Origin of the sequence: Arthrobacter sp. STN4 (assembly GCF_024539665.1) — a bacterium.
Lineage (GTDB): Bacteria > Actinomycetota > Actinomycetes > Actinomycetales > Micrococcaceae > Specibacter.
On record NZ_JAKZGX010000002.1, the window covers coordinates 170,958 to 228,628 of the forward strand.

General features: G+C 68.2%; 47 protein-coding genes (2 of these 47 cut by a window edge). 20 read left to right on the forward strand and 27 right to left on the reverse strand.

Annotation, left to right across the window (positions count from 1 at the left end):
* Positions 1-1,945, forward strand: partial view of an FtsK/SpoIIIE domain-containing protein gene (locus tag MMF96_RS03015; protein WP_256882527.1) — the 3' portion only. 2,579 nt of this gene lie to the left of the window's left edge; the window shows 1,945 of its 4,524 coding nt (coding positions 2,580-4,524); the start codon falls outside the window, past its left edge; it ends in the stop codon at positions 1,943-1,945.
* An 8-nt stretch (positions 1,946-1,953) separates the two neighbouring features.
* Here the strand turns inward: MMF96_RS03015 and MMF96_RS03020 are convergent, their stop codons facing one another.
* Positions 1,954-2,433, reverse strand: coding sequence for a hypothetical protein (locus MMF96_RS03020; protein ID WP_256882528.1), 480 nt, complete (start codon positions 2,431-2,433; stop codon positions 1,954-1,956).
* Positions 2,434-2,677: 244 nt separating this feature from the next.
* Here MMF96_RS03020 and MMF96_RS03025 point away from each other — a divergent pair, with 244 nt between their 5' ends.
* On the forward strand, positions 2,678-2,926 hold the full coding sequence (locus tag MMF96_RS03025) for a WhiB family transcriptional regulator (protein ID WP_038469266.1): 249 nt from the start codon (positions 2,678-2,680) through the stop codon (positions 2,924-2,926).
* A gap of 224 nt (positions 2,927-3,150) precedes the next feature.
* On the opposite strand, the gene MMF96_RS03030 is transcribed toward MMF96_RS03025, so the two are convergent.
* The 4 genes from MMF96_RS03030 to MMF96_RS03045 form a co-directional block, all read right to left on the reverse strand.
* The gene (locus MMF96_RS03030) at positions 3,151-4,626 is read right to left on the reverse strand and encodes a sensor histidine kinase (protein WP_256882529.1); all 1,476 of its coding nucleotides are present in this window, start codon (positions 4,624-4,626) and stop codon (positions 3,151-3,153) included.
* 69 nt (positions 4,627-4,695) lie between these two features.
* Positions 4,696-9,576 (reverse strand): NAD-glutamate dehydrogenase, encoded by a 4,881-nt coding sequence (locus MMF96_RS03035; RefSeq protein ID WP_256882530.1) that lies wholly within the window; start codon positions 9,574-9,576, stop codon positions 4,696-4,698.
* A 59-nt stretch (positions 9,577-9,635) separates the two neighbouring features.
* The gene (locus tag MMF96_RS19740) at positions 9,636-11,468 is read right to left on the reverse strand and encodes a hypothetical protein (protein WP_256882531.1); all 1,833 of its coding nucleotides are present in this window, start codon (positions 11,466-11,468) and stop codon (positions 9,636-9,638) included.
* On the reverse strand, positions 11,465-12,106 hold the full coding sequence (locus MMF96_RS03045; RefSeq protein ID WP_176615457.1) for a hypothetical protein: 642 nt from the start codon (positions 12,104-12,106) through the stop codon (positions 11,465-11,467). Before MMF96_RS03045 ends, MMF96_RS19740 begins: the two co-directional genes overlap by 4 nt.
* A gap of 198 nt (positions 12,107-12,304) precedes the next feature.
* On the opposite strand from MMF96_RS03045, the gene MMF96_RS03050 reads away from it, so the two are divergent.
* Positions 12,305-12,541: a helix-turn-helix domain-containing protein gene (locus MMF96_RS03050; RefSeq protein WP_176615458.1), complete on the forward strand. Its 237-nt coding sequence runs from the start codon at positions 12,305-12,307 to the stop codon at positions 12,539-12,541.
* Here the strand turns inward: MMF96_RS03050 and MMF96_RS03055 are convergent.
* Positions 12,538-13,098 carry a hypothetical protein gene (locus MMF96_RS03055; protein ID WP_176615459.1) on the reverse strand — a complete coding sequence of 187 codons (561 nt, stop codon included), beginning with the start codon at positions 13,096-13,098 and terminating at the stop codon, positions 12,538-12,540. The genes MMF96_RS03050 and MMF96_RS03055 overlap by 4 nt on opposite strands.
* 241 nt (positions 13,099-13,339) lie before the next feature.
* Between MMF96_RS03055 and MMF96_RS03060 the strand changes: the two genes are divergently transcribed.
* Together MMF96_RS03060 and MMF96_RS03065 are read left to right on the forward strand one after the other, a co-directional pair.
* Positions 13,340-14,143, forward strand: coding sequence for a LysM peptidoglycan-binding domain-containing protein (locus MMF96_RS03060; RefSeq protein ID WP_256882532.1), 804 nt, complete (start codon positions 13,340-13,342; stop codon positions 14,141-14,143).
* Positions 14,144-14,214: 71 nt separating this feature from the next.
* Positions 14,215-14,814, forward strand: a complete 600-nt coding sequence (locus MMF96_RS03065) for an Rv3235 family protein (RefSeq protein WP_256882533.1) — start codon at positions 14,215-14,217, stop codon at positions 14,812-14,814.
* Here MMF96_RS03065 and secA read toward each other — a convergent pair.
* From secA to mtrA, 7 genes are all read right to left on the reverse strand, one after another.
* A complete protein-coding gene (gene secA / locus MMF96_RS03070; RefSeq protein WP_256882534.1) occupies positions 14,811-17,651 on the reverse strand; it encodes a preprotein translocase subunit SecA in 2,841 nt (946 codons plus the stop codon). The two genes, MMF96_RS03065 and secA, sit on opposite strands and share 4 nt — an antisense overlap.
* A gap of 130 nt (positions 17,652-17,781) precedes the next feature.
* Positions 17,782-19,032, reverse strand: a complete 1,251-nt coding sequence (locus MMF96_RS03075) for a winged helix-turn-helix domain-containing protein (RefSeq protein ID WP_176615463.1) — start codon at positions 19,030-19,032, stop codon at positions 17,782-17,784.
* Positions 19,033-19,100: 68 nt separating this feature from the next.
* Positions 19,101-19,805: a ribosome hibernation-promoting factor, HPF/YfiA family gene (gene hpf / locus MMF96_RS03080; protein WP_256882535.1), complete on the reverse strand. Its 705-nt coding sequence runs from the start codon at positions 19,803-19,805 to the stop codon at positions 19,101-19,103.
* 154 nt (positions 19,806-19,959) lie between these two features.
* Positions 19,960-20,829, reverse strand: a complete 870-nt coding sequence (locus MMF96_RS03085) for a ComF family protein (protein ID WP_256882536.1) — start codon at positions 20,827-20,829, stop codon at positions 19,960-19,962.
* A gap of 96 nt (positions 20,830-20,925) precedes the next feature.
* Complete coding sequence (locus tag MMF96_RS03090; protein WP_256882537.1) at positions 20,926-22,680, reverse strand: LpqB family beta-propeller domain-containing protein; 1,755 nt, start codon at positions 22,678-22,680, stop codon at positions 20,926-20,928.
* Positions 22,677-24,686: an MtrAB system histidine kinase MtrB gene (gene mtrB, locus MMF96_RS03095; protein WP_256882538.1), complete on the reverse strand. Its 2,010-nt coding sequence runs from the start codon at positions 24,684-24,686 to the stop codon at positions 22,677-22,679. Before mtrB ends, MMF96_RS03090 begins: the two co-directional genes overlap by 4 nt.
* Before the next feature lie 37 nt (positions 24,687-24,723).
* On the reverse strand, positions 24,724-25,398 hold the full coding sequence (mtrA, locus tag MMF96_RS03100; RefSeq protein WP_176615467.1) for an MtrAB system response regulator MtrA: 675 nt from the start codon (positions 25,396-25,398) through the stop codon (positions 24,724-24,726).
* Between the two features lie 300 nt (positions 25,399-25,698).
* On the opposite strand from mtrA, the gene MMF96_RS03105 reads away from it, so the two are divergent.
* The 5 genes from MMF96_RS03105 to MMF96_RS03125 are packed head-to-tail and all read left to right on the forward strand — an operon-like array spanning position 25,699 to position 31,537.
* Positions 25,699-27,156 carry a hypothetical protein gene (locus tag MMF96_RS03105; protein ID WP_256882539.1) on the forward strand — a complete coding sequence of 486 codons (1,458 nt, stop codon included), beginning with the start codon at positions 25,699-25,701 and terminating at the stop codon, positions 27,154-27,156.
* 15 nt (positions 27,157-27,171) lie between these two features.
* Positions 27,172-27,882, forward strand: coding sequence for a DUF4129 domain-containing protein (locus MMF96_RS03110; protein ID WP_256882540.1), 711 nt, complete (start codon positions 27,172-27,174; stop codon positions 27,880-27,882).
* Positions 27,879-29,153, forward strand: a complete 1,275-nt coding sequence (locus MMF96_RS03115) for a DUF4350 domain-containing protein (RefSeq protein ID WP_256882541.1) — start codon at positions 27,879-27,881, stop codon at positions 29,151-29,153. Before MMF96_RS03110 ends, MMF96_RS03115 begins: the two co-directional genes overlap by 4 nt.
* A complete protein-coding gene (locus MMF96_RS03120; protein WP_256882542.1) occupies positions 29,150-30,232 on the forward strand; it encodes a MoxR family ATPase in 1,083 nt (360 codons plus the stop codon). Before MMF96_RS03115 ends, MMF96_RS03120 begins: the two co-directional genes overlap by 4 nt.
* Before the next feature lie 12 nt (positions 30,233-30,244).
* Positions 30,245-31,537, forward strand: coding sequence for a DUF58 domain-containing protein (locus MMF96_RS03125; protein ID WP_176615472.1), 1,293 nt, complete (start codon positions 30,245-30,247; stop codon positions 31,535-31,537).
* 348 nt (positions 31,538-31,885) lie between these two features.
* Here the strand turns inward: MMF96_RS03125 and MMF96_RS03130 are convergent, their stop codons facing one another.
* From MMF96_RS03130 to MMF96_RS03170, 9 genes are all read right to left on the reverse strand, one after another.
* Positions 31,886-32,944 (reverse strand): hypothetical protein, encoded by a 1,059-nt coding sequence (locus MMF96_RS03130; protein WP_176615473.1) that lies wholly within the window; start codon positions 32,942-32,944, stop codon positions 31,886-31,888.
* Between the two features lie 122 nt (positions 32,945-33,066).
* A complete protein-coding gene (locus tag MMF96_RS03135) occupies positions 33,067-33,555 on the reverse strand; it encodes a chorismate mutase (protein ID WP_256882543.1) in 489 nt (162 codons plus the stop codon).
* A 77-nt stretch (positions 33,556-33,632) separates the two neighbouring features.
* Positions 33,633-35,342 (reverse strand): ABC transporter ATP-binding protein, encoded by a 1,710-nt coding sequence (locus MMF96_RS03140; RefSeq protein ID WP_176615475.1) that lies wholly within the window; start codon positions 35,340-35,342, stop codon positions 33,633-33,635.
* Positions 35,339-36,295: an ABC transporter permease gene (locus MMF96_RS03145; protein ID WP_176615476.1), complete on the reverse strand. Its 957-nt coding sequence runs from the start codon at positions 36,293-36,295 to the stop codon at positions 35,339-35,341. Before MMF96_RS03145 ends, MMF96_RS03140 begins: the two co-directional genes overlap by 4 nt.
* 3 nt (positions 36,296-36,298) lie before the next feature.
* A complete protein-coding gene (locus tag MMF96_RS03150) occupies positions 36,299-37,381 on the reverse strand; it encodes an ABC transporter permease (protein ID WP_371130805.1) in 1,083 nt (360 codons plus the stop codon).
* 136 nt (positions 37,382-37,517) lie between these two features.
* On the reverse strand, positions 37,518-39,161 hold the full coding sequence (locus MMF96_RS03155; protein WP_256882544.1) for an ABC transporter substrate-binding protein: 1,644 nt from the start codon (positions 39,159-39,161) through the stop codon (positions 37,518-37,520).
* Positions 39,162-39,297: 136 nt separating this feature from the next.
* Positions 39,298-39,915 (reverse strand): TIGR03086 family metal-binding protein, encoded by a 618-nt coding sequence (locus MMF96_RS03160; RefSeq protein WP_176615479.1) that lies wholly within the window; start codon positions 39,913-39,915, stop codon positions 39,298-39,300.
* Positions 39,916-39,984: 69 nt separating this feature from the next.
* Positions 39,985-41,124 carry a tRNA 2-thiouridine(34) synthase MnmA gene (gene mnmA, locus MMF96_RS03165; protein WP_176615480.1) on the reverse strand — a complete coding sequence of 380 codons (1,140 nt, stop codon included), beginning with the start codon at positions 41,122-41,124 and terminating at the stop codon, positions 39,985-39,987.
* 96 nt (positions 41,125-41,220) lie between these two features.
* Positions 41,221-42,444, reverse strand: coding sequence for a cysteine desulfurase family protein (locus tag MMF96_RS03170; protein ID WP_256882545.1), 1,224 nt, complete (start codon positions 42,442-42,444; stop codon positions 41,221-41,223).
* Positions 42,445-42,600: 156 nt separating this feature from the next.
* Between MMF96_RS03170 and MMF96_RS03175 the strand changes: the two genes are divergently transcribed.
* Positions 42,601-44,112: a S8 family serine peptidase gene (locus tag MMF96_RS03175; RefSeq protein ID WP_176615482.1), complete on the forward strand. Its 1,512-nt coding sequence runs from the start codon at positions 42,601-42,603 to the stop codon at positions 44,110-44,112.
* 72 nt (positions 44,113-44,184) lie between these two features.
* Here MMF96_RS03175 and MMF96_RS03180 read toward each other — a convergent pair whose 3' ends face one another.
* Positions 44,185-44,871 (reverse strand): metalloregulator ArsR/SmtB family transcription factor, encoded by a 687-nt coding sequence (locus MMF96_RS03180; RefSeq protein ID WP_256882546.1) that lies wholly within the window; start codon positions 44,869-44,871, stop codon positions 44,185-44,187.
* A 115-nt stretch (positions 44,872-44,986) separates the two neighbouring features.
* Here MMF96_RS03180 and folE point away from each other — a divergent pair, with 115 nt between their 5' ends.
* Genes folE through MMF96_RS03200 form a run of 4 tightly spaced genes read left to right on the forward strand, consistent with a single transcriptional unit; the run spans position 44,987 to position 48,673 of the window.
* On the forward strand, positions 44,987-45,607 hold the full coding sequence (folE, locus tag MMF96_RS03185) for a GTP cyclohydrolase I (RefSeq protein WP_256882547.1): 621 nt from the start codon (positions 44,987-44,989) through the stop codon (positions 45,605-45,607).
* A gap of 60 nt (positions 45,608-45,667) precedes the next feature.
* On the forward strand, positions 45,668-46,918 hold the full coding sequence (locus MMF96_RS03190) for an NAD(P)/FAD-dependent oxidoreductase (protein WP_256882548.1): 1,251 nt from the start codon (positions 45,668-45,670) through the stop codon (positions 46,916-46,918).
* Positions 46,919-46,926: 8 nt separating this feature from the next.
* Positions 46,927-47,916: a dihydropteroate synthase gene (gene folP / locus MMF96_RS03195; protein WP_176615485.1), complete on the forward strand. Its 990-nt coding sequence runs from the start codon at positions 46,927-46,929 to the stop codon at positions 47,914-47,916.
* Positions 47,909-48,673: a pyrimidine reductase family protein gene (locus MMF96_RS03200; protein ID WP_218062900.1), complete on the forward strand. Its 765-nt coding sequence runs from the start codon at positions 47,909-47,911 to the stop codon at positions 48,671-48,673. The genes folP and MMF96_RS03200 overlap by 8 nt, the downstream gene beginning before the upstream one ends.
* Before the next feature lie 83 nt (positions 48,674-48,756).
* Here the strand turns inward: MMF96_RS03200 and MMF96_RS03205 are convergent, their stop codons facing one another.
* Positions 48,757-49,479, reverse strand: a complete 723-nt coding sequence (locus MMF96_RS03205) for a hypothetical protein (RefSeq protein WP_176615486.1) — start codon at positions 49,477-49,479, stop codon at positions 48,757-48,759.
* A 123-nt stretch (positions 49,480-49,602) separates the two neighbouring features.
* On the opposite strand from MMF96_RS03205, the gene MMF96_RS03210 reads away from it, so the two are divergent.
* The 4 genes from MMF96_RS03210 (at position 49,603) to MMF96_RS03225 (ending at position 53,305) form a co-directional block, all read left to right on the forward strand.
* Positions 49,603-50,607 carry a J domain-containing protein gene (locus MMF96_RS03210; protein WP_176615487.1) on the forward strand — a complete coding sequence of 335 codons (1,005 nt, stop codon included), beginning with the start codon at positions 49,603-49,605 and terminating at the stop codon, positions 50,605-50,607.
* A gap of 17 nt (positions 50,608-50,624) precedes the next feature.
* Entirely contained in the window at positions 50,625-51,092 is a 468-nt protein-coding gene (locus MMF96_RS03215) for a tRNA (cytidine(34)-2'-O)-methyltransferase (protein WP_176615488.1), read from the forward strand.
* A 52-nt stretch (positions 51,093-51,144) separates the two neighbouring features.
* Positions 51,145-51,948, forward strand: coding sequence for a class I SAM-dependent methyltransferase (locus tag MMF96_RS03220; RefSeq protein WP_176615489.1), 804 nt, complete (start codon positions 51,145-51,147; stop codon positions 51,946-51,948).
* Positions 51,949-52,108: 160 nt separating this feature from the next.
* A complete protein-coding gene (locus MMF96_RS03225; RefSeq protein WP_256882549.1) occupies positions 52,109-53,305 on the forward strand; it encodes a hypothetical protein in 1,197 nt (398 codons plus the stop codon).
* Between the two features lie 62 nt (positions 53,306-53,367).
* On the opposite strand, the gene MMF96_RS03230 is transcribed toward MMF96_RS03225, so the two are convergent.
* From MMF96_RS03230 to MMF96_RS03240, 3 genes are all read right to left on the reverse strand, one after another.
* Positions 53,368-54,336 (reverse strand): electron transfer flavoprotein subunit alpha/FixB family protein, encoded by a 969-nt coding sequence (locus tag MMF96_RS03230; RefSeq protein WP_256882550.1) that lies wholly within the window; start codon positions 54,334-54,336, stop codon positions 53,368-53,370.
* Between the two features lie 10 nt (positions 54,337-54,346).
* A complete protein-coding gene (locus tag MMF96_RS03235) occupies positions 54,347-55,138 on the reverse strand; it encodes an electron transfer flavoprotein subunit beta/FixA family protein (RefSeq protein WP_176615532.1) in 792 nt (263 codons plus the stop codon).
* Positions 55,139-55,399: 261 nt separating this feature from the next.
* Complete coding sequence (locus MMF96_RS03240; protein WP_256882551.1) at positions 55,400-57,163, reverse strand: S1C family serine protease; 1,764 nt, start codon at positions 57,161-57,163, stop codon at positions 55,400-55,402.
* Between the two features lie 315 nt (positions 57,164-57,478).
* Here MMF96_RS03240 and MMF96_RS03245 point away from each other — a divergent pair, with 315 nt between their 5' ends.
* On the forward strand, positions 57,479-57,671 hold the start of the coding sequence (locus MMF96_RS03245) for a TPM domain-containing protein (RefSeq protein ID WP_256882552.1). The gene runs 1,919 nt beyond the window's last position; only the first 193 of its 2,112 coding nucleotides appear in the window; the start codon lies at positions 57,479-57,481; its stop codon lies off the right edge, out of view.

Genomic DNA, 57,671 nt, shown 5'->3' on the forward strand with positions numbered 1-57,671 from the left:
CATAGGGTCCGGCGCTGCATCATGCATTGCCGTGGACACCCCTGGAAGGGCCTTCATCAGCCGGGCCGGTGCCCGCCCCACCGAGTTCCAGAGCGCGACCTTGCGGCTGCCGGATGCCCGCGGGCCGCTGCACGCCGTCGTATCACCGGTGGCCGAGCTGCTGGCCGGCCCGCAGATGATGACAGCGCTGCCGTCCGCACCCCTGCCGCCGTCCCCCGGCTCCGCCGCGCCGGTGGGCGGAACGGCCAACGAGTCCGCCGCGGACAGCGACGTCGACTCCGTGGCGGGCCTGCTCATAGCCGCCTGGCAGATGCTGTCCTCCCCCGGCACTTCAGCCCCGCCTGCCAACGAAACGGCATGGCAGCGCGGCCTGGAAAATGGGGCGGCAACCACGCCCGGTCGGTCAGTTCCGGTTCGGCAGTCGCCGTGGCGGCCGGCCCCCGCCATCGTGGCGCCGGAGCTGCCATCCGGGATCGATCTGGACGCGCTGACATCCGACAATGGCGCCGTCACGGCCGCCACCAGCCGGCATGTTGCGGCCGGCTCCGGCACGGACGGGGGTGCCGTCCTGCTCGGGCTGGTGGATGTGCCCGAACGGCAGTCGTTGGAGTCGCTGGTGTGGTCTCCTTTGCGACATTCCCACGTGGCGTGCCTCGGCGCCCGGGACGAGTCCTCGGCCGGCGTGCAGCTGTTGGCCTCCAGGCTGCTCGCCCCCAACACCCGGCGGGATGGGAGCTTGCCGCATTATGCCTACCTGCTGGACGGCGACGGGTCCCTGCAGCACCTCAGGCGCCATCCCCGGGTGGGTGGTTATGTGACGCCCGCCAGCCTGCGCACCGCGGCCCGCCTGCTGCTGCGGCTGCAGGAGGTCGCCGAGCGCACAGAGTCCCGGATGGTGCTGTTTGCCACTGATTGGGGGCGCTGGGTGGCCGCCTTCCGGTCCGGAGCCTGGCCCTGGGCCGAGGATTGTGCCGCGGCCCTGGTCGGCCACAGCCGCCCAACCGTGGCCGTGGTGGTGGGCGGGGAGCGCGAACTGCTCACGGCTCCGTTCATGGCAGGCATGCCCAACCGCCTGTTCCTGCCCTTCGGTACCAGCACGGAATCCCGGCTGGCGTGGCCGGGCCTGCCGCGATTCACGCCTGTGCCCGGCCGCGCCGCAGTCTTCGGTCCCATCAACGCCGCTGCCTCACGGGGTGCCCCCGAGGAACCCCATGTGGCCCAGCTCGGCGCAGCCGCCCCACCCGGGCGGGGCCTGTCCATGGTGGCGGAACGGGAAGGCGGGCACCCGCCGCTCGTTGTGCGTGACCTGCCGTCAACCCTCACACTGGCGGTGTCCAGCGCGGCCTTGGCCGGAGCATCGGCCGCGGCCGGCCCCGGCGCCACTGCCGGTGTCGGCAACACAGGCGCCGGCGCAGGAACAGCCAGGGACACGTTCACGGGTGTCCCACCAACCACGGCTCCCGGCCCAACCGCGGTCTGGGACGTGATGGTGGGCCTTGGAGGGGATTGCGGGACCCCCATCTGGCTGTCGGTTGCCCCCGGGACGGTCATTCCTGTGCTGGGGGCACCGGGATCGGGCCGCTCCAGCTTCCTGGCGGCGGTACGGGAGCTGAACGCCGGTCGGGGCAGGCTTCTTTGGGTGGACGACGCCACGCGGCTGACGCCGGAACAGTGCCACGCCATATCCCGCCAGGTGGCGGACGGAGGTTCAGCGCTGGTCGCCGTTCCCAACCATCTGCCCTCTTTGTCCAGGCTTCCCCCGGAATGGGGTGTGCGCACTGCCGAACAGGGGGTGGTCCTCAGACCGCGCCGGCAGCAGGACGGGGAACTGTTCGGGCTCCGACTCGACACGATGGGTTCGGAGCCGGCGGGCCGCGCAGTGTTGGTGGATCGCGGTCGGACTACTTGGTTCCAGTTCCCCGCGCCAAGGCAGGGCGCGCCGTGACAAACCGGCTAAAGGACCGGCTGCCCGCCACGCGGGCGCAGGGAGAACTCAACCACCTTGGGTGTGAACAGGTAGAAAATCACGGCGAGCGCCGGCAGCAGCATCACCAGGCCGGTCACGGCAGGGCCGTTGAGGAGGGCCGGCACGGCGAGGGCGACCATCAGCAGCTGCCAGACAAACGCAGCAGACCTGGTCCATCGGAAGCCCTTGAAGGCGTTGACCGCCACGGCCGCCAAAGCCGCTGCCAGTGCAAAGACCAACACAATCAAAAAGACGGTGCCGGCAACGGAAAGTGACGGCTGGCTGAACGCACCAATGGTGGCGACGACGCCGAGCACGGCGAGGGCAACGGCCTGGAGGCCGACCACCACGGAGATCACGTAGACGCCGGCGGGCCGGTGCGCCGAAACGTCGTTGGGTCCGTGCGCGGCATGGTCCCGCTGCCCTGGATCCGGCTGTTCTGCGGGGTTCACTGGAGGTCTTGACACAACTGCACCTTACCGGAGATAGTCGGGTAACAACCACGCACGACTGCCGTTTGGCCGCAACCATTGTGATGCATCGCTCATGGTCCGGTGCCAATTAAAGCCTCACAACCCCTTGTTTACAAAGAGTTAACATGACACGCTTAACTCAATGACCGACAAGGGCCGATAGCGGCCCTTTTCTTATGTGGCCTAACGTGAAATTTTTCACAAACAGCCTCCCGTTCTAAAGGAGTGAGTGATCAGCATGGACTGGCGTAGTCGCGCAGCCTGCCTCGACAAGGACCCGGAATTGTTTTTCCCGGTGGGAAACACGGGACCGGCCTTGTTGCAGATCGAGGAAGCAAAGAGCGTGTGCCGTCGTTGCCCCGTGATCGACACTTGCCTGAAGTGGGCCATCGAGTCCGGCCAGGATGCCGGTGTCTGGGGTGGTCTGAGCGAAGACGAGCGGCGGGCCATGAAGCGCCGCGCAGCCAGGGCCCGCCGCGCCAGCTAGCACCCGTCAGGCAACCAACCCGCAGGGATGGATGCGCATTGCTTTTTCTACGCACATGCCGTCCGACCGTGCGGGTTTGCTCTTTAAGCGTCCGGCGAGGGCGCCCCCCTGGTCGCGGCCCAAGATGCCCTGTGCTCGGGATTGGTTTACATCGTGGACACTTCGGCGCCGGTCCGGCCGTGATCATGGTGCCCGGCACCTTCCGGCGGGCTGTGCCGGAGCATTCAATGGCGGCGGATCAGCGCCATGTCCAGCACCACGGCGGTGCCGCCGCCTTCGCGGGGAATCCATTCTATGGTGCCGCCCAACTCGCTGGTGACCAGGGTGCGCACAATCTGCAGCCCCAGCCCCTCGCCGATCTGGCCCTCGGGGAGCCCGACCCCGTCGTCGGCGATGGTCACGGCAAGGGCGTCGTCGCCGGCGTCGTTCTTGTAGCGGCGGGCGGCCAGGGACACTGTGCCTTCACGGTCCTGGAGTCCGTGCTCCACCGCGTTGGTGACCAGTTCATTGATGACCAGGGCCAGCGGCGTGGCAAAGTCGCTCGGCAGTTCGCCGAAGACGCCCTCCCGCTCGGTGTGGACCCGCTGGGAGGGTGAGGCGACCTCGGCGGACAGCCGGAACTGGCGGTCGATCAGTTCGTCAAAGTCAACGCTTTGGGCCAGCCCCTGAGAGAGCGTTTCATGCACCAGGGCGATGGTGGAGACCCGGCGCATGGCCTGCTCCAGGCCCTGCCGCCCCTCTTCGCTGTGCATGCGCCGGGACTGCATGCGCAGCAGCGCCGCCACGGTCTGCAGGTTGTTCTTCACCCGGTGGTGAATCTCGCGGATGGTGGCATCCTTGGTGACAAGTTCCTGCTCGCGCCGGCGCAGCTCGGACACGTCACGGCACAACACCAGCGCACCAAAGCGTTCCATGGCGTCGCGCAGCGGTATGGCCCGCAGGGAAAGGCTCACCCCGCGGGACTCGATTTCGGTGCGCCACGGCATGCGCCCGGTGACCACCAGGGGCAGCGTTTCATCCACCATGCGCCGGTCCTTGAGCAGGCCGGTGGTCACCTCGGCCAGGGAGCGGCCCTCCAGGGACTCGCCGTCGCCCAGGCGCCGGAACGCGGATACGCCGTTGGGGCTGGCGTACTGGACGATCCCGTCCACATCCAGGCGCAGGACGCCGTCACCCACACGTGGGGCGCCGCGCCGGGAGCCGGTGGGCGAGGCGAAGTCGGGCCACAGTCCCAGGGTCCCCATTTTCAGCAGGTCGTAGGCGCACTGGCGGTAGGTCAGTTCCAGCCGCGAGGGCATCCGGGAGCTGGAGAGGTCCATGTGGGTGGTGATGACGGCCAGCGTGCGGCCGTTGCGCACCATCGGAATCGCCTCCACGCGCATGGCCAGGTCGGCGTTCCAGATGCCGGTTTCACTGGACCGCTCAATGTTTTGGCTCCGCCAGGCCGCGGCGACAAGTGGTTCGAGTTCCGGGCGGATGCCCTCGCCCACGAAGTCCGTGTGGAACATGGTGTGGCTGGTGGAGGGCCGGACATGTGCCAGGGCAACATAACCCTTGTCCTGGTGCGGGAACCACAGCGCCAGGTCGGCGAAGGAGAGGTCGGCAATCAGCTGCCAGTCCCCCACCAGCAGGTGCAGCCATTCCGCATCCCCGGGCCCAAAGTCTGCGCCTTCCTTGATCATGTCGGCGAAGATGGCCATGCACGGCTCCTTACAAATAGTGTGGGCGGCGGCCGGTCCCGCTGGGGAACCGACCGCCGCCCGGTTCGGCTAGCGCCGGACGATCGAACGCAAGAGCCTTAATGCTACAGACAACGACGCCATGTCGTCTTGTTCCAGCCCGTTGACCTCCGCGAACATCTTGGTGGCCCGGCCCAGTTGTTCCTTGTTCTGGGCCTCCCAGCCGGCGATGCGGTCTTCGGTCGGCAGGCCCTCGTCGGTGCTGTGCATGACATTGCGCGTCATGTCGGCGGTGGTGGCGTACAGGTCGTCACGCAGTGCGGCGCGGGCCAGCGCCTGCCAGCGGTCGTTGCGCGGCAGCGCCGTAATCCGTTCCAGGAGCGCGTCAATGCCGTAGCGGTTATACAGGCTGTAGTAGATGCGGGCCACGTCTTCCACGGGCTCGTCAATGTCCCGGCTGACCTTCGCCACGTCCAGCAGCGGAAAGGTCTCGAACAGTTCGGCCCACTGCCGCCCCAGCCGGTCAGGCATGTTGCACGCCTTCGCCCGGTCATACCAGGACCGGACGCGTTCGGCATCAACCCCCTGGACAAAGCTGGAGAGCCGGCCGCCCACCGATGCGACCACGGGCTTGAACTGGCCAATGACCTCCTCGATGCTGCGCTGGCCCGTGCCTTCGTTGACCAGCCAGCGCAGTGCGCGGTCCAGGAGCCGGCGCATGTCCAGCTGCACGGCGCACCACTGCACGGTGGGGAACGACGGCGGCAGCTCGCGCAGTGCCGCCGTCATGGATGCGAAGTCGAAGATCTCGTGCAGGGCCACAAAGGCCTTGGCGATGGCCAGCTCATCCGCATTGGACTCCTCCATGGCCCGGAAGGCGAAGGTGATGCCGCCCAGGTTGACCATGTCGTTGGCGACGACGGTGGCGATGATCTCGCGGCGCAGGGGGTGCGAATCGAGTTCCCCGTCAAAACGGGCGGCCACTTCCTGGGGGAAGTATCGGCGCAGGGTGCGCTGGAACCAGGGGTCGTCCGCCAGGGTGCTGGCGGACAGCGCGGTGGCCAGCTCCATCTTGGCGTAGGCGGCAAGCACTGCGAGTTCCGGGGAGGTCAGGCCCTGCCCGCCCTGCAGCCGTTCGTGCAGTTCGTCATTGGTGGGCAGCGCCTCGATGGCACGGTCAAGGTCTCCGTGTTCTTCCATCCAGTCCATGAACCGCTCATAGCTCGGGCTCCACTCCACCACGCGCTGCCGGTCGTTGAGCAGCAGGACGTTTTGGTCGATGTTGTCCTCGAGGACCAGGTGGCCGATCTCGTCCGTCATCGACATCAGGAAGCCGGCCCGCTCGGTTGGGTCGATGTTGCCGGCCGCCACCATGCGGTCCACGAAGATCTTGATGTTCACCTCGTGGTCGGAGCAGTCCACGCCGGCGGAGTTGTCGATGGCATCGGTGTTCAGGATGACCCCGTGCAGGGCGGCCTCGACGCGCCCGTGCTGGGTCATGCCCAGGTTTCCGCCTTCGCCGATGACCTTGACCCGCAGGTCCTTGCCGTCAACGCGGATGGCGTCGTTGGTTTTGTCCCCCACCTCGACGTGGCTCTCCATGCTGGCCTTGATGTAGGTGCCGATCCCGCCGTTGTAAAGGAGGTCGGCCGGAGCCAGGAGGATGGCACGCAGCAGCTCCGGCGGGCTGAGCTTGACGGTGCCTTCCGGCAGGCCCAGTGCGGTGCGGACCGCGTCACTGATGGGGATCGACTTCCGCGTCCGCGGGTAGATCCCGCCGCCCTCGCTGATCAACTCCTTGTTGTAGTCCTGCCAGGATGAACGGGGCAGGTCATACAGCCGCTGGCGTTCGTCAAAGGCGGCCCCGGGGTCGGGGTTGGGGTCCAGGAAAATGTCCCGGTGGTCAAAGGCGGCCACCAGCTTGACGTGGCGCGTGCGCAGCAGGCCGTTACCGAAGACGTCCCCGGACATGTCCCCAATGCCAACTGCCGTGAACTCCTCGCTCTGGGTGTCGACGTCGAACTCGCTAAAGTGCCGCTTGACGGACTCCCAGGCACCACGGGCGGTGATGCCCATGGCCTTGTGGTCGTAACCGACGGAGCCGCCGGAGGCGAAGGCGTCGCCGAGCCAGAAGCCGTACTCGGCGGAGATGGCGTTGGCCGTGTCGGAGAACGACGCCGTGCCCTTGTCCGCGGCCACCACCAGGTAGGTGTCGTCGGCGTCGTGCCGAACCACGTTTTCCGGCGGGACCACCACCTCGCCGTCCGCCGTCGCCACCAGGTTGTCGGTGACGTCCAGCAGGCCCCGGATGAAGGTCTTGTAGCTTTCGCGGCCCTCGGCAATCCAGGCGCCGCGGTCGACGGCGGGGTTTGGCAGGGCCTTGGGGAAGAAGCCGCCCTTGGCCCCGGTGGGGACAATTACGGCGTTCTTGACGGTTTGGGCCTTCACCAGTCCCAGGACCTCGGTGCGGAAGTCTTCCCGGCGGTCCGACCAACGCAGGCCGCCGCGGGCCACCTTGCCAAAGCGCAGGTGCACGCCTTCAACCCGGGGCGAATAGACCCAGATTTCAAACATGGGGCGGGGGAACGGCAGGCCGGCGATCTGCGAAGGGTCCAGTTTCAGGCTCAGGAATTCCCGGCCCCGGTAGTAGTTGGTGCGCAGGGTGGCGTCGATCAGGTTGGCAATGGTGCGCAGCACCCTGTCGGCGTCCAGTGTGGGGACGCCGTCCAGCGCCTTGTCGAGGCGGCCGTGGACTTCAGCGACACGTCCGGCCCGGCCTGCCTCATCACCGCTGGGGTCAAAACGGGTCTCAAAAAGCTCCACCAGCGACCGGGTCACGGTCACGTTGTGCAGCAGCGTGTCCGCAATGAAGCCAAAGGAGTTCGTGTTCCCCATTTGGCGCAGGTATTTGGCGTAGGCACGCAGGATGACGATCTGGCGCCATTGCATGCCTTCAGTCAGTACCAGGCGGTCAAAGAAGTCGGATTCGCTGGCACCCGTTGTGGCGGCACCGAACGCGTCCGTCAGGAGTGCGGCGGTTTCCAGCGGGTCCACGCCGGCGGGGTACTTCAGGCCGAGGTCGTAAAGGAAGAAGTCGCGCTTGTCAGCCGTTTCAATCTCGAAGGGACGTTCGTCAATGACCTCAATGCCGAGGTTGTGGAAGAACGGCAGGATCTTGCTGAGGCTTTGGGGGTGCGCCATGTACAGCTTGACCCGGGCATCACCCTGCTGGCCGTCGAGGGCCCCGCCGGGCAGGTAGACGTTCATCCCGGGGGCGCAGGCTTCCGGCGCCCCTCCGGCGTCGATGACCTGCTTGTACCGGGTGTCAAAGTCCTCGAACCGCTTGATGTCCGCCAGTGCGTCCTCAACTTCAAAGTCCACCCGGTAGCTTGCCGGGAATGCTTCGGACCACTTGGCGGCCAGATGTTCTGCCGTTTCGAGGGGCTGGGTGTTCCGAAGCACTTCGGTGATGCCCTCGGGCCAGGAACGGGCCGCCATGACCAGCCGCTGTTCCAGCTCGGCGGACTGGAGATCGGCGGGAATGCGGTAATCCTTGGATAGGCGGATGCGGAAGAACAGGCGGGCCAGGGCCGACTCGCTCATCCTGGCCTCAAAGTCGATCGACACGGCCTCGAAGGTGCGGGTGAGCTCGTCCTCAATGCGGCGTCGCACGGCGGTGGTGTAGCGGTCACGGGGGATGAAGATCAGCGCCGACATGAAGCGCCCGTAAATGTCCGGACGGAGGAAAAGCCGCGTGCGGCGGCGCTCCTGCAGGCGCAGGATGCCCTCTGCGGTTTCAATGAGCTGGGAGGTTTCAATCTGGAACAGTTCATCGCGCGGGTACGTTTCCAGGAGGGCGAACAGGTCCTTGCCCGAGTGGGAATCGGGCGGGAAACCAAAGTGCCGCAGCACGGCGTCGACCTTTTCACGCACCACGGGGATGTTGCGGACCGAGCCGGTGTACACGGCCGAGGCGAACAGGCCGATGAAGCGCTGCTCGCCATTGACGTTGCCCTGCGAGTCAAAGGACTTGATGCCGATGTAGTCCAGGTACGAGGCCCTGTGCACCGTGGAGCGGGAATTGGCCTTGGTGATGACCAGCACCCGCTTCTCGCGGGCCTTCCGGCGCCCGGTGGTGGTCAGGTGCTGCACGGTGGGGTGGCTGGAACCGTCGCGGAGCAGTCCGAGCCCGCTGCCCTCACGGTTGACCAGCACGTCCTCGCCGTCCTGCTTGACGAGGTCATACTCGCGGTAGCCCAGGAAGGTGAAGTTTCCTGCGTCCATCCAGTGCAGCAGGTCCTCGGCCTCGCGGATGTCGGCGAGGTGCTCTCCGGCCAGCTCGGTGGCAAGGACTTCGGCCCGGCTCAAGGCCTTTTCACGCATGGCGGGCCAGTCCTCGACTGCGGCGCGGACGTTGCCCAGGACCTTGGTGAGGCCTTCGACCAGCCGGGCCTTGGCGGCGTCGTCCGTCTTGTCGATTTCAACGGCGATCCAGGACTCAAGGTGCGAGGAACTGTCTCCGTCGGTGACGAGGTGGGCGATGCTGGGCATGGTCGCGGTGTCCCCGCTGGCCACCCCGGCATGCGAGGGCACCTTGTGGATGCCGGTCAGCACATGGCTTCCCCTGGCGCGGGCGACGACAAACATCGGGTGGGTCACCAGGCGGATGGCCAGCTTTTGATGGACCAGCTCAGCACTGACGGAGTCGACCAGGAACGGCATGTCGTCGGTCACGATGTACACCACGCCTGCATCACGTTCATCGAGCACCTCGACCTTGACCGTGCCGGGTGCCCGGTCCGCGGCGAGTTCGCGGTGGGTCAGCGCCCGGGCGGTGAGGGTTGCCGGGTCGTAGGCCGCGGTGTCCTCGGCGGACAGCTGCGCATAGTAGTCGGTGATGAATTGTTGGTCATCAGCGCCCTGGCGGGCGGGATCCTGCACGGACCCGGTCTTGGGTGAGTTGGACGACATAAAAACAAACGCCTCCGCGAAATAGTAAAAGACCGCTTCTTTGCGGCCTCACCCCGAGCCTAGCCCGGATTCCCGGGCCCTGCTGTGGCGCTTACTACAGCAGTTTCAGGAGTCTGTTGGGCAGGTGCACAACAGATGCCGAGGATGGCCCGGCGCAGGGGCGACTCCGGTGCAATTTCCATCAGCAGCCGGCCTTCCGTCAGCGCCCGTGCCGGGAGCTCTGCATCCCACGGCAGCGCATGGCTGATGGCCAGCGCAGGGCCGAACCGCGCCCAGGCGTCCTCAAGTTCCTTGAGCGGCGATCCCCCTGCCGACCTTTTCCGGACCTTGTTCAGCACCACCTGAACCTCCGCACCGGCACAGGCCTCGGGCAGGGCAGCGAGTGCCCGGACAAGCCGGGGCACGCCGACGGCGTCCGCGCTGCCCACTGCGAAGACGGTGTCTGCCTGGCCCAGCACGGCGAGCGTTGCCGCGTTGCGCCGGGGCGCCACCGTGTCATAGCTCAGTTCCTCATCGGTTTCCAGGCAAAACCCGCAATCGACTACGACGGTGTCCACCAGGGACAGCGCCGCCTGGAGCACGCGTTCAACGGCGGCCGCACGCAGTTCCGGCCACCTGTCGGACCGAGTGAGGCCCGTCAGGAGTGAAAACGTGCCGCCGGCGCACACCACCTCGGTGCTGATCCGTGCCAGTTCACCCACGGTCAGGGGTCCCTGGTCGGCCACCCGGCAGGCCTGGGCAAAGGAAGCCGCCTCATCCAGCAGTCCCAGGCTGGCGGCCACGCTGGCCCCATAGCTGTCCGCATCAATCAGCATGACGCGGCGCCCCTGCTCAGCCAGTTCAGCCGCCATGTTTATGGCGACGAGGGTCCGTCCCGGGGATCCGATGGGACCCCAGACGGCCAGTGTCCTGGGCGGGCCGCCGCCGTGGTCCGGCCCATCCGCGGGGCCGCCCGGAATGCGGGCTGCGCCCGGTCCCACCCTGCTCCTGCCGTCCCGGTTCCGGAACAGGGTGCTGCCGGCGACCCCTGAAGCCATCCGTGCCGTCACCTGACGGAGGCCGCCCGCGTCCCTGGCCGGGCGGCCGACTGGCCGGACGCCGTCGTCCAGGCCACGGTTCGCTCTGACTCCGTGCGGGCCACGGCCCGCACCGTCTCCCTGGGGGCCGCCGGAGCCGCCCCCGGAGGCTCCACCTTCGGCGGCGTCCGGCAACATCCCGTGAAACGGGGCCTGTCCGGAACCGGATTCAACACCGATGTTGGCGTCCGCCGGTCCGCCCGGCCCGCCGGGCACCGGGCTGCCGGGAAGGCCTGGTGCCACCCCATCGATGGGCGCCGGCGCGCCGGACTTTTGTCTGCGGGCGGACTTGCGCCCCCGGACGGCGGCACCGCTGCGCCCCAGTCCCCCGGCGGCGGGCGGGGATTCATCGGGAGGGGTCCGTCCGGCGTCGTTCCGGGACGGGTCCGGGTGAAGCCCATCGGGGCGGGGGCAGGATTCGCGCGGTGCCGAGAGCGCGAACCCGAGGGATACGGACTGCGGGTGCCTGCGTGCGCTGACCACGGCCAGGATGGATTCGGTAATTTGTTCCGCCGTGACCCTTCCGGTGACGGGCCACGCGCCGATGCTGCGCAGCCGTGACGCCTCCGCCGGCGAATCCGCCACGGAGACGACACTGACGCCGACGGCGGTGAGCCGGTCGACCAGGGTGGCGGTCAGGCCGTCGGTTTCCGAGGCCACCACGGCGACCTGCGCCAGTCCGCTTTGGCAGGCGGCCAGCAGGCCGGCAAGCTCGGGGCAGCGGCGGACCACGGATACGGGGCCGCGCCGGTGCTCGAGGGCGTCAATGGGGTTGCCGGCAGTGTCCCCCACCGTCACCACGGTCACCGGGCTCACCGGGACCCTCCCGGGTTCCAGACCACCGACACCTTGGCCTTGTTGGCGACGGCACCGAGGAATTTGGGCATCTGGACGTCGGTCACCAGCACCATCAGCTGGGTGGTTTTCGCCGATCCCAGCGTGGTCGAGGCGTCGGTCAGCGCCGCCACCTCGGCACCCGGCAGCATCAGCACCGGCTCACGGTAGCCGTTGCGGTCATCGGGCAGGGCAACCCACACGTCAACATGCGAGCCTGCCACGACTTGTTTCGGCAGCGGTTCAGAAACTGTCACCGATGCGGTCTTGCGATCCAGTGCATCGGTTCCGCCGATGCTGCTGGCCGGCACGAGCTCGCCCTTGGGCACCATGCGTACGGCCACGGGGTGGCCGGGCAGCTCTGCCCCCGGGTCCAGATACTTGCCTTCGAGATCACCCAGGCGCACCCGCACCACCGCAAAGGAGTCCTCAGTGATGCCCTGGCCCACCACCAGCCCGTCCTTGGCGACGAATGCCGGCACCGTCCTGTCCGCGCCGCCCACCAGCGCCACCACACCGGCCACGGAGGCCAGGACCAGCAGGATGCCAACGAATAGCCGCGGGTCCTTCCATGACGGCTTGGCCAGCCTTGGCGCCCTGCCCTGTGAGTCCATCCCCATGGCTCCTCCCCCGACACCGCCACGCCGTGGCTCCCCCGCCGCGTGGACTGCATTGTTGTCATTTCTACCGTCGTTCGGCCCGCGGTGAAAGCCCTTCCGGGAAAGTTGTGGATAAGTTACCGGGGCCCAACCACCACCAAAGATGACAAACGGTGGATAACCGGAACAAAGAGAACCAAATCGGAGGATAATGGAACCATGCCTAGATTCCTGACGCTGGCCGACGTAGCCGAAGAACTCCAAATCTCCGCGGCCGCGTGCTATTCACTGGTCCGCAGCGGTGAGCTTCCGGCCTTCCAGATCGGCGGCCGCGGGCAGTGGCGCGTCGATGCCGCCAAGTTTGACCAGTTCATCGAGGACCGCCATGCCGCCGCCCGCGCCATGCTGGCCGCAGGCAACGTGCCCGAGACGGAACCAACCGGCAGTGCCGGCTAAAACTCGTTTTCACCGGAGGACGTGACGGACATCAGCGCGTCCAGCGCGACCACCACGGCATCCTTCCGCCGGCCGCCGCCCCTCGCCACGCCGTCGGCCAGTGGCGTGACCACCACAAAGTCGGCACCCACCTGTTCCAGCACGCCGTGCACGCCGGCCGGCTGCGCCGCCTCCAGCCCCAGGACCACGGCGGCCCTGTTGCGGGCCAGAATCCGCAGGGCCGAGGCGAGCGTGTAGCCGACCCGTCCCTGCCGGGCCACCCTGGCCGGGCCGAGGCCGCGTACCTGCATCAGCTTGGCCAGGGGCAGCACCACTGACAGCCGGCCCGTGCCGAGCAGCAGCCATTGCTCTTCCACGCGCTGGAGCGTGCCGTGATGGACGACGCCGTCGCGCAAAACCGCGGCTATCCCGCCTCCCAGCGATCCGCGCAGGGCATCGGCCAGCGTGGCCTGGGACGCCTCGATGCGGGAAAGTTCATCGACTTCCCGCTCCAGCTCCTGCTGGGTGGCTGCATGCCACTGGGCATCAAGGTCACCAAACAGTGCGTCCCATCGCATGCCGCCACGCTAGGCCCTCCCCCCGGCCGCGTCAACCACGGCCCGCCAGGGCATGCGGCCAGGCCACCGCCGCACAGGCAGGGTCCGCGCCGCCGCAAGCCCTACCGCCGTTGCCCTTTTCCACAGCCTTTGACAAGGGGTGGACATTGCGTCCATCCAGGCACAAGATGTACTAAAAGATAATAAAACACATCAAACTACTGCAAACCACATTAAAGACGTTCGAAAGGGAGGTTGGACCATGAAGAGACAGGCTGCGGCGGATGCCGCCATGACTGCGGCCGTTCTGCTCCTCGGTGCATCACTGGTCTTCGCCGCAGAGGCCCTGCTCCGCCACCGGATCCGCGGTCAATTCCCTGCTGCGCCCTTGGCGCTCGACGAGGTGGTGGGCGCCGCGGCCGCAGGGATCGGCATTGCCGTCACGGCGTGGTGGCTGGCCGCCCTGGCCTGCGCGTTTCTGGCCGGCCTGGCCAGGTTGCGCGGCCGTTCCCGCCTGGCCCAGGTGGCAGATGCGTGGTCGCCGGCCTTCATGCGGCGCCTGGTGGCAGTGGTCCTGGGCCTGAACCTCCTGGCGGCACCCATGGCCACGGCCGCTCCGGGCACCTATCCCGTCGACCCCCGGTGGCAGCCGGGGCCGGTGGCGGCAGCGCCCCTTCACGTTGCACCCGCAGGCCCCGCCTCCCGTGTTGCGGCCGCAGGGAAACCGCCGGCCAACCGCGTCCCGGCTGTTGAGGCTGCCAAGGGCCCGCCGGTCAACCCCGCCTGGACACCGCAGGCGCCTGTTATGGATCCCGGACCCCTGGCCCGTGCCGAGACACGGCCTTCCCCGCGGCGCGAGTCCCCGGTTGCGGGAGCAGGCGGGAAGGTGGTGGTGCGTGGCGGTGACACCCTGTGGAGCATTGTCGCCGGGGCCTTGGGCCCCTATGCCACCGATCTCGAAGTGGCACAGGCCTGGCCGGACTGGTACCGGGCCAACCGCAGCGTCATCGGCAACGACCCCAACGTCATCCTGCCCGGCCAGGTGCTGCACGCCCCGGCCGGCTAAGGCCGGGAAAGCACCTTTCAACATCACAGGCCGTCTTGCGGCATGACAGGCAAAACCGTTCAAAGGAGAACATGATGAACACCATGGCCATCGAGGAACCCACCCCCACGGCCCCAAAGCTGGTGACCCGTCCCGCTCCGGCGGCACAGGGCCAGGACTGCGGCAACACCCAGGGCATGCCGGGGGAAGTCGTGAAAATGACCCCGCGCCCCGCCCGGGCCATGGGACCGGGAGGGACAGGGACGCCACGCGTCGCCTCCGGGTCCGGCACCACCGTGCTTGATCCCGGCGCCCCGGAACGTGCCCTCGTGGCGGAGATGTCGCGCCGGATAGCCCAGGCGGCATTGGAGGTGCTCAGCGGGGTCCGCTCGGTCCAACAGCTGTCCCGCTGGCTGGACGCCCGGTGCTTCAGTGCGCTGACTACCCGGGCCAGGCTGCATGCCGCGGCCTGCCAGGCCGAAAACCGCCGTCAAAGCCAGCCGGGAGGCAACGGCAACGTCAGCCTGCTCCACCACCAGCCGCTGGTTCATTCAACCCACTGCTGTGCCGTGGCGCCCGGGATCTACGAATCATCCGTGGTGGTGGCGGACAAGTCGCGGTTCCGGGCCATCGCCATGCGTTTCGAGGAGACGCATGGCACCTGGAAGGTAACGGCGCTGCAGATCGGCTAGCGCTTTTTCTTCTTCTTGGCAGACTTTGCGTTCTTGTTCCCGGCACGCTTGGCCGACGGCGGGAGGCCGCTGCCGTTGGAGCGCCGCTCCACGTGCGTCTCTGCGTCGCCTTGCGCGTCGGGGGAAGTGAACTGGAGTTGGGCGGGGCGTTCCGGGGCCTCGAGCCCCGGAGCCAAGACCCGGACCGCGCCGTGCACGTGGTCACCGGACTCGTGCCCTCCCGCGGCGTGCGCCGCCGCACCCTCGGCAGCCTCGCCGCCGGCGGCGGCACCTGCCACCCGGCCCATGAGTCCGGCCGGAGCTTCAGCGACGGCACCAACAGCCGTTTCCGGCGCGTTCTCAACCTGGACCTCGAGGTTGAACAGGAAGCCGACACTCTCTTCGCGGATGGCTGCCATCATGGCCTGGAACATCTCGAAGCCTTCGCGCTGGTATTCGACGAGCGGATCGCGCTGGGCCATGGCCCGCAGGCCGATGCCTTCCTTGAGGTAGTCCATCTCATACAGGTGTTCCTGCCATTTGCGGCCCACGACGGAGAGCACCACGCGGCGTTCGAGTTCGCGCATGGTTTCCGAGCCCAGGGCTGCCTCGCGTTCGCGGTAGGCAACCTGGGCATCGGAGAGCAGCTCGGTCTTGAGCATTTCTGCCGTGATGCGTCCCTCGCCGCCGGCTTCCTCGGCGATCTCGTCAACGGAGACCGAGACGGGGTAGATGGTGCGCAGGTTGGTCCACAGCGAGTGGAAGTCCCAGTCGCCCGGGTGGCCCTCGTTGATGGTGGCGTCAATGATCTCGTTGACAGTGTCTTCAAGGAAGAACTGCACCTTTTCGTGCAGGTCGTCGCCCTCAAGGATCCGGCGGCGGTCCCCGTAGATTGCCTCGCGCTGGCGGTTCAGCACGTCGTCGTATTTCAGGACGTTCTTGCGCTGTTCGGCGTTGCGCCCCTCAACCTGGCCCTGCGCGGAGGCAATGGCCTTGGACACCAGTTTCGATTCCAGGGCGACGTCGTCCGGCATGGACGAGCGGGACATGAGGCGCTCTGCCGCACCGGAATTAAACAGCCGCATCAGGTCGTCCGTGAGTGAGAGGTAGAAGCGGGACTCGCCGGGGTCCCCCTGGCGTCCGGAACGGCCGCGCAGCTGGTTGTCGATGCGCCGCGACTCGTGGCGCTCGGTGCCCAGCACATACAGGCCGCCGGCGTCGAGCACGGCCTGGTGTTCGTCCTTGACAGCCAGTTTCGCGGCCTCGAAGGCGTCATGCCAGGCGGCCTCGTACTCTTCCGGCGTCTCTTCCGGGTCCAGTCCCTTCGCGGCCAGCGCAGCGACTGCGTTGAACTCGGCGTTGCCGCCGAGCATGATGTCGGTGCCACGGCCGGCCATGTTGGTGGCCACCGTAACGGCACCGCGGCGCCCTGCCTGGGCCACGATCGCGGCCTCTCGGGCGTGGTTCTTGGCGTTGAGGACCTCGTGCTTGATGCCCCTTTCGCCCAGCTTCTTGGAGAGGTATTCACTCTTCTCCACGCTGGTGGTGCCCACGAGGACCGGCTGTCCGGTTTCGTGCCGCTTGGCAATGTCCTCCACGACGGCGTCGAACTTGACGATCTCGTTCTTGTACACCAGGTCGGGCTGGTCCACACGCTGCATGGGCATGTTGGTGGGGATCGGGACAACCCCCAGCGAGTAGGTCCCCATGAACTCGGCCGCCTCGGTCTCGGCGGTGCCGGTCATGCCGGAAAGCTTGTCATAGAGGCGGAAGTAATTTTGCAAGGTCACGGTGGCCAGGGTCTGGTTTTCGGCCTTGATCTCCACCCCTTCCTTGGCCTCGATGGCCTGGTGCATGCCTTCGTTGTAGCGCCGGCCGGCGAGGATGCGGCCGGTGTGTTCGTCAACGATGAGGACCTCGCCGTCCATGATGACGTAGTCCTTGTCCCGCTTGAACAGTTCCTTGGCCTTGATGGCGTTGTTGAGGAAGCCGATCAGCGGGGTGTTGGCAGATTCGTAGAGGTTGGTGATGCCGAGGTAGTCCTCGACCTTTTCAATCCCGCTCTCCAGGACGCCGACGGTGCGTTTTTTCTCGTCGACCTCGTAGTCGTCCTCGTTGTCCAGGCGCAGCACCACCTTGGCGAATTCGCTGTACCAGCGGTTGGCGTCGCCGGACGCCGGCCCGGAGATGATCAGCGGCGTACGCGCCTCGTCAATGAGAATGGAGTCGACCTCGTCAACAATGGCAAAGTTGTGGCCGCGCTGGACCAGCTCATCCTTGCTCCACGCCATGTTGTCACGCAGGTAGTCGAAGCCGAATTCGTTGTTCGTGCCGTAGGTGATGTCCGCCGCGTACTGGGCGCGCCGCACCGCAGGATCCTGGTTGGAGATGATGCAGCCGCTGCTCTGGCCCAGGAAGCGGAACACGCGGCCCATGAGATCGGACTGGTATTCGGCCAGGTAGTCGTTCACGGTGACCACGTGGACGCCCTTGCCCGTCAGCGAATTCAGGTAGGCCGGGGCCGTGGCCACCAGGGTTTTTCCTTCACCGGTCTTCATTTCGGCAATGTTGCCCAGGTGCAGTGCGGCCCCGCCCATGAGCTGGACGCGGAAGTGGCGCAGCCCCAGGGTGCGTGAGGATGCCTCGCGGACCGCTGCAAACGCCTCGGGCAGAAGGTCGTCGAGGGACTCCCCGTCCTGGTGGCGGAGCTTCAGCTTGTCCGTTTCTTCACGCAGCTCGGCATCGGTGAACGTCTGGAAGGAATCCTCCAGCGAATCGATGGCGTCAGCGAGCACGTTAAGTCGTTTGAGCGTCTTGCGATCGCCTGTTCGAAGAACCCGCTCAAGAAGTGATGGCACGAAATTGCTCCCAATCTATGGCTGCCTAAAAGTGGCGTAACCAGTCTACGTGAACGGGCACAGCCTCCGACCAGTCTGCCATGTCCGGCAGGGAAATCCCTGAACGCTGCCGCGGTTTGCCGCCCCGGACTTAGCCGTGCCGGGTTTCCATGGCCAGTTGGCGGGCCAGGTTCCCCCGGGGTTCAACGACGACGCAGTCCAGTCCCAGCCAGTGGGCCATGAGGGCCAGTTCGACAGCCAGCGCGGACGCCGTTTCGGCCGGGGCGTCCGGTTCGGCGAAGGCCCCCCGGACCAGCAGCCTGCCCTCCTGCCGGTCGGCCTTGAGGTCAACGCGGGCCGCCATGGTTTCGCCCACAAGGAACGGCAGCACGTAGTAGCCGTATTTTCGCTTGGCAGCAGGCGTATAGATTTCCAGCCGGTAATGGAAGTTGAACAGGTCCAGCAGCCTGCGCCGTTCGAAGACCAGTGAGTCAAAAGGACTCAGGAGCGCCCTGCCCTGTGCCTTGCGGGGGATGGTCGCTGACGTGTGCAGGTACGTCGGTGCGCTCCAGCCGTCAACCTCGACCCGTTCCAGGGTCCCATTGGCCAGCAGGCGCGCCACCGAGCCGGCCGCCTCCTTGGCCGGGAGGCGGAAGTAGTCGGCAAAACACCGCAGGGTGCCGATCCCATGGGCACGGGCACCAGCCGCCATGAGCCGGTCCATGGCTGCCTGTCGCCCGCCTTGCCCCTCGCCGCTGCCGTCCGGGGCTGCGCTGCCGTCCCCCGGATCCTGCCGCAGTGCCGGGGGCAGCACATTCCCAACAAGGGTGTAGCGGCGTTCAAACTGCTCATTGCGTGATGCGGCCCCCACCACCCCGCGCTCAAACAGCCCTTCCAGGGTCCTCTTGACGGAGCTCCAGTTCCAGCCCCACTCGTCGCGGGACTTTTCCTCCTCGTGGCCGATCCGCGTCTTCACCTCGCGGGCGGTCAGCGGCCGGCTGCTGGCCAGCAGTGCCAGGATTTCCCGTTCCAGCCCGTCGCGCAGCTGCGGGTCAAGGCTGGCGGAACCGGCCCACGTCCGGTTCTGCCAGAGGGTGAGGTCGTGGAAGTGTTCGGGCCGGATGTAACTGGCCTCGTGCGCCCAGTACTCCATCATCTTCCGCGGGGCCCGGCCGGAGAGCGTGGCAAGAATGGTCCGGTCGTAGTTGCCCAGGCGGGAGAAGAAGGGCAGGAAATGGCTGCGGGCGATGATGTTGACGGAATCAATTTGCACCAGTTGCAGCTGGGCAAAAGCCCGGCCCACCGCCCGTGCGTTCACGGGTTGGACGGGCCGGACTCCGGCGAGGCCCTGCGCGCTGAGTGCAATTCGCCGCGCCTGTGGCAGGCTCAGGCGTGCACCCATCCGTACCTTGGCTCCCTTTCCTGGTTGGCTGATGTTCGTTGTATCGGCGGCGGCGCCGGACCGGCCTGCTAGACCTTGGCCGGTTCGTCCGGGGAGCGGTAGGCGGAAATTTCCTCCGCGCCCGTCCCTTCATCCGCGTTGGGGTCCAGGGAGATGACACCGTAGGTCCAGCCGCTGCGGCGGTAGACCACGGACGGGATGCCGGTGGCCGAGTCCATGAACAGGTAGAAGTCGTGTCCCACCAGTTCCATGTTGTCGACGGCGTCGTCAACACTCAGCGACGCAGCCGGGAAGACCTTCCGGCGGATCAACACCGGAGAGTCCCCTGCGGGGATGTCGTTTTCGATTTCATAGGGCGAACGTTCCGTGGCGGCTTCCGGCTCCGACTGTGCGTAGATCGGTTCCGAGCTGCTGACGGGGGTGAGGGCCCCGGTCGCCTCGTTGACGGCCACGGGGGCGTGGCGGCCGTGGTGGACCTTCTTCCTGTCCTTGGCCCGGCGCAGCCGCTCCAACAGCTTGCCGTAGGCCAGGTCAAACGCCGCGAACTTGTCCGATGCGGCTGCCTCGGCGCGGATCACCGGGCCGCGGCCGAGGACGGTCAGCTCGACTGTCAGCGGCGTCTCCGCCGACCTGGACTTGGACTCCTTGGAAATCTTCACATCGACACGCTGGACCTTGTTGGCCAGCTGCTCGATCTTCGTGAGCTTTTCGCCGGCGTATTCGCGGAAACGGTCTGAAACACTCAGGTTGCGACCGCTGATCATGAACTCCATGGTGCCCTCCAAATAACTTCGGTGACACGGCGGCCGGCAAGCAATCCAAGCTTCGCTCCTGGCCGCCGACGGGTGGTTTCCCCTCGTGAAAGGTACCCGTTTACTCACGTTAGTTCACGGATACCTTTTATTCATCTTTTGCCCAAAACTATTTTCAGGCGCGCCGTCCCAGGGTCGTTCCGCCGCCCCCTTGGGCGGGCGAACGGGCTGCCGCCAGCACCAGCGCACCGCATACAGTGGCGCCCGTTCCCGCCAGGGTCCGGGCTGCCTCGCCCACCGTTGAGCCGGTGGTCAGGACGTCGTCAACCACCACGACGTCGGCCCCGGCCAGAAGCGCGGCAGGCCTGGCGCCGCGGTGGAGCCTGCGGCGGATGCGCATGGAGTTGCGGACATTGGCGCGGCGGGCGGCGCGGCCCAGTGCTTTCTGCTTCCTGCGGTGCCAGGGCAGCCTGGGCCGGATGGCCAGCAGTGGCGCAACTGACATTCCCGGCGGCAGCCGGCGTTCCCGGGCGAGTGTGTGCAGCAGGAGGGCCACGGGGTCGTAGCCGCGGCGCCGCCAACCGCCGACGGTGCTGGGCACCGGAACCAGCATCAGCTCCCGGCCGCCCGTTCCGGGCAGCAGCCGCGGCAGGGCCTCCACGCCGCGCCCCAGGGCGCGGCCCAGTTCGGTGGCCAGTTCAGTTCGGCCGTGGTTCTTGAAGGCCAGGATGGCGGCCGAGAGGATGTCCCGGTAGTCACCCACGGCAACCACCGGCAGCGTCGTCTGGCCAAAAACACTCATCAAGGCGTCGGCCGCCTCCTCCGCCCGAAACGGGTCGCGTGCCTGCCGGCGCAGGGCTACGGCACAGTCCGGGCACAGTGCCGCGTCGTCACGGCCACAGGCGACGCATTCGGCGGGCATCACCAGATAGTGGAAGTCGTGCCACGCCGCACCCCACCAGGACAGGGTCCGGGCCCACCAGTGCCGCGGCCTGTCCCGGTGCCTGGCGGCAGGCCTGCCGCTTGCAGTTCGGGGGACGTCCATCCCCCCAGCCTCGCGCCCGGCTGTCCCGGCCGCCAGTGCCCGGTGCGAAACTGTGGACAACACGCCTGCCATGTGCCTTGGGGAGGGCGGCATCCGTCAGCCCGCGTACGATGCCTGGCCCAGTCCCTTGACGGCGGGCTGCCAGGAGTTTCCCGCCTGCGAGTACATTTGCGACGGTGTCTGGGCGTGCACATCGTGCAGTCCTGCCCCGGCACTGAGCCAGGTGGCGCCCTTGAGCGGCGCCAGCGTTGAGGTCGGCCTGGCGAAGTCCAGGACCTGGATGGCCACCTCGGACGTCGTGGACGGTGCCATGGCGGCGACGCTGGTCTCGCCGGTCCACACGCCGATGGTCGGCGCGCCCTCGTGGGCCAGGTTGATGGGCTCTGTCAGTGCCTTGGGGACCTGGCCGGAAACGGAGATGCCGGTGATGGAGACCTGGCTTTCCCCGTGGGCGTTGGAGATGACGAGGGCGCGCGTGCCGTCACGGGAAATTCGGAAGGTGGTGACCTCCCGGCCGGTCAGCCACGGGACGGTGAGCACCACCGGCGCCGCTGCCTTGGCCCCGGGGTCGGCGTTGGCGGCGAAGACCATGCCGGAGCCATCCCCGGCGGCGGTCCACAGCCATCCGTTCGGGGCGAAGGACGGCGCGGTCAGGGCCACACCGGAGGCGACGTTGTCCGGCGGGTGGCCCGCCGAAACGGTGAAGGCGTGGTCGCCGTCGGCGGAGAGGAAGGCAAAGTTCTTCTCGTTGTAGGACATGGCCGGCTCGTTGGGGCCCAGCGCCGCCACGGAGCCCAGCCCTGCCACGCGGGCGACGGTGCCGCCGTCGTACATGGCAAGCTCGTTTTTCGAGATGCCCACCTGGGCGGACGGGACGGGGTTGTCGATGACCATGGCGGGCACGGCGTCGCCGGATCCGCCCATGTCCACCTCCCGGTCGTCGGCCAGGAACTGCACCTCCGTCACGTCGTTCACGGCCCCGCGCAGGGAGACGAGCAGCTGCGCATGCATGCGCTGGCGCTGTTGCACGCTCGATTCCAGCAGCGGCTGGGCGGTCAGGCCCACCTTGGCCAGGCCGTTGTTGACGGACACGGAATCCCGGGCCAGCGACATGCCCGCCGGAAAGGCGCTGAAAACGGCGCCCTTGAGGTAGGGGGCCGGCCCGGCCAGCATGTCCCGGACAATGGACGTGGCGGTGCGGGAGCCCGTTCCGGCGAGCCAACGGACATCGGGCACGCCGTAGGTGTAGGTGGAATCGTAGAAGTAGAGCGTGACCGGCTTGAAGAGCACGTTGAAGGTGTCCTGGCTGAGCACCACGCCGTCGGGCGTCTTCGCAATCCGCCATTCCCCGTCGACCTGGACCAGGTCCATTTCGATGGTGTCCGTCGACCCTGCCGGTGCGGGTGTCATCACGCCGGTCGAATCCACGGAGGAAACGGTGTCGAACTTGACCAGGTAGGAGTCCTTGGCCTTGCCAGGCGTGACTGAGACGGTATTGGTGTAAACCAGCGTGCGCTTGTCCGCAGCCCACGACTGGGCCAGCGGGGCCGTCAGGTACTGCCTGGCGGTCTGGAAGTCGTCACCAATGCCGGTCCCCGAGTCAATGAATCCGCGGATGATGCTTTCCGGCGACGCCCCGGCCACCGGGTTGTACTGCTGGTAGTCGACCTTGTTGGAGTTGCTGCGCGTGCTCACCGGGTCGCTGGTGCCGACCGGCCCGTCGGTGGGGATGGCCGCGCATCCCGCCATGAAGAGCACGACGGCGGCCATCGCCAGCAGCGCCGGAAACCCCTTGCGCCGTGGCTGGCGGTGGCGCGTGTCCAAGGCCCTGGCCGGCAGGGTTTCCCTCATGATTCCGCCTTTCCCTGGTCACCGTGGGACGGCGTGCCGGTCTTGGCCACGCCGGGGCCGGCGGCGCCGTTGTGTGTTGTGGAACCGGCAGGGCCGACGGCGCCCAACGCGCCGACCACGCCAAAGGAGCCGGTGTTGGTCATGATCGGGCCGGTGTTCAGGTGCAGCGACGCGGCCGCGGCACCGCCGTCGGGGGGAAGCGGTACCGGGGAGTGCTCCAGTTCGCCGCCGCGCTTGCGCGGGAGCGTGAGCCTGAAGCAGGCCCCCTCGCCAGGGGTGCCCCAGGCATCAAGCCAGCCGCCGTGCAGCCGCGCGTCCTCGGTGGCGATCGACAGGCCCAGGCCGCTGCCGCCGGTGGTGCGTGCACGGGCCGGATCGGCCCGCCAAAACCGGTCAAAGACGTGTTCCAGGGCGTCCGGGGACATGCCGATGCCGTAGTCGCGCACGGCCACGGCCAAGGCACTTTCGTCGGCAGAGACGAAAATCTTCACCGGCCGGCCTTCACTGTGTTCCAGGGCGTTCAGGACCAGGTTGCGCAGGATCCGGTCGATGCGGCGGGCATCCATTTCCACGATGCATTTGTGGTTGCGCAGCCTCGTGACCACGGAAAGCTGGCTGTGGTTGGCCTCGGCGACGGGCTGTGCGGCGTCGATCACGGAGTCGATGACGGAGAAAATGTCCAGGGATTCAACATCGAGGTCGGCCACGCCGGCGTCAAACCGGGAAATCTCCAGCAGATCGGCGAGCAGCAGTTCAAAGCGCTCCACCTGGTGGAACAGCAGCTCCGAGGAACGCTTGTTGATCGGGTCAAAGTCGTCGCGGGCGTCGAACAACACCTCAGCGGCCATGCGCACGGTGGTCAAGGGTGTCCGCAGCTCATGGGAGACATCGGAGACGAAGCGCTGTTGCATCTCGGAAAGCGCGGCCAGGGCGTTGATCTGGTCCTGCAGGGACGTCGCCATTTTGTTGAACGACGTGGCCAGCCGCGCCATCTCATCCTCGCCCACCACCGGAATGCGCTCTTCGAGCCGGCCGGCGGCAAGTTTCTCGGATACCGCAGCGGCCAGGCTGACCGGCCGGACCACCATGCGCGTCACGTACCAGGTGATGGCGCCGATGAGCAGCAGCAGGATGCCACCGGCAAGCCACAGCACCGACTGGATGTAGTTCAAGGTCAGCTGGGCGCTGTTGAGGTCATAAAACATGTACAACTCGTAGCCGGTGTTCAACAGTTCCACCTGGGAGCCGATCGCCACCGCCGGGTGGCCGCCGGAGGATCCGGTGGGCAGTTCCATCGACTGCCAGAACTGCCCCGTCTTGTTCGCCTGCACCACCTGGCGCAGTTCATCGGGGATGATGGCGGAGGTAACGCCGATGGACCCGACGGAGCTGACGGCCAAGGTGCTGTCCTGGTGCGGGATCTTCACCATCAGGTACTTGCGGTTGTCGTCTGAGCCGCCCACTTCCAGCAACTGCAGCTCGTCGCGGACGAAGGTGGAAACCCGTTGCTGGTCGCTGAGGCTGGCCCCGGAGAAGCTTTCCTGGACCTGGGTGGCACCACGGCTGGATTCCACCTGGGCCTGGGCCAGCCTTTCCTTGAACAGTCCGCTGGAGATCTGTCCGGCAAGGTAGCCGCCGACCCCAATGACGGCGATGGAGGCAATGACCAGCGTGGTCAGCACCGTGCGGAACTGCAGCGAAGTGCGCCAGCTGCGTCCAAGGGCCGCCTCGCCGGCCTTCAAGGCTCGCCAAATGCCCCGGCCGGCCGCCGCCAGGCCATGGCACAGCTGCGACCACGCGCGCGCCATGGCACCGCCGGGCACGTCGGGGCCGGGCTCGTCGGGGCCGGGCTCGTCGGGGCCGGGCTCGTCCGTGCCAAGCGGCGGGGCCGCAGCGGCCGCCGGCGACGGGGGCGCAAAGGATGTGCCGGCGTCGGGCCCGCCTGCGACGGCGCCGCCGGAACCGCTGTCCACCGGGTGTCCCGGCCCTTCCTGACTGGTTTTCATGGTGCTTCCGCCGCTGTGTCCGATGCCGTCGATGCCCTTACTGCCCGGCCTTGTAGCCCACGCCGCGCACGGTCAGGACCACTTCGGGGGCCTCAGGGTCACGTTCAATTTTAGAACGCAGGCGCTGGACGTGGACGTTGACCAGCCTGGTGTCGGCTGCGTGACGGTAGCCCCACACCTGTTCCAGCAGCAGTTCGCGGGTGAAGACCTGCCACGGCTTGCGTGCCAGCGCCACGAGCAGGTCAAATTCCAGCGGGGTCAGCAAAACCCGCTCGCCGGCGCGGCGAACGGCATGGCCGGCCACGTCGATGGTGATCTCGCCGATCGACAGGGTTTCCGGGGCCTTCACGTCGCCCGGGCGCAGGCGGGCACGGACGCGGGCCACCAGCTCCGCGGGCTTGAACGGCTTGGCCACGTAGTCGTCGGCACCTGATTCGAGGCCGCGGACCACATCGGAGGTGTCCGACTTCGCCGTCAGCATGACGATGGGCACGTCGGATTCGCCGCGGATGAGCCGGCACACTTCAATGCCGTCGATCCCGGGCAGCATGAGGTCCAGCAGCACCAGGTCCGGCTTGTTCGAACGGAAAGTCTCCAGCGCCTTGGCACCGTCGGCACAAAAGACGGGGTCGAATCCATCATTGCGCAGCACGATCCCGATCATCTCGGCCAGTGCTTCGTCGTCGTCTACCACTAAAATGCGTGCCTTCATGGTTCTATATTTGCCTATTCGGGGCCCAAAGTCCCCATCGCCCCTCCACGGCGGGGCGGAAACCGCGACGTTTCGCGTGCCCGGGGCGGTCCGCAGCTGCACGCCTGGCCTTTCCGGAGGGCCCGCGCCGGTATTTTCCGGCAGGTCACGGGGCAATTTCAGCTCTTGCGGATAGGGTAGAACCTGGAAGCTGCATCTTCTTCCGGATGCTCCCGAGCGCCCCGCCAACGGGCCCTCACCAGGACCCGCCGGGGCGGGCGCAGCGGACATTTTGACGGGGGACCAAGACACGGGAGCATCATGACGCAGGAACCACAACAACCGCCGGCCGGCCCGGGCCAGGGCGGTTCCGTTCCGCCGCCGGGACCGCCGCCTGCCCAGCAGCCCGCGCAACCGCAGTGGGTGCCGCCGCATTACGAACCTTCCCAGTGGACGCCGCCGCAGCAGCCTGCGCAGCCCCAGTGGGGGCAATACGCGCCGCAGCCGCCGCAGTGGGGACGGCCGCAGCAGCCCGGATCGAATCCCTACGGCTACAACCAGTACGCCGCCCCGCCCAAGCCCGGCGTCATCCCGCTGCGCCCGCTGCGCCTGGGCGAGGTGCTCGACGGCGCGTTCCAGGCGGCCCGGCGCAACGGCAAGGCCGTCTTTGGCTCCACCTTGATCTTCCAGGTCCTCACGGCCGTCCTCACGCTCGCCGTGAGCCTGCCGTTCCTCAACGGCATGTCCACCAGTATTTTTGCCGACTCGCTCTCGCAGACGGCGCCCACCGAGGCGCAGCTGAACAATTTGGCCGGGTCCGTGCTCCAGTTCTCCATCGGCACTGTCGGCATCGCCATCATTACCGGCCTGCTCGAGATGGTGTTGCAGGGAGCCTTGGTGGTCCCGGTCCTGCGCGCCACCCTGAACCATAAAACCGGCTTTGGGCAGATGTGGCGGCTGGTCAGGCCCCGCATCGGAACGCTGCTGTTGCTGGCACTGGTCTACGGCGTGGCCACCATTCTTGCCGTCGCCGTCTACATGGCCGTCCTCATCGGGATTCTGTTTGCCACAGGCAGCATCGGCTCAAGCTCCGGCGGCCTTGCCGCCGTGGGCTTTGGCCTGCTGCTGGTCCTGCCGTTCCTGGCGGCGGGCGTGTGGGCCGGCGTCAAGGTCATGCTGGCCCCCGCCGCGATCGTGGTGGAGAACACCGGCGTGTTTGCCGGGATCAAACGGTCCTGGCAGCTCACGCGGCAAAATTGGTGGCGCACCTTCGGCATTGCTGCGCTGGCCGCCATCATTGCCAGCGCCATCGGCGCCATCATCAGCACCCCCGTGAGCCTGTTCATGGGCCTCCTGCTGCCGGTGATGGCGCCGGGCCCCGACCAGCTGGCCGGCACCACGGCGGTCGCCTCCATCGCCACCTCCCTCATCGGCGCCCTGGTCGGTGCCGTGACAGTCGCCTTCCAAACCGGCGTCATGGCGCTGCTCTATGTTGACCTGCGCATGCGCCGCGACGGATTCGACGTCACCCTCCTGAAGGAGTCCGAATCGGGGAAGGACGACGGCGGCATCCCCGGCCGGGGTGCCCCGGTCCCGGCCGCGGCAGGATCCACGCAGGCCGCCCCGTATCCGCACCAGCCCCCACCCGCCTACCCGCCTGCCTGGTATCCGGGGCAGGACGGGCCTTCGCCCCACCCGGGCCAGATCCCGCCCGGCCAGCAGCCCCCTTCCGCATACCCACCCAACGGGTACCCGCCCAACCAGCAACCCGGCCAGTAGGCGCCCCTGCTGCCCATGAACCCCTTGACCTTGGCCGGAGCCGCGCAGTTTGACGTCCCCGTTGTTCCCGGGGCCGGTGAGGCGCGCCGCTGGGCGGCGGAGGAACTGGCCAAAAAGGTCTACCAGGACGCCAGGCCGGGACTGGGCGCCCAAATTCTTGCCTGGCTGCGGAAGGCCTTCGCCGATTTCCTCCAAGGAATGGGCTCGCTGGGCGGCAACACCGGCCTGCTGGTGGCCCTGGGCGTGGTGGTCCTGGCCATTGTCGCGGCGGCCATCGTGGTCCGCCCCCGGCTCAACCGCAGGGCTGCCGGAAAAATGGCAGTCTTCGACGGCACGGCCGCCCTCAGTTCCGGCCAACACCGCAGCTTGGCCCGCTCCGCCGTCGAACGCGGTGACCTGGCCACGGCGGTCAGCGAACAATTCAGGGCGATGGTGCGCTCCGGCGAGGAGCGCGACGCCACCTCGGCGGGGCCCGGCCGGACGGCGGCCGAGATCGCCGGCGGGCTCGGGCAGGCGTTCCCCGCCCACGGAACTGCGCTGCGGCATGCCGCGGAGCTTTTCAATGCCGTGCGATACGGCCACGCAGTCCCGGACCGCGGCATGTATGACGAACTCGTCGCCACCGATCTCGCGGTGTCGTCGGCCCGGCCCGTCCATGCCGGCGACACCTTCGACACTTTCGGCGGTGCCGCCGGCGGGCCGGCCGGCAAGGTGGGGGTACCATGAACGCGCCTGTCCGCACGTCTGGCGGTGCGGCTGCCGCCGAAGCCGGCGTCTTCAGGGCCGGCGGGGGCACCGGTCCGGAACGCGCCGGTGCGTGGTGGCGGAAGCACGGCCTGTGGGTCGTTGCCGGCGCCGCGCTGGCGGCCGTGACGGTGGCCGGGCTGCTGGCCGCCTCCCTGGGCGGGCGAAGCACGCAACCGCTGTCCATCACCAATCCCGCGCCCGACGGCGCGCAGGCCGCGGCCAGCGTCCTGCGCGGCCAGGGCGTCACGGTCACGGCCACGGACTCGCTCGAGTCCACCCTGAAGGCCCTCTCGGCGAACGGGACCGGCGCCACCACGGTGTTGGTCTACGACCCGATGTCCCTGCTGCAGCCAGGCCAGGCCGCCCGGCTGGCCGGGTCGGCGCAGAAGTCAGGGGCCGCACTCGTTGCACTGGCCCCGGGCCCGCTGGCCGTGCAAAAGCTCAGCCCCGAAATCTCCGCTGCCGGAACCGCGCCCGCTGCCGCCGCCGGCAGCCCAGTGGCGGCCGGCTGCTCCAACCCCGACGCCGTGGCGGCCGGTGCCCTCGACGTGCGCGGGGTGGACGGGATCGGCGCGGCCGGCAACCCGTCGCCGTTGCTGTACCGCGGCGCCGTGACCTGCTTCGCCCCCGCAGGGGGGACCGCCGGTTTCATGGCGGCCGACAGCAGCGGCGGGGTGACAGTGGTGGGGACCCCCGCCGTCGTCAGCAATGAACGGCTGGCAAGCCAGGGCAACGCGGCACTGGCCTTCCGCCTGCTCGGCAGCCGGCCGCACCTGCTCTGGTACACGGCGTCGCTGAAGGATGTGCCTGCGGCAAGCCATCCGCCCACCCTGGCCGAACTGACGCCGAGGTGGATTTTCCCGGCGTCGGCCTGGCTGCTGCTGGTGGCCGTCATCGGCATGCTGTGGCGGGGGCGGCGGCACGGGCCGCTGGTCGCCGAACCGCTGCCGGTGGTCGTCAAGGCCTCGGAGACCGTGGCCGGGCGCGCCCGCATGTACCAGGACGCCCATGCCCAGGACACGGCCGCCGCGGCCCTGCAACGTGCCACGCTGACCAGGCTGGCGCAGCGGCTGCGGCTGGGATCGAACGCAGATCCCTCCGCCGTGGTGGAGGCTGCTGCCGCCCACACCGGACGCCCCGAGCAGCAGCTCGAGGCGCTGCTGCTCACGGACATCCCGTTCAACGACAAACAGCTGCTAACCATGGCCGCACAATTGACTGCCCTAGAGGAAGAAGTCGCCCCACGATGACGGCACAACACCCCGAAACCCAGCAACCGCACCTGCCGCCGGCACCCCAGCTGCAGCCGGGCCGGCTTCCCGGCCAGCCGGCCGCCGCCAGCCCGGCCGGCCTTGACGGGGACGCGGGTCCGGCCAGTCCTGCGGGTCCGGCCGCGGCCCTGCTGCAGGTCCGCGCTGAGGTGGCCAAGGCGGTGGTGGGCCAGGACGCCACCGTGACAGGGCTGCTCGTGGCACTGCTGGCCGGCGGGCACGTGCTGCTGGAAGGAGTTCCCGGCGTGGCGAAGACGCTGCTGGTCCGGGCCCTCTCCACCGCCCTGGACCTGGATATGAAACGTGTGCAGTTCACGCCGGACCTGATGCCCGGCGACATCACCGGATCGCTCGTGTATGACGCCCACACGGCCGGGTTCACCTTCCGCGAGGGGCCCGTTTTCACCAACATCCTGCTGGCCGATGAAATCAACCGCACCCCGCCCAAGACGCAGGCGGCACTGCTGGAGGCCATGGAGGAACACCAGGTCTCGGTGGACGGCGTGTCCCGGAAACTGCCCGCCCCGTTCCTGGTGGCCGCCACCCAGAACCCGGTGGAGTACGAGGGGACCTATCCACTGCCGGAGGCCCAGCTTGACCGCTTCCTGCTCAAGCTGACCATGGAGCTGCCGGAGCGCGAGGAGGAAATTGAGGTGATCCGCCGCCACAGCCTCGGCTTTGACCCGCAGGACCTGCACGCCGCCGGCGTGCGTGCCGTGGCCGGCGCCGCGGACCTCGCCCAGGCTCGTGAAGCCGCCGCCCGGGTCAGCGTGGCCGCCGAAGTCCTCGCCTACGTGGTGGACCTGGCCCGCGCCACCCGCACGGCGCCGTCGTTCCAGCTGGGCGTTTCGCCCCGCGGCGCCACGGCCCTGCTCAAGTGCGCCCGCGCGTACGCCTGGCTGTGCGGGCGCAGTTTCGTCACCCCCGACGACGTCAAGGCCCTCGCCCTCCCGGCCCTTCGCCACCGCGTTTCACTGCGCCCCGAGGCGGAGATGGACGGGGTCTCGGCGGACGGGGTCCTGCTTTCCATCCTGGGCACCGTCCCGGTCCCCCGCTAGCGCGCCGCCGGGATGGCCATTTCGGGCAGGTTCTTCCTCCTGGCACTGCTGGCGGTGGTGCCGGTCATTGCCGCGCCCAACGCCGCCACGTGGCTGGTTGCGTTGGCCGTACTGCTCGCGGTGCTGGCCGTGGACCTTGCGCTGGCGGCGTCCCCACGCCGTGTTGCCGTCCGCCGCACAGTTCCCACAGGCGTGCGCCTGACGGAAAGCACGACGGCGGTGCTCCGGCTCGCGAACGAGTCGTCCCGCCCGTTGCGCGGCCAGGTGCGCGACGGCTGGCAGCCCTCCGCCGGGGCGGTCAACGCGTTGCAGGCGCTGCGCATCCCGGCCGGGGAACGCGCCGTCGTCCGGGTGGCGCTGGAGCCGGTGCGCCGCGGGGATTTGCGCACGGAGCACGTGACCATCCGGTCGTTCGGGCCGCTGGGCATGGCCGCGCGGCAAAAAACCATCACGGCGCCGGGCACGCTGCGGGTGCTGCCGCCGTTCCATGCCAAGCGCCACCTGCCCTCCAAGCTGCGCAAGCTCCGGGAACTGGACGGTCGGGCGGCCGTGCAGATCCGCGGGGCCGGCACCGAATTTGACTCGCTGCGCGACTACGTCCGCGGTGACGACGTCCGCTCCATCGACTGGCGGGCCACGGCCCGGCGGCGCGAAGTGGTGGTGCGCACCTGGCGGCCGGAGCGCGACCGCCGCGTGGTCATTGTCCTGGACACGTCCCGGACCTCCGCGGCCCGGATCGGGGACGAACCACGGCTGGACACTGGCATTGAGGCTTCGCTGCTGCTGGCGGTGCTCGCCGAACGCGGCGGCGACCGCGTCAGCCTCATCGCCTATGACCGCCGGGTGCGGGCGCGGGTGTCGTCCGCGGGGAAGGGCAACATGCTTGGCGCCATGGTGCAGGGGCTCGCACCGCTGCAGCCGGAACTCATTGAGCTGGACACGGCCGGGGTGCCGGGCCAGGTCCGGGCCGTGACAGCGCACCGGGCGCTGGTGGTGCTGGTGACCTCGCTCGACGCCGGCGCCCCCGAGGAGGGGTTGATACCGCTCGTGGCCCGGCTGGCCCAAAAGCATGTGGTGGTCGTGGCTTCCGTCCGGGACCCGGCCCTGGATGAGGACCGGTTGGAACGTTCGACGGCGGCCCTCGCCTACCGTGCAGCCGCCGCCGAGCACGCCCTGAACCGGCGCGCGGCCATCACGGCCGTCCTGAAGCAGCTGGGCGCCGAGGTGGTCGATGCCCCGCCGCACGGCCTTCCCCCTGAACTGGCCGACACCTACATCCGGCTAAAGGCCGCCGGCCGCCTCTGACCACCCCCAACCCTCGGTTGCAACCGGGGCGTTTTCCACCGACCGTCGGTTGCAACCGGGGGTGTTTACGTCAACGCTCACGCGCAATCCGGGCATCCATCGTCGATCCTCCCGCAGGCCCCGCTTGGGCGCAGGCCTGCGGGAGCGAGCGTCGGGGAGAAACGCCCCAATCGGGAGCGAGCGTCGGGGAGAAACGCCCCAATCGGGAGCGAGCGTCGGGGAGAAACGCCCCAATCGGGAGCGAGCGTCGGGGAGAAAGGCCCCAATCGGGAGCGAGCGTCGGGGAGAAACGCCCCAATTGGGAGCGAGCGTCGGGGAGAAACGCCCCAATCGGGAGCGAGCGTCGGATTAGGCGTGGCGGAGTTCGGTGAGTGCCCGCGCCACTTCCAGCGTCCTGTCCACGACGGCGCGCGCCTCAGCCGGGGAAACGCCCGCCAGGCCGGATTCAGGGGTCACCCGCAACAGCCCGAGCGAGGATTCGGCCAGGCCAAGCCCGCGCCACGGCCTCATGATGCGCTCCACCAGGACCGAGTACGACGGCGGCACCTGGCCCGGGCGGGCGGGTACGGTGCCTGCCCACACGCCAAAACCGGACTCGACGGCGCCGGCCAGCTGTTCCCAATGGCCGGTGTCCAGCCGGTCCAAGGGAACGGCAACGGCGTCAACGCCCGATTCCAGGGCGAGTTCCAAGGCCTTCCGCCAGGCATCGGATTCTGCCCGCCGGGTCCAGGCAGGCGCGGCCTCCGGCCCACCCTCGTCGAGCGCCGGGGCCAGGTTGAGTGCCACCTGGGCAAATCCCGCGTCGCGGGCGGCGGAAACAAACGTGGTCCATGTTTGCCGCAGCTCGGATGCCGAAATGGCACGCAGGGTCCGGTAGCCGGACGCCGTGGCGATGGTGCCGGCCAGCGCGGCGGCAACAGCGGGTTCGTCAATCTGCAGGGTCAATCCGGCGCCCGGAACGGCGGCGGCCACTTTTTCAGCATGCACGGCGAGCCCTGCGGACAGCGACTGGGCTATGTCCCGGCGGGCACCGTAGTCACGCAGCGCACGTTCGCCGTAGTGCAGGTGAACGGCCGCCGCCAGTGACAGGGGCCCCACCGCCTGCACCTTCAGTTCCGGCAGTGCAAGCTCCGATGCGCCCGCGACGTCGGCCAGCACGTTGATGTCCGTGGACAAGGCGGAAACGGCGCGCCGGTGGTCGTTCCCGGGCCGGTCCACCAACCGCCAGCCGTATGGTTGGACGTCCACGGGCAGTTCCACGAGCAGGCTGGCGGTGCGGCCCACGGCGTCGGACCCGATGCCGCGGGACGGGAGCTGCGGCAGGGAGGGCAGCTGCGGCGGCGTGAACAGGCCCAGGGAAACCTTGGCGGCCTCCACCGGGTCCGTGCCGGGCCAGGGCCCCGGCATGGTGGCCGTGACATGGGTCCCGCTCCCCCGGCTCCCGACGGCCGGACGGGTCCCGAAAGGCTCCACCGACGGCCCACGCCCGGCCACCGGGGCCTGGTCACGCCGGTTCGTGGGGGTGCCCACTAAAGGTTCGCGCCGCCGTCGCCCGGATGCCCTTCGGCGGGCTGTGCGGCGGCGTCCGGCCCGCCCACAAAGCCGCGGCCGTCCTCGCTGACCACGGGCACGACGCCGGTCGCGGCCACCGCGGAGTGGCTTTCGGAGATCGCCTGGTGGTGGTGGATGACCTCGCTGATGATGAAGTTCAGGAACTTCTCCGCAAATGCCGGGTCCAGGTGGGCGGACTCGGCCAGGGCACGCAGCCGGTGGATCTGCTCCTTTTCACGGGTGGGATCGGCCGGGGGAAGACTGTGTGCGGCCTTCAGGATGCCCACGCGCTGGGTGGCCTTGAACCGTTCGGCCAGCAGGTACACCAGGGTCGCGTCAAAGTTGTCGATGCTGGAGCGGATGGAAAGCAGCTCCGCCATGACGGCCGGGTCCACGGTGCCTGTGAGGGAACTGGCGGCCGGGTCAAAGTCTTCAACGGACAGGTGGGCGTGGCTCGGGTCGGTCATGAAAACAGTTTAGGTGGTGCACCGGGGGCGACAAAAGCTGTGTCCACGCCGGTGCACCACCCAAGGCTGCGAAGGTCCTACCGCCGGGCCAGCAAGGCCTGGTGGGCGGCGCGCCGCCTGGCCTGCTCCGCCGGGTCCGGCACCGGCAGCGAGGCCAGCAGCCGCTTGGTGTAGTCCTCCTGCGGGTCGCCCATGATCCGGTTTCCGATGCCCTGCTCCACCATCCTGCCCTTGAGCAGCACGCCCACCCACTCGGCAAGGATGTCCACCACGGCCAGGTCGTGGCTGATGAACAGGGCGGCAAAGCCCATCTCCACCTGGATGTCCCGGAACAGCTCAAGGACCTTGGCCTGGACGGAGACATCCAGGGCCGACGTCGGCTCATCGGCAATCAGCAGCTTCGGCTTCAGCGCCAATCCCCTGGCGAGGGAGGCACGCTGGCGCTGCCCGCCGGAGAGCTCATGCGGGAAGCGCTTGGCGTAGGCACGGGGCAGCTGCACGGATTCCAGCAGTTCCTCCACCTTCTTCGTCACGGCCCCGTTGGACAGGTCGGTGTGGATCAACAGCGGCTCGGCCACGCACTCGCCGATGGTCAGGTGCGGGTTGAAGGACGCGGCCGGGTCCTGGAACACAAAGCCGATGTCCTTGCGGTACGGCCGGAAGGTGCGCTCCTTGTAGTTGCGCATCTCGTAGCCGAGCACCTCCAGCGAGCCTCCCGTGGTCCGGTTGAGGCCGGCAATGGCCCGGCCAATGGTGGTCTTGCCGGAGCCGGACTCCCCCACCAGGCCAAACACCTCCCCGGCACTGATCGTGAAGGACACCTGGTCCACCGCCCGGAAGGCCGGGCTGCCGAGGCGGCCGGGATATTCAATTTCCAGGTCCGTGGCCCGCACCAGCACTTCCTTGTCCTGGAACGCCCGCTCCGTGAAGCCCGCCGAAGCGGAGTTGCGGCCCAGGTGAGGCACGGCGGCCAGCAGCTTTTGCGTGTACTCCTCCCGGGGTTGGGCAAAGAGCACCGCCGAATCGGCCTGTTCCACCACGTCACCCTGGAACATGACCACCACCCGGTCGGCCAGGTCCGCCACGACGCCCATGTTGTGCGTGATGAGCACTATGGAGGTGCCGTACTGGTCGCGCAGGTCCCGGAGCAGTTCCAGGATCTCCGCCTGGACGGTCACGTCCAGGGCGGTGGTGGGTTCATCTGCCACAATCAGGCCAGGGTTCAGCGCCAGCGCCGCGGCAATGACCACGCGCTGCTTTTGCCCGCCGGAGAACTGGTGGGGGTAGTAGTCAACGCGCTTTTCCGGATCGGGGATGCCCACCTTGCGCAACGCGTCAATGGCCAGCCGGCGGGCTTCCTTGCGGCCCACCCGCCTGCCTTCGGGCCGGTGGGCGCGCAGGCCCTCGGCGATCTGCCAGCCCACCGTGTAGACCGGGTTCAGGGCCGTGGACGGCTCCTGGAACACCATGGCCACGTCCCGTCCGCGGATCTGGCGCAGCTGGTGCGGGCTGACACTGATGACATCGTTGCCGCTGACCACCACAGCCCCGCTTCCCTGGGCCGTTTCCGGCAGCAGCCCCAGGATGGCCTTGGCCGTGACGGTCTTGCCGGAGCCCGACTCGCCCACAATGGCCACGATCTCCCCCGGCGCCACCGTGAAGGAGACATCCTTCACGGCATGGACGTCCCCGGAGTCCGTGGCAAAGGTGACCTTGAGGTCTTCTATGTCCAGCACGGGCCGCAGCCCCGACGGTTCAACGGGTGTTTGCTTGTCAGTGCGGCTCATGCGTCTACCATCTCCCCCGGTTTGACGGGCGCGTTCTTAATCTTTCCGGCCCGTTTGCGGCCGCGGAGCCGGGGGTCGTTGAGGTCGTTCATGGACTCTCCGAGCAGGGTCAGCCCCAGCACGGTGATGACGATCGCGGCACCCGGGAACACGCCGGTCCACCAAATGCCGGAGGCGGCGTCGGTCTGGGCGTGGTTGAGGTCGTAGCCCCATTCCGCCGCCGAGGAGGGTTCAATGCCGAACCCCAGGAAGCCCAGGCCCGCCAGCGTCAGGATCGCCTCGGAGGCGTTGAGCGTGAAGATCAGCGGCAACGTCCGGGTGGCGTTCTTGTAGATGTGCCGGGCCATGATGCGCACGCTCGAGGCGCCCACCACAATCGCGGACTCCACAAACGGCTCGGCCTTCAGCCGGATGGTCTCGGCCCGGATCACCCGGAAATACTGGGGAATGAACACCACTGTGATGGAAATCGCCGCCGAGAAAATGCCCGACCACAGGTTGGACTGGCCCTTGCTGATGGCGATGGACATGACCATGGCCAGCAGCAGTGTGGGGAACGCATAGATCGCGTCCGCCACCACCACCAGGATCCGGTCCAGCCAGCCGCCAATGTATCCGGAGAGCAGGCCCAGGATCACGCCAATGAAGATGGACAACGCCACGGCCACCACAATCACCAGCACGGCGGTCTGGGTGCCCCAGATGGTGCGGGCAAAGACGTCGTAACCGCCCGCCGTCGTACCCCAAATGTGGGCGGACGACGGCGGCGCCTGGGTTTCGTTGAAGCGCTGGGTTGCGCCGTAGGGGGAAATCAATGGCGCCAGCGCAGCCGTCAGCAGGAAGGCGGCGGTCAGGACGATGCCGGCGATGAGCATGCCGCGCTGCAGTCCAACGCTCTTCTTCAGCTGGGACACGATGGGAAGGCGGCTGAACAGGGATTTCTTGGTCTCCATGGCCTAATACCTCACCCTCGGGTCGATCAGCGCGGCAACCACGTCCACGATGAAGTTGGTGATGGCCACAATCACGGCGAGCAGCGCCACGATGCCCTGGACGGCCACGAAGTCGCGGGCCGTGAGGTAGTGGGCCAGCTGGAAGCCCAGGCCCTTCCACTCGAAGGTGGTCTCCGTCAGGACCGCGCCGCCCAGGAGCAGGGCGATCTGCAGGCCCATGACGGTGATGATCGGGATCAGCGCCGGCTTGTAGGCGTGCTTGGTGAGGAGGCGGTATTCGCTGACTCCGCGGGAACGCCCGGCCTCGACATAGTCCTTGCCGAGCGTGCCGATCACATTGGTGCGCACCAGGCGCAGGAAGATGCCGGCCGTGAGCAGGCCCAGTGCGACGGCGGGGAGCACGGAGTGCTGGACGACGTCCCAGAAGGCGTCGAGGTTGCCGCTGCGCAGGGCATCGAGCCAGTAGATGCCGGTCGGAGCGGCCAGTGATGCCATGGCAATTTCGGTGGAGGTGCCGGCACGGCCGGCCACCGGGAACCAGCCCAGCCAGATCGAGAAGACCAGCTTCAGCAGCAGCCCGGCGAAAAACACCGGGGTGGCGTAGAAGGAAATGGCGAGGACGCGCAAGATGGCGTCGTGGTATTTGTCGCGCTTGTACGCGGCGAGCATGCCGAAGGGGATGCCGATGGCCAGGGCCACGATGAGGGAATTGATGGCCAGTTCCAGGGTGGCCGTCCCATAGGTGGCGAGCATGTCCGAGATGGCCAGGTTGTCCGAGATGGTCCGGCCAAAGTTTCCGGTGGCCATTTGGCCCAGGTAGTCAAAGTATTGGATGAAGATGGGGCGGTCGTAGCCTGCCTCGTGGACGCGCAGCGCCAGCTGGTCCGGTGCGAGCCGCCCGCCCAGGGCTGCCGTGATGGGGTCGCCGGTCAGGCGCATCAGGAAGAAGACCATGGTGACGAGGATGAGGATGGTGGGAAAGATCAGCAGGAAGCGGATGAGCAGATATTTGCCCAGGCTGCCGCCGGCCTTCCTTTTCCGTTGGGGTGCCTGCGCGGCGGGTTCCACCGCTGGCAGGTCGATCATTGCGGTCATGGGTGCCTATTTCTGTGGTGCCAAAAAGGGTGCGGCATGGTGCCGCACGGGAAAGTGCCGTGCGGAAGGCGGGGCGTCCCAGGGAGGCCCCGCCTTCTGTCTATCTCTCGTTTTGCAGGCCACAGGCCTACTTGGAAAGAACGCCCAAACGGAACTTGAACGATGCGTCAAGGGTGTCCTTGGTGCCCTTGACCTTGACGTTGGAAACCGCCACCTGCGCGCCCTGAAGCAGCGGCAGCGTGGAGAGGTCCTTGGCCTCGTCCGCCTGGATCTGCTCAATGATCGAGGTGCGCTTGGCCTTGTCGTTGGTGACCAGCTGTTCGCTGATCAGCTTCTGGATGGCGTCGTTGCTGTAGTGGTTCTGCAGGAAGTTGTCCTTGCTGAAGAACGGCGTCAGGTAGTTGTCCGCGTCCGAGTAGTCCGGGAACCAGCCCAACTGGTACAGCGGGTACGCTCCGCCATTGGCCGTGCGCTGCTTCGAGTAGGAGACCCACTCGGTGGACTGCAGGTTGACCTTGAACAGGCCGGTGGCCTCCAGCTGCGACTTGATGGCCGCGTATTCGTCGCCGGAGGAGGAACCGTAGTGGTCGGGGTTGTACTGCAGGTTCAGGGTCACGGGGCCGGTCACGCCGGCGTCCGCCAGCACCTTCTTCGCCTTCGCCACGTCCGGGGCGCCGTTGCCGTCGCCGTAGTCCTTCTTCAGCGGTTCGGTGGCACCGGTGAAGCCCTGCGGAACGAAGGAGTACAGGGGCAGGTAGGTGCCCTTGTAGACCTGGTCGGCGATGGCCTTGCGGTCAATCGTGTCCGCCATCGCCTGGCGGACGGCCAGCGCCTTCGCGGCATCCGGCGTCGCCGTCTTGGCACCGAACGGCATGGTGTCGAAGTTGAAGACGATGTAGCGGATTTCGCCGCCGGGCCCGATGTCCACCCGGACGTTCTTGTCCGTCTTGAGGCTGTCGATGTCGGTGGCCGTCAGGCTGCGCCAGGCCACGTCGATGTTGCCCTTTTGCACGTCGAGCTTCATGTTGGTGGAGTCCGCGTAGTACTTCAGGGTCACCGCGTCCGACTTGGCGGGGCCCAGAAGGCCCTGGTAGTTGGGGTTTTTCTTGAAGGCGATGAGCTCGTTCTTCTTGTACGTGTCAATGGAGTACTGGCCCGCGAAGGACTTGCCCTTGATGATGGTGTCGTCGTCGGTGACCTTGGTGGGGCTGAACACGGTGTCGTCGACGATCGGCCCGGCCGGGCTGGTCAGCACCTGCGGGAAGGTCTGGTCGTTGCCGAGCTTGAGCTTGAACACCACGGTGGTGGGGTCAGGGGCGCTGACGCTGGCCAGGTTGCCCAGCAGCGTTGCCGGCCCGTTGGCGTCATTGATCTTCAGCATCCGGTCGAAGGAGAACTTCACGTCCTTGGAGTCAAGGGCCGTGCCGTTGGCCCACTTCAGACCGGGCTTGAGCTTGACCGTGTATTCGGTGGGGGAGGTGAAGGACGCCGAGACGGCGATGTCCGGCTTGGGATCCGCACTGCCCGGGGCCGAATTGAGGAGGAACGGGTAGATCTGGTTCATGACCATGAACGAGCCGTTGTCGTAGGAACCGGCCGGGTCAAGGAAGGTGACCTTGTCCGTGGTTCCCACCACGATCGGACCGCCCGCGGTGCCGCCACCCTGGGAGCTGCCGCCCCCGCCGGCGGGGCCGGTGCATGCTGTCAACGCAAGCAGTGAGACGCCGGCTACGGCGACCACCGACCGCAGTCCAAACTTAGTCTTAGCCATCAGCAAACTTTCTGTAGTGCCTGCACATGAAACAGGCCACACTACGAAGTGTGACCTGGCCCACGCGCCTTATGTTTACTTTCTACCAGACTTATGCCGCGGACCTTGCATGGAGCAGGAAGTTGCAACCAGACGGTTACTTAAGCGACTCGGCCCGGGGCCCCGGCACGAACTGCGGGTCCCGGCCAAACCAGCCGGCCAGGCGCGCATATTTGTCGGCATTCAGCGGCACGCGCACCTCGTGGCCAAACGCCTTGTCCGGGCCGCGGTAGTCGGTTTTCATCACCCGCTGCGACCAGGCCAGCGACTGGTCGGCCAGCGCCGGATCCAGCGTGACGTGCACGCCGGTGGCCTTGGCAAGGTCCCAGGAATGCACCGTGAACTCGGCAATCTGCAGGCCGATCCGGCTGCGCAGCGGCGCCTCTCCGCCACCGGGCAGGGCCACCTGGGTGCTGAGGTCGGCCACCGCCCAGGCACGCATGAGCATCGCGGCGCCGTCCGCAAAGCGGGTGGACCAGTCGGCACCGACGGTGGCAGTGGCGGCCAGCGGGTCAATGTTGTTGCCCCGGGCCATCACGGTGTAGTTGTGCAGGTCCTGGACCACCAGGTGGTGCAGGAGGTCCTGCACGGTCCATTCGGTGCATGGGGTTGGCCAGACCGCCTGGCCGGCGGAAATCGCCTGGATCACCTCGCCGCACTGGTCCAGGGCCCGTTCGAGCAGTTGGAGCGGGTTCGGTATTAAATGCGGGGGCATGATGGCTACCTTCCGTGATCAAAGTCACCTTGTACGGAAGTTTACGCCAGCTTGCAGTTTGGCGTGCGGCTACGGCAGCTCGGGGCGCGCCAGCGAGCGGGCCGAGTCGATGGTGGCCTGGCCCAAAACGCGGGTGCCCTGGTACAGGACCACGGTCTGGCCGGGCGCCACGCCGCGCAGCGGCTCGCGCAGGGTGACGGTCAGCGCCTGGCGGGTGCCGGCGTCGTCCGCCACCTCGGTGACGAAGGCGCGGGCCGGCACGGGGTCCCCGTGCGCGCGCACCTGGGCGTGGCAGTCGAACTCCCCGCCGGTGGCAACCTCGGCGATGGGCAGCCCGGCCCAGGAGACCTTGATGCCCTTGAGTTCGTCGATGGCCAGCAGCGCGTGGGGGCCCACCACGACCTTGTTTTCCTTGGGCCGGATCTCCAGCACAAAGCGCGGCTTGCCGTCGGCAGCAGGCGTACCCAGCTTCAGGCCGCGGCGCTGGCCCACCGTGAACCGGTTGGCGCCGTCGTGGCCGCCCACCTTGGTGCCGGTTTCGTCGACGATGTCCCCCGGGGTCATCTGGATCTTCTCGGCCAGCCAGCCGGCGGTGTCGCCGTCGGAAATGAAGCAGATGTCGTGGCTGTCCGGCTTCTTGGCCACGGACAGGCCGCGGCGTTCGGCCTCGGCACGGACCTCGGCCTTGGACGGGGTGTCCGCGAGCGGGAACATGGAGTGTCGCAGCTGCTCGTGGGTCAGCACGCCGAGCACGTAGCTCTGGTCCTTGGCCCAGTCTGCGGCGCGGTGCAGTTCCGGGTTGCCGTCGGCGTCGGTGATGACCTTGGCGTAGTGGCCGGTGCAGACCGCGTCGAAGCCCAGCGCGATGGCCTTTTCCAGCAGGGCGGCGAACTTGATGCGCTCGTTGCAGCGCATGCACGGGTTGGGTGTGCGTCCGGCGGCGTATTCGTCAATGAAGTCCTGGACCACATCCTCCTTGAACCGCTCGGAGAAGTCCCACACGTAGTACGGGATGCCGAGCAGGTCGCAGGCGCGCCAGGCGTCGTTGGAGTCCTCCACGGTGCAGCAGCCGCGGCTGCCGGTGCGCAGGGTGCCCGGCATCCGGGAGAGTGCCAGGTGGACGCCGACGACGTCGTGCCCCGCCTCAACGGCGCGGGCGGCGGCGACGGCGGAATCCACCCCGCCGCTCATGGCGGCCAATACTCGCATTACGTGCCTTTCACTTGCAGGTTGTTGCTCTATGGTGCGCTGACCTTGGTCTCGGCAGCCTTGGTCTCGACAAGCTCCATCAGCGGTTTTCCCCGGTCAGCGGTGCGTGCTCGCCGTTTGGATGGACGACTGGTGGCCGGCCATGCCCGCCTGTTTTGCGCGCGCGTAGGCCTGCGGCAGGGCCGCCACAAAGGCGTCAACGTCCGCGGGGGTCGATGTATGCCCCAGGCTGAAGCGTTGTGCGCCACGTGCGGTGTCCTCGTCCAGGCCCATGGCCAGCAATACATGGGACGGGCGGGGCACGCCGGCCGTGCAGGCCGAACCGGTGGAGGATTCGATGCCCGCCATGTCCAGCAGGAACAGCAGCGAATCGCCCTCGCAGCCCGGGAAGGTGAAGTGGGCGTTGCCTGGCAGCCGGCCGGCCGGCCTGGCGGCCGGGTCCGTGCCGCGCAGCACCGCCTCCGGGACCAGCTCGCGGACGGCGGCAATGAGCGCATCCCGCAGCCCCGCGATCCGGGCGCTTTCCGCGGCCAGGTTCGCGGTGACGTCCTGTGCGGCGGCGGCAAAGGCCGCGATGCCCGCGGAGTCCAGCGTGCCGGAGCGGACGCTGCGCTCCTGGCCGCCGCCGTGCTGGACGGGCGTCAGCGTCACGTCGCGGCCCAGCAGCAGCGCGCCGACGCCCACCGGCCCGCCGATCTTGTGCCCGCTGATGGACACCGCGGCCAGCCCGGAGTCCTTGAAGTTCAGCGGCACGGCGCCGAAGGCCTGCACGGCGTCCGAGTGGACGGGGATGCCGTGTGCTGCGGCGAGCGCAACGACGCCGGCAATGGGCTGGATGGTGCCCACCTCGTTGTTGGCCCACATGCAGGTGACCAGCGCCACGGAGTCCGCGCCGCCGTCGTCCAGTTCCCTTTTTAGCGCGGCCAGGTCCAGGGTCCCGGTCTCGTCAACGGGCAGCCACACCGCTTCCGCGCCCTCGCTCCTTTCCAGCCACTCGACGGTGTCCTGGACAGCGGCGTGTTCAACCGTGGAGACCAGGATCCGCGTGCGGCGGGGGTCGGCGTCGCGGCGGGACCAGAACAGCCCCTTGACAGCCAGGTTGTCCGCCTCGGTGCCGCCGGAGGTGAAGATGACTTCGGTGGGGTGGGCTCCGGCGGCCCGGGCTATGGTTTCGCGGGACGCCTCCACCGTGGCGCGGGCGCGGCGGCCTGCGCCGTGCAGCGAGGACGGGTTGCCGCTGCGGCTGATGGTGTTGGTGAGTGCGGCGAGGGCCGGGGCCGAAATGGGCGTGGTCGCCGCGTGGTCTAGATACACGGGCACCGCTCAATTCTACGGCATCCGGCAGCCATGCACTGATCGGAACCCTCCGCACGACGTCAACAGCAGGCGGCTTTTGTCAATCTTGTCAATCCGTGCGACTGATGGCAGGATCGCTGGTGTCTCGCATCACACAACAATCCTTGGGGGATTAAATCCATGAAGACAGCACTTTTCCGTCGAACGACGGCGGCCGCCGCATGCGCCGTTGCGGTGTCCGCTTCCACCCTGCTCAGCGGCAGCGCCCTGGCGGCGCCGGCGAATCCGCAGTCCACGCCCATTGCCTTTCCTGCGGCCGACGGCCAGCTCATGAGCTATGTGGTCAATGCCAAGGCTGCGAACGCCAACAAGGCCAGGGAGGCCGTGCAGGCGGTGGAGGCCGCCGGCGGCGTCGCGGTCCAGGAGTGGCCGGAGATCGGCGTCGTGGTTGCCCAGTCCGAGCTCGCCGGCTTCCGCACCGACGTCCTCAAGTACGGGAATTCCTCGGTGGAATCCGTCGGCGCAACCCGCACCATCACGGTCGCGGAGGGCACACCGGAGGGCATTGCCACCCCCTGGCAGCAGGCCCCGCAGCCAGCGCCTCAGCTGCGCAGCAGGCAGCTGGCCAACGCCGGCCTGCTGTACGGCGACGCAACGTTCGACGGCGCGGCCCTGGACCCGAGGGAAGGCGAGCAGTGGAACCTGGCGCAGGTGAAGGCGGACCAGGCCCACCAGCTCACCGACGGTTCACGCGACGTCCTGGTCGGGGTCCTGGACAGCGGGATCGACCCGGACCACCCGGACCTCAAGGCCAACATCGACGTGGCCAACTCCGTGAACTGCACCAATGCCGGGCGTCCGGACACTTCGCCGACGGGCTGGAACCCCACCACCTCCTACCACGGGACCCATGTGGCGGGCATCATCGGCGCCGCCCGCAACGGCGTGGGCATCGTGGGCGTGGCACCCAACGTGCGCATGGCCTCCGTCAAGGTGGTCAACGACGCCGGCTCCATCTATCCCGAATACGCCATCTGCGGCTTCATGTGGGCCGGCCTGAAGGGCATGGACGTCACCAACAACAGCTACTACATTGACCCGGTGCAGTTCTGGTGTGGCGACCAGCCCGACCAACTGGCCGTGCGCGTAGCCGTGGAACGCGCTGTGGACTGGTCCACGGACCAGGGCACGGTGCATGCGGCAGCCGCCGGCAATGCCTCCTACGACCTGGCCAACAAGACCACCGACAACGTCAGCCCGAACGACGCCGCCGGCATCCAGCGCCAGATCAACAACGGGTGCAAGGACATGCCCACCGAGCTGGACGGGGTGGTCACCGTGGCCTCCACCGACCAGGCCGGCAAGCTCTCATCCTTCTCCAACCGCGGGCTGAACGTCATTGACGTGGCGGCACCCGGATCACGGATCCTCTCCACCCTGCCGAACAACAGCTACGGCCTGCTCAGCGGCACCTCCATGGCCTCGCCCCACGTCGCGGGCGTGCTCGCGCTGATGAAGTCCGAACACCCCGGCTGGAAACCGAACCAGCTGGTTTCGCAACTGCGCAAGCAGGCGCAGGACCACCTCTGCATGCCCTCAGCGACACCGGCCGGATCCGCCTGCACGGGCACGCTGCGCAACAACAGCTACTACGGCGAAGGCATCATCGACGCCCTGCAGGCCGTCCTCTAGGACCGTCCTGGACCGCCTTCGGCAACAACCACCCCGCGGGCCTTAAGCGCTCGGTCCTTAAGCGCGCGGGCCTTAAGCGCCCCGGGCCACGATCCTGGCGCAGCAGTGGGACAGCTCTGCGTCCGGTTCTATGCTGTGGTTCGCGTCGGCACACCCCTCCAGGACGCCGTTGAGCAGCGAGCCGTTGAGCTGGCACACCACGCCGGTGTGCTCCCGGGACAGCCTGTGGAACGGGCAGTTCGCCATGATGGTGCCACCCTGGCCGTCGGGCCGGGGATCGTAGCCGGTGTCGGCCAGCAGGTTGTGGATGGTGCCGGCCCCGGCGCCCAGCCGCTTCCCGGCCTCGAACGCCACCTGGGCCAGCGCGTCCCCCACATCCTCGGAGGAGTCGATGGAGCGCTGGACCGCCGCTGCGAGCAGTTCGGCGGCGAGGTCGTAGTGGCGGGCGGGGACGGAGGCCGCCACCTCCCCCACGGCCACGGTGTACAGCTTGGTGGGGCGCCCGGAGCCGGGCCCCGTCCGCTCCCCCACCTTGCGGAACTCCACCAGCAGCAGGCCGTCCGCCGCCAGCCGGTCCAGCTGGGCCCTGATGGTGCTCTTGGGCAGTCCCAGCGCCTGCGCACAGTCGTCCCGGCTGAGGGCGTGCGGGCTTTCGCGGAGCAGCTCGAACAGCCTTTTGCGGACGGGATCGCCCAGGGACGCCACGGCGTTGAGCCGCTCCGCCTCACTCAGGGACGCGTGCTGCCGGGTTGGGTTCATGACTGCTTGCCTTCAGTGTTGGAGGGACGGGAAAGTTGCTTTGTTTCATTCCTGCTTGACGCTTTGAGTCTGCGCTTCTAAAGTCAAGAATACAAGCTTTAGAAAGGAAGAGCACATGTCGATCTCAAGTGCCGCCCTCCCGGACCTCCTCGCCTTCGATGACCCGGCGCTGGACGATGCCGCGCTGGGCCGCCCGGCACCGGTGGACCTGCCGGCGGCGCAGGCGGCCATTGCCGACTTCCTGCGCGCGCTGGGCCGGGACGCCAGCGACCCCCACCTGCTGGACACCCCGCGCCGGGTGGCGGCCGCCTATGCGGAAATGCTCACGCCGCGCGAAACGAACTGGACCACCTTCCCCAACGACGAGGGCTATGCGGGCCTGGTGATCGTGAAGGACATTCCGTTCCATTCGCTGTGCCAGCACCACCTGCTGCCCTTCCGCGGCGTGGCCCACGTGGGCTATCTGCCCGGCGAGCGCCTGTTTGGCCTCTCCAAGCTGGCCCGCGGCGTGGAATTGTTTGCCCGGGACCTCCAGGTCCAGGAACGCCTGACCCAACAAGTGGCAGACTGGTTGGAAGAGACGCTGTCCCCGCGGGGCGTCGGAGTCGTTTTGGAGGCCGAGCACATGTGCATGTCCCTGCGCGGCGTCCATACGGCCGGCACCCTGACCCGCACCTCCGTCTTTACGGGCGGGCTGGCCGACGCCGGTCCCCTGCGCAGCCAGTTCCCCCAGTAGGGCGGCCCCGCACCTTTTTGCTTCACACAAATCCACTTCCACGGAAAAGAGTTTTGTCCCATGAGTGAATCAAGCAGTCCCGCAGCCCAGGACGCCGGCATGGTCATCATCGGCGGCGGCCTCACCGGCGCCACCGCCGCCCACACCCTGCGTGAGGAAGGCTGGACGGGACCGGTCACCATTGTGGCCGACGAGCAGGAAACCCCGTACCAGCGCCCGCCGCTGTCAAAAGGATTTTTGGCCGGCAAGGAAGGTGAGGACGCCCTCCTGCCCTACCCCGCCAACTGGTACCCCGAAAACAACGTGACGGTCCTGGAAGGGACCGCAGCCACCGCCGTCGACCCCGCCGGACACACCGCCACCCTGGCCGACGGCACCGTGCTGCCCTACGTCAAGCTCCTGCTCGCCACCGGCGCCACGCCGCGCGTCATCCCCTTCCCCGGCGTCGACCTCGACGGCGTGCACTACTTCCGCACCAAGGCCGACAGCGTGGCCATGAAGGCACTGCTCTCCGCCGGCGGGCACAACCTGGTCATGATTGGTTCCGGCTGGATCGGCATGGAAATCGCCGCCACCGCCACGGAACTGGGCAACAAGGTGACCCTGCTGGGCCTGGAGGACGTACCGCTGTCCGTGGCCATCGGCAACGAACTGGGTCGGGTGTTCGCCTCCCGGCATGAGGAGGCGGGAGTGAAGTTTGTGCTGCCCTCCAGTGCCAAGGAAATCCAGGGCACCGGCGGGAAGGTCACCTCCGTGCTGACCACCACCGGGGAGGTGCTGCCGGCCGACCTGGTCATTGTCGCCGTCGGCGTGGTTCCCAACACCGGCCTGGCCAAGGATGCCGGGCTCACCATCAGCAACGGCATCCAGGTCTCGGCCAGCCTGCAGACCTCCGACCCGGACATCCTTGCCGCCGGGGACGTCGCCAACGCCCTGCACCCCGTGACCGGAGCCTACGCCCGCTCCGAACACTGGGCCAACGCCATTGCCAGCGGCAAGGTGGCCGCCAGGACCATGCTGGGCAAGGACGACGTGCTCGATGACATCCCCTACTTCTACACCGACCAGTTCGACCTCGGCATGGAGTACTCCGGCTTCGGCGCGCTCACCAAGGACGCCGAACTGGTGGTCCGCGGCAGCCTGGAAAAGCGTGAATTCATCGCCTTCTGGGTGCTGGAGGGCCGCGTCGTGGCGGGCATGAACGTGAACATCTGGGACGTCCAGGACGCCATCAAGGACCTCATCAGCTCGCAGCGCACGGTCGACACGGCGAAGCTGGCTGACCCGCAAACGCCGCTGGGGGATATTTGATGGAGGGGATGACAACTCTCAGGCCGCCTGCCGAAACCACCGCCACCGCCCCGGGCTCCGGGACGGCGGCGCCGTTTTACACCCCGCCGCTGCGCCACCCCGTGCGCCGCTTCGGCTCCCGCACCCTGGACTTCAGCCGGCACGTGGCCCTCATGGCCATCGTGAACCGGACCCCGGATTCCTTTTACGACGGCGGGGCCACCTTCGCCCTGGATGCGGCCGTGGCGGCATCCCTGAAGGCCGTGGACGACGGCGCCGACTGGGTTGACATCGGCGGTGTCCCCTTTGCGCCGGGGCCGGCGCTGGGCGCCCGGGAAGAGGGCGACCGGGTGGTTCCGGTGGTGGAGGCCGTCTCCGCGGCCAGCGACGTGATCATCTCCGTGGACACCTTCCTGCCGGAGGTGGCCGCCCGCAGCATTGCCGCCGGGGCCCACGTCATCAACGACACCACCGGCCTGGCCAATCCGGAGCTGGCCTCCGTGGTTGCGGAGGCGGGCGCCCACCTGGTCATCACGCATTCACTGGCCCGGCCGCGCACGGTTCACCCCCGCCCCAGCTATGATGACGTGGTCACCGAGGTGGCGGCATTCCTGCGCTCAAAGGTGGAGCTGGCACTCTCCCTCGGCGTCCCGGCCGAGAAGATCATCATCGACCCCGGGCACGACCTCAACAAGAACACGCTCCACACCTTGGAGCTCACGCGCCGCTTCAACGAGATCGCGGAGCTGGGGTTCCCGGCACTTGCGGCCGTCTCCAACAAGGACTTCATCGGCGAGACCCTCAACCAGGACAAGGCCGACCGGCTGGAAGGCTCGCTGGCCTCGGGCGTCATCGCCATCCTGGGCGGCGCCCGCATCCTGCGCATGCACAATGTCGGATCGGCGGCCTCCGCCATCCGCATGGCCGAGGCCGTGCTTGGCTGGCGACAGCCCGCCTACCTGTTGCACAACATGGGCGACGTCAACCGGCCCGCCCACCCGAAGGATCCCCATGATTGAGCGGATCTTCCCTGCCTCGCCCGCCCTTTCCGGCGGGGCACTCGATGCGGAACTGCTGCGGGAGGCGTCCGCCGTTCCATCCGGGCGCAGCCGGGTCAGCTTCAACTTCGTGGCCAGCGTTGACGGCGCAGCCACGGTGGAGGGCCGCTCCGGCAAGCTCGGCAATCCCGACGACCAGCACTTGTTCCAGTTGATGCGCCGCACGGCGGACGTGATCCTGGTGGGCGCCCAGACCGTCCGGACCGAAGGCTACGGCGGTGAACTGCTCAGCGCGGAGGCCCGGCAGTGGCGCCTGGGCCACGGCCTGCCCGAACGCCCGCCGCTGGCGGTCGTCTCCGGCAGCCTGAACCTGGACCCCGCCCTGGAGGTGTTCACCAACGCGCCCGTCCGTCCGTTGGTGGTCACCCTGGCCTCGGCCCCCGCGGACCGCAGGGAGGCACTTGGCCGGATGGCCGACGTCGTGCTGGCCGGCGAGCGGACGCTGGACGTTGGCACCCTGGTTGCGGAGCTGGGCCGCAGGGGGCTGCACCGCATTCATTCCGAGGGCGGACCGACCCTGCTGGGCACGTTCCACGCTGCAGGGCAGGTGGACGAACTCTCCGTCACGGTGTCGCCGCTGCTGGTGGGCGGCCTGGCCAAGCGCATCGCGGACGTGCTGCCAGGCACCCCGGCCGTGTCGCCGCAGGGGCTGGAGCTGGCACACATCCTCAAGTCCGGCTCCATGCTGTTCCTGCGCTACCTCCGCCCCCTCAACTAGGTCGCAGTTGTTGCAGCTTCCGGCCCGAAACAACCGGTTGCCATCGCAACAACTGCGACCCAGTTGGACAGTTGCGGGTGGGGTCAGTTGGCGGGCGGGGCCACTGAGAGCTTGTCCATGACCCGCGGCGTGGTCGAGGCCAGCAGCGCATCGGTGGGGCAGGCCAGCGAGACCACCAGGCCCGTGCCGGCCGTACCCAGCAGGCGCCCCCAGACGGTGCTGGCGGGCACACCCTTGGACGCCTTCGTGCCGTACGACAGGAAGGAAATGGTCCGATTTCCCTTTCCGGCCTCCGCGGACCACGGCAGCTCGGCCGGTTTGAGGGATTCGGGCACGACGGACGGGATCAGGTACGCCATCAATTTCCGGGTGGAGGCAAGATCGTCGCCCGGGGTGATGAGGGGCCCCTGGTTCGACGTGGCCCAGTACGCCAGCTGGCACCCTGCCGTGTTGGAGTACAGCGTCTGCCCGGCCACATTGTTCTTCAGCAGCTTCCATTCCGGCGGCGCCGGGGCGCCGGATCCGGAGTAGCCGCCCTGGCCCAGGATGTCGTTGTAGCCGACGGGGACGTTGCGCGAGAGCGTGGTGCCGGCCGGGAAGGTCATGTTTTTGGCCGCCACGGCCGCGGCATCGTGGCCGGCCTGGATGGTGGGCGCGGCAAAGGTCGACGGCGGCGCCACGGTGGCTGTGGGCCCCGGGACCGGAACCGCAATGGTGCACCCGCCCAGCGCCAGGGCCCCTGCTGCGGACGCCACGGCAGCCAGGAACCGGACCCGGGCCGGAGCGGCCACCCCCACAATTTTCACGGACACCACCTTACCGACCCGCCGACGGTTCCGGCTGCGGCACCCTGCCCGGGCACCGGGCTTGCTGTCAGGGTGCCCCACTAGACTGGGAGCTGATTCGACCCTGCAGGCGAAAGGCCCCCAGTGAGCGAAAAGTTCCTCACGCACTACCAAGTCCTTGGTGTGCCCAGCACCGCGACGGATCGGGAAATCAAGATCGCCTACCGCAAGGCGGCGCGGCTTTCACACCCCGACCACGGCGGCGATCCGGCCCTGTTCCGTAAGGTCACGGCCGCGTACGAGGTGCTTGGCAACCCGGAGCAGCGGTTGCGTTACGACAGGTCCTACGCGCCAACGGCCCGCAACGGCTCCGCTCCCGGATACGGCACGGGCTACGGCACGGCAGGGCGCGCGGCCGGGCAGGCCTCCGGTACGGGGCGGCCCGGCGGCTTCCCTGGCACAGGCTTCAACGGCACGTTTTCCACCCGGCGGCCGCAGCCCGCCCGGAACACCGCCGGCGATCCGGCCGCCTATGTACCCGCCTATGAATCGCCCGACGCCGGGGAAGTGCCCATCCTGCCGCGGGCCACGGCCGCCCAGCCCGTCCATGGCGCGCCCCGGAAGCGTGGCGTTTTCGGTGCTGCCTCGCGCCTGGCGCGCGAGGCCCGCACCGCCCAGCTCATCATGCAGCAGGTACTGCCGGGCATTCCCGCAGCCCGCCTCATCAACGGCCTGGCAGCCCCCGCCAACAGCGGCTACATCGACCACATCCTGGTCTCCGGCTACCGGATCGCCGTGATCGGTTCCATGCTGGTGCCCAACGGCGCGTTCCGCTGGGACGGCAGCATGCTGGTGCACGGCAGCAAGGCGGCCGCCCCGCCGCTGCTGGTGCCGGCCTCCCGCCGGCTGCAGGAGCTCTTTCCCGAATGCAACGTGACGGCATGGGTCTGCGTCCACAGCAGCACCGGCAACCTCTTCGAGCCGGTCATCGACTACGCCCGCGGCACCGAACCGGACGGCTCCAGCACGCTCAACGTGGCCAACGCCGCCCGCTTTGTCCGGGAAGTCAAGCACTTCCTGGCCTCGGGCCCCCTGCCCAACGTGGTGGACCTGCAGGTGCTGGGGCGCCTGCTGGGCGGCATGTATTGACACGGTAAGCTGAAACGGTGTTTCGAATCCTCTTTGTCACCCCCGAAATCCCCGGCAACACCGGCAACGCCATCCGCCTGGCCGCCATCACCGGGGCCGAACTGCACCTCGTGGAGCCGCTCGGCTTTGACTTCGGGGACGCAAAGCTGCGCCGTGCCGGGCTGGACTACCACGACCTTGCCGTGGTCACCGTCCACGCCACGCTCGAGGCGGCATGGGAGGCCCTCGCACCGGAACGCGTCTTTGCCTTCACCTCGGACGGGGAGACCAGCTACACGGACATTGCCTACCGGCCCGGGGACGTGCTCATGTTCGGCCGCGAATCCGTGGGCCTGCCGGAGGACGTCAAGCATGATGCCCACGTGACCAGCCGTGTCCGGCTGCCCATGCTCCCGTCCCTGAGGTCGCTCAACCTGGCCAACTCGGCCTCAATCGCCGTCTACGAGGCCTGGCGCCAAAACGGCTTTTCCGGGGCCCGGCTCTAACCGCCACCGCCCGGCCACCGTTTACAACCCACCACCCCCACTGGAGGCATGCATGTCCGCTCGCGATCCCGGCCTGGCTTTCACCGACGGCGCCCTGCAATTTGAACTGTGGGCGGACAAGCTCTGGGATCCCATGGGCCGCGACGTGGCCGCGGCCGCCGTGCTCCAGCCCGGCGAAAAGGTGCTCGACGCCTGCTGCGGCACCGGTGCCGCCACGCTGCCGGCCGCCCTGGCCGTGGGCCCCCAGGGGACGGTCGACGGCGTCGACCTCTCCACCGGGCTGTTGCGGATCGCCGCGGCCAACCTCGCCGAGCGGGGCATCCTGAACACGACGCTGACCGAGGCCGATGTCACCCAATGGCGCGGCCACCGCACCTTTGACGCCGTGCTGTGCTCCTACAGCATGTTTTTCTTCGCCGACATGGAAGCCGGCGTGGAACACCTCGCCTCCATGCTGCGCCCGGGCGGACGTTTCGTCACCAGCACCTGGGTGGAGGGGGCACTGGAACCCTTCGCCGGCCGCATCCTGGACGCTGCCATCAAGGAACGCCCCCGGCTGGCCGGGGTGGTGCCGGTGGCGAACCAGAACATGGCGAAGATCGCTTCGGCCCGGTCGCTGGCCGACTGGCTCACGGCCCGCGGACTCCAGGACGTTGCCGTGTCCACCCACCCGCTCACCCTGTCCGTGGACGACGACATGGCGTGGAACCTGGTCATGGGCAGCGGCTGGCGCACCCTGCTCCCCCGCGACCCCGAGGCCATCGCACGCGTGCGCAAGGACTTCATCCAGTCCGTGGGTCCGCGGGTTGAGATGAATTCCGACGCGCTGATCGGAATCGGCTCGGTCCCGGCGTAGCCAGCTGGAAGCTGGGAATATCCTGGCAATTTCCCACTGCCCCTTGCCGGGGCGGCGCCATTCTGAAAGTCTCCGACGAGATCGCATTGACCGTAAATGACGGTCTGCTTGACAAGACCTGTCAAGCGGGCGGCGATCGTTCCCGAAGGAGTTTTCATCGATGAAAAGAATCCTCGCCCTGGCAGGCTCCGGCCTGCTCGTGCTGGCAGCCCTCGTTGCAGGGTCCGCGCCGGCACAGGCCGCGCCGTCGCACCGCTCCATCCAGGTTTGCGCGACGCCCCGGCATGGCGACGCCGCGTGCACCGCCCGCCAGGCGGCAGATCCCGCCGGCCGGCCCGTCACCAACGCCGGCGCCCCGCCGTCCACGGCCCTCACCCCGACCCAGCTCAAGAGCGCGTACAACCTCACGGGCCTCGCTTCCGGCGGGCGCACCGTGGCCATTGTGGACGCCTACGGCTACCCGAACCTTGAGCGTGACCTTGGCGTCTACCGCTCACAGTTCGGCCTGCCCCCGTGCACCACGGCCAATGGGTGCCTGCGCATCGTCAACCAGACGGGCGGGAGCAAACTGCCGCGCATGAACACCGGCTGGGCGCAGGAACAGGCGCTCGACGTCGACGCCGTCTCGGCCGCCTGCCCCGACTGCAGGATCACGGTCCTGCAGGCCAGCACCGCCTCCTTTGCCAACCTCGGCACGGCCGTCCAGACGGCGGCGAAGATGCCCGGCGTCGTCGCCATCTCCAACAGTTACGGCGGCTCCGACGCGTCCGACTCAAGCTACGGGCAGTACTACAACTTCCCGGGCATCGCGGTCACGGCCAGTGCCGGCGACAACGGCTACCAGGGCGCGTCCTATCCGGCGTCCTCACGCTACGTGGTCGCCGTGGGCGGCACGTCCCTCGCGCCCGCGTCCAACACGCGCGGCTGGAGCGAGTCGGTGTGGAGCGGGACCGGCTCGGGCTGTTCCGGCCTCAACGCGGCCCTGCCCGCGGCATCGTCGTCGAACACGGGCTGCGCAGGACGGGCCATGAACGACGTCTCCGCCGCCTCCGACCCCAACGTCGGCGGGCTCGCCGTCTACTACCCGACCTCAAGCTCGTCCTCGACCTGGGGCCAGTTCGGCGGGACCAGCGAGGCCTCGCCGATTATCGCCTCGGTGTACGCCCTGAGCGGCAACACCGGCTCCGCCGCGACCGGCAGCTACGCCAACGCCATCCCGTATGGCCACGCCGGCAGCCTGTTCGACGTCACGTCCGGCTCAAACGGCCCGTGCCCGACGGCGCAGTGGTGCACCGCGGGGACGGCCTGGGACGGTCCCACCGGTCTGGGCACCCCGAACGGTGTGGCCGGCTTCTAGCGGAAGCGGCCGGCGAAAGCTCCCGGCAGGCCCGCTGTTCGGGCCTGCCGGGACCTCTCTGGCTACGCCCGGCGGCGCTTGATCTCCTCCACCGCCTGCGGCAGCACCTTGAACAAGTCGCCCACAATGCCAAAGTCGGCGATTTCAAAGATCGGCGATTCCGGGTCCTTGTTCACGGCCACGATGACCTTGGACGTCTGCATGCCGGCCTTTTGCTGGATGGCGCCGGAGATGCCCACGGAAACATACAGCTGCGGGGAGACCTTCTTGCCGGTCTGGCCCACCTGCGCGGTGTGCGCAATCCAGCCGGCGTCCGTTGCAGCGCGGGACGCGCCCACGGCCGCACCGAGCACGTCGGCCAGTTCCTCCACCGGGCCAAAATCGCCGTCCACGCCGCGACCGCCCGCCACCACGATCCGCGCGTCCTCCAGCTCCGGCCGGCCCGAAGCGGCCCGGGGGGTGCGCTGGACAACCCTGGCACCCAGGCTGGCCGGGGCGAAGGCCACCTCAACGCTCTCGACGGCGGGCGCAGCGGCTGCCGCAGCCGGGGCGGCCTCCACGCTGTGGGACTTGACCGTGATGACGGCAACGGCGGAGGTGGCCCGCGCCGCCACGGTGTAGGACCCCGCCAGGACGGACTTTTGCGCCACGAGCGCGCCGTCAACTGCCTCGACGGCCACGGCGTCGGTGACGACGCCGGCGTTGAGGGCCACACCCACACGCGCGGCGATTTCCTTGCCCTGGGGACCGTTGTCCAGCAGCACCGCCGTGGCGGACACCGAGGCAGCGGCCTGCGCCACCAGGTCCGCCTTGGGCGCCACAAGGTAGTCGGCGAGCTCGGCCTGCGTGGAGTGGAGGATGCGGGCAACACCGTAGGCACCGAGCTCCGCGGCCAGTTCGGCGCCGACGGGCCCGGCCACCACGGCTACGGGCTCGCCCGCGGCACGGGCCAGCGTCAGCAGCTGGAGGGCGGTGGGGTGCAGCCGGCCGGGAGTGTCGACCTGGTCGATAAAAACAACAATGGTTCCCATGTGCGAATCCTTAGATGAGTTTCTGCGCGGCCAGGAAGTCGGCCAGGGCAATGCCTGCCTCGCCCGAGTCGGTGATGATGGTGCCGGCCGTGCGGGCCGGGCGTTCGGCGGCGGCATCCACGCGGGTCAGCGACCCTGCGGGCCCGACGGCGTCCGCGGCCAGCCCCAGCTCGGCGAGGGTGACGGTGGTGACCTTCTTTTTCTTGGCCGCGAGGATGCCCTTGAAGTTCGGGTAGCGGGGCTCGTTGGCCTGGTCCGTGACGGACACCAGCACGGGCAGGGCGGCCTGGATTTCCTCGCTGAAGTCGTCGCTGTCCCGCCGGGCCGTCACGGTGCTGCCCTCCACCTGAAGCGATGAGGCGAAGGTCAGCTGCGGCAGGCCCAGCCGGGCGGACAGCTGCGCGGGGACGAGCGAGGTTTCGCCGTCGGTGGAGGCCATGCCGGTGATGACCAGGTCCACGGCGCCCAGGGACTTGATGGCGGCGGCCAGCGCCAGCGAGGTGGCGGAGGCGTCGGAGCCGGCCAGGGCGTCATCGCTGACGTGAAGGCCCTCGGTGGCACCGATCTGCAGGGATTTCTTGACCGCTGCCGCTGCGGCGGCCGGGCCCAATGTCAGGGCTGTGACCCTGTTGCCTGCCTTCGCGCCGCCGCGGGCGTCGGTGAGCGCCAGGGCGGCCTCCAGCGCGTATTCATCCAGTTCGCTCAGGATGCTTTCGTTGCGGTCCATGCGGTGGCCATCGCCTGTGAGGTGCCGGTCAAATTGCGTGTCTGGCACGTATTTGACCAGTACCACAATGTTCAGTGCTGAGTTTTCCACTACTGTCCTTTGTGTCAGGGACGCATCGTTCCCGCCCCGTTCCCAGTGCTGGGCCGGAAGCGGCGGATTGTCCTGAAGCCTGTCCCCAACAGCTTAGTTCGTACCGGTCCGGAGCCGGAATTTCCCGGGTCGCTTCTTTACCTACGGCGAAATTGTCCGTCGGCCGCGGCTGCCGCGCCCCGCACACGCGGAAGGCGCCGGGACATTGCGTCCCGGCGCCTTCCGCGTGTGCGGTCCCGGATCCGGTCAGCTGCTGGCCTGCAGCGTGTCCAGGGTGACATCGGCCTGCATGGTCTTGCCGTTGCGGATGAAGGTGACCTTGACGGTGGCCCCTCCGGCCTGCTCACGGACCGCGGCCGTCAGGCCCGACGCGTCGGAGATGGTGCGGTTGCCGAACTGGGTGATCACATCGCCCTTTTGCAGGCCCGCCTTCGCCGCCGCGCTGCCGGAGGACACCCGGGCCACCGTGGCCCCGGAGGAGAACTGGCTGTTCTGTCCGAGGGCGGAAGTGCCGCTGACTTCGACGCCCAGCTGGCCGTGTGTGGCCTTGCCCGTCGCGATGATCTCCTGCGCGACGCGCTTGGCGTGGTCGATCGGGATGGAGAAGCCCACGCCGATGTTCCCGCTCTGGCTGGTGGAACTCGAGGAACTGCCGGTGGAGGCAATGGCGACATTGACGCCAATGATCTGGCCGTTGGTGTTGACCAGCGCGCCACCGGAGTTGCCGGGGTTGATGGCGGCGTCGGTCTGGATCACATTCAGGTTCACGGAGCCGGTGGCCGCCGCATTGTTCTGCCCGCCCCCGGGAGGGGAGAACTGGAAGCCGCCGTTGCCCCCGCCGTCCTGGCCCTGCGGGGATCCGTCGCCGGGCGTGGACGGAACGGCCGAGGAGGCCACCTGGATGGTCCGGTTCAGCGTCGAGACGATGCCGTCGGTGACTGTGCCGTCCAGGCCCAGCGGCGAACCGATCGCGATGACCGTGTCGCCGACATTGATCTTGTTTGAATCCCCCAGCGTGGCCGGCACCAGGTTCGGGGCATCAATCTTCACGACGGCGAGGTCGGAGAGCGGGTCGGTGCCGACCACCTTGGCCGCGTACACCTTGCCGTCGCTGGTCTGCACCTGGATCGTGGCGTGGGCCGCCTGGCCGTCCAGCGTCACGACGTGGGTGTTGGTCAGGATGTGCCCCGCCGTGTCCAGGACGATCCCGGATCCCGTGCCGCCGGAGTTGCCGCTGGTGGCGGAAATGGTCACCACGGACGGCATGGCCTTGGCTGCGGCCGCCGACACGGCGTTGACCGAAGTGGGGTTGTTGACCACCAGGGGCGCGGCCGGCTGGTTGGACGCCGCCACGACGCCCGAGTTCTGGCCCGCCACCAGGAACGACGTCCCGGCCGCCACGCCGCCGCCAATGAGTGCCGCGGCCACCACGCTCGCCGCGAACAGCCCCATGCCCACCTTCCGGCGCTGCTTGGAGGGCGCCTTCACCGCCGGGGCGAGCGTGTGCGGATAGGCGTTCGACGCCGGGTATCCGGCACCTGCGTGCGTGCCGGCACCGGCCTGTTGTTCCGGGGTGCCTGCCATCTGTCCGTAGGCCGGTTGGCCCTGCTGTGCATCCTGCGGGGCATGCCGGCCGTACGCGGGGGCGGCATGGACGTCGGGGCCGGACTGGGGCCCCGTCGACGGCGCGGCCGCCGGGGGCTGCGGGTAGGAGTGGCCGGCCCCGCCGTACGGCCGGGCGTCGTCAGCGGCCGCCTGGGGTTCCTGCTGCTGCGGCGTGCCGGATTGGGGCGCCTGCCACTGTTGGGTGGTCTCCGGCACGGGCCGCTGGATCGGCGCGGTCGGGCTGTTGTTTTCCTGCTGTGCCGGTTCCTGCTGTGCCGGTTCCTGCTGTGCCGGTTCCTGCTGTGCCGATGTGTCGAGCGAAGGCGCCACGGCCGGCTGCTCCCGGCGGGCTGCCTCCGGGCCGTCGCTGTTTCGGTTGCTTTCCCCGCCAATGTTCTCGCTCATGAGCTTTCCCTTCATTCAACAAATCTTGTGATGAACCCTTGATTGATATCCATCATGGTCGGCAGGGCTGATGCCTTTGGGAACGTTCGCTGGAAGGTAGCTGTGAAGAGCTCCCAGCTTCCATTATGTCGTGGAGTCCGTGCCCGGTCACCGTTGGGACTCCTGGACGCGGGGTCCACACAGTGCGGACACGGGCGCCGTGGATAATTCCTGCCTAGAATCATTGAGGAAGCACCAGCAATGCTCCTGCCCGTCCAGCGCACATGAAGGTGAGCGATGTTCTCAAGGTCCAGGCCATTTTCCCGACTCCTCGCGGTGCTGGGATTCGCAGCCCTCATGCTGTGCCCCGCAGCCATCGCCCAGGCCGGAACCCAGGGTGCGCTACAGCCAGGCACTGCGGCATCCCTCACGTCCCCGTCCCATGGACTGCCGGCCCGCGCCGTGCAGGCCGGCACCTTAAGGGCCGAGCCTCCCGTGACCATTCCGGCAGGCAGCTACATTGTGGACG

Coding starts and splice junctions, on each gene's coding strand:
- MMF96_RS03130 (WP_176615473.1), bottom strand. CDS start 32,944: ATGCCGGGGCCCTGGCCCGGCACGGACCCGGTGGAGGCCGCCAAGGTT.
- MMF96_RS03060 (WP_256882532.1), top strand. CDS start 13,340: ATGAAGAGACAGGCTGCGGCGGATGCCGCCATGACTGCGGCCGTTCTG.
- MMF96_RS03105 (WP_256882539.1), top strand. CDS start 25,699: ATGACGCAGGAACCACAACAACCGCCGGCCGGCCCGGGCCAGGGCGGT.
- MMF96_RS03160 (WP_176615479.1), bottom strand. CDS start 39,915: ATGCCCCCGCATTTAATACCGAACCCGCTCCAACTGCTCGAACGGGCC.
- MMF96_RS03145 (WP_176615476.1), bottom strand. CDS start 36,295: ATGGAGACCAAGAAATCCCTGTTCAGCCGCCTTCCCATCGTGTCCCAG.
- MMF96_RS03085 (WP_256882536.1), bottom strand. CDS start 20,829: ATGGACGTCCCCCGAACTGCAAGCGGCAGGCCTGCCGCCAGGCACCGG.
- folE (WP_256882547.1), top strand. CDS start 44,987: ATGTCGATCTCAAGTGCCGCCCTCCCGGACCTCCTCGCCTTCGATGAC.
- MMF96_RS03150 (WP_371130805.1), bottom strand. CDS start 37,381: ATGATCGACCTGCCAGCGGTGGAACCCGCCGCGCAGGCACCCCAACGG.
- MMF96_RS03230 (WP_256882550.1), bottom strand. CDS start 54,336: ATGGGAACCATTGTTGTTTTTATCGACCAGGTCGACACTCCCGGCCGG.
- MMF96_RS03175 (WP_176615482.1), top strand. CDS start 42,601: ATGAAGACAGCACTTTTCCGTCGAACGACGGCGGCCGCCGCATGCGCC.
- MMF96_RS03155 (WP_256882544.1), bottom strand. CDS start 39,161: ATGGCTAAGACTAAGTTTGGACTGCGGTCGGTGGTCGCCGTAGCCGGC.
- MMF96_RS03115 (WP_256882541.1), top strand. CDS start 27,879: ATGAACGCGCCTGTCCGCACGTCTGGCGGTGCGGCTGCCGCCGAAGCC.
- MMF96_RS03035 (WP_256882530.1), bottom strand. CDS start 9,576: ATGTCGTCCAACTCACCCAAGACCGGGTCCGTGCAGGATCCCGCCCGC.
- mtrB (WP_256882538.1), bottom strand. CDS start 24,686: ATGAAAACCAGTCAGGAAGGGCCGGGACACCCGGTGGACAGCGGTTCC.
- MMF96_RS03050 (WP_176615458.1), top strand. CDS start 12,305: ATGCCTAGATTCCTGACGCTGGCCGACGTAGCCGAAGAACTCCAAATC.
- folP (WP_176615485.1), top strand. CDS start 46,927: ATGACAACTCTCAGGCCGCCTGCCGAAACCACCGCCACCGCCCCGGGC.
- MMF96_RS03065 (WP_256882533.1), top strand. CDS start 14,215: ATGATGAACACCATGGCCATCGAGGAACCCACCCCCACGGCCCCAAAG.
- MMF96_RS03125 (WP_176615472.1), top strand. CDS start 30,245: ATGGCCATTTCGGGCAGGTTCTTCCTCCTGGCACTGCTGGCGGTGGTG.
- MMF96_RS03140 (WP_176615475.1), bottom strand. CDS start 35,342: ATGAGCCGCACTGACAAGCAAACACCCGTTGAACCGTCGGGGCTGCGG.
- MMF96_RS03075 (WP_176615463.1), bottom strand. CDS start 19,032: ATGGGTGCACGCCTGAGCCTGCCACAGGCGCGGCGAATTGCACTCAGC.
- MMF96_RS03225 (WP_256882549.1), top strand. CDS start 52,109: ATGAAAAGAATCCTCGCCCTGGCAGGCTCCGGCCTGCTCGTGCTGGCA.
- MMF96_RS03090 (WP_256882537.1), bottom strand. CDS start 22,680: ATGAGGGAAACCCTGCCGGCCAGGGCCTTGGACACGCGCCACCGCCAG.
- MMF96_RS03045 (WP_176615457.1), bottom strand. CDS start 12,106: ATGGGGATGGACTCACAGGGCAGGGCGCCAAGGCTGGCCAAGCCGTCA.
- MMF96_RS03220 (WP_176615489.1), top strand. CDS start 51,145: ATGTCCGCTCGCGATCCCGGCCTGGCTTTCACCGACGGCGCCCTGCAA.
- MMF96_RS03055 (WP_176615459.1), bottom strand. CDS start 13,098: ATGCGATGGGACGCACTGTTTGGTGACCTTGATGCCCAGTGGCATGCA.
- MMF96_RS03030 (WP_256882529.1), bottom strand. CDS start 4,626: ATGGCCATCTTCGCCGACATGATCAAGGAAGGCGCAGACTTTGGGCCC.
- MMF96_RS03135 (WP_256882543.1), bottom strand. CDS start 33,555: ATGACCGACCCGAGCCACGCCCACCTGTCCGTTGAAGACTTTGACCCG.
- hpf (WP_256882535.1), bottom strand. CDS start 19,805: ATGGAGTTCATGATCAGCGGTCGCAACCTGAGTGTTTCAGACCGTTTC.
- MMF96_RS03180 (WP_256882546.1), bottom strand. CDS start 44,871: ATGAACCCAACCCGGCAGCACGCGTCCCTGAGTGAGGCGGAGCGGCTC.
- MMF96_RS03120 (WP_256882542.1), top strand. CDS start 29,150: ATGACGGCACAACACCCCGAAACCCAGCAACCGCACCTGCCGCCGGCA.
- MMF96_RS03240 (WP_256882551.1), bottom strand. CDS start 57,163: ATGAGCGAGAACATTGGCGGGGAAAGCAACCGAAACAGCGACGGCCCG.
- mtrA (WP_176615467.1), bottom strand. CDS start 25,398: ATGAAGGCACGCATTTTAGTGGTAGACGACGACGAAGCACTGGCCGAG.
- MMF96_RS03025 (WP_038469266.1), top strand. CDS start 2,678: ATGGACTGGCGTAGTCGCGCAGCCTGCCTCGACAAGGACCCGGAATTG.
- MMF96_RS03110 (WP_256882540.1), top strand. CDS start 27,172: ATGAACCCCTTGACCTTGGCCGGAGCCGCGCAGTTTGACGTCCCCGTT.
- MMF96_RS03190 (WP_256882548.1), top strand. CDS start 45,668: ATGAGTGAATCAAGCAGTCCCGCAGCCCAGGACGCCGGCATGGTCATC.
- mnmA (WP_176615480.1), bottom strand. CDS start 41,124: ATGCGAGTATTGGCCGCCATGAGCGGCGGGGTGGATTCCGCCGTCGCC.
- MMF96_RS03200 (WP_218062900.1), top strand. CDS start 47,909: ATGATTGAGCGGATCTTCCCTGCCTCGCCCGCCCTTTCCGGCGGGGCA.